A 56,372-nucleotide genomic window follows, 5' to 3' on the forward strand; every position below is an offset into this window, starting at 1 on the left:
GTAGCTGAGTCCGTCGAAATGATGCAGCAGCACGACACTTTTGAGGCGATGGGGCAGTTGATCGATGGCGGACACGAGGGCGTCGGCGCGGTCGTCGCGCTCGGCGGCGACCGCCGGATCGTGGGGTTGGGTGCTGATCGGTTGGGTGCCGGCCGGTTCACCGAGCTCGGTCATTTCCTCCCAACTGTCGCCGGGGTGGCGACGGCGCCAACGAAGTCGGTTACGGCAGAGGTTGGCGGTGGCGGTGAAGAGCCAGGCACCGAGACGCGTGTCGTCGCGCAGCCGCGGCGCGGCACGGTGCAGGCGAACAAAGGTTTCCATGGCGATCTCGTGCGCATCGGTGTTGTGCTGCAGGTAGCGCCAAGCAAAGGCATGCAAGCGCGTCGCCCAGCGATCCATCACGCGGCGCAGGGCGGCGGGATCGCCGCGACGCAGGTCGCTCAGATCGGCGAGATCGGGATCGTGCTCGGCCTCGGGCATTGCGTTGGGGTGGACGCGGCGGGCGAGGAGGTGGGGCTCAGGGGCGGCCGGTGTCGGCACCGGCGCCGGCACCTGGCGGGGCGGCGGCAGGGGCGACGAGGGCGAGGTAACGGAGGCGCTGGGTGGGCGACATCACGTCGGCGGTGGCTTCGATGAGCGACCGGGCGGATTGGTCGGCGGCGGCTTCAAGTTCGCGGCGTTCGGCGACGAAGCGGGCGAACTCGAGAAAGTCGACGCGGCCCTCGGATTTGCGGGTCTGCTCAAAGGCGGCGAACTCGGTCTCCATGCGGCCGATATCGAGCGCGAGCTGGCGGAGGCGCGAGGAGGAGCGGGCGTGGAGTTCAACCACGCGGGCGAATTGTTCGTCGGTCAATGAGAGGTCCTCGCGCATCCAGGCCAGTTGGCAATTCAGGTCACCGTCGCGGCAGCCGGCGCGGAGCGAGGTCCAGCCTTGGTAGGCGATGAGGCCGGCGATCACGCCGAGAAAGAGGACGAGGTAACCGCGGTTCATGGCCGGGCCTCCGGGGGCGTGGCGACAGGAGCCGGATCGACGCGCGGGTTGATGAGTTCGATGTAGCTGTTGACGACGCGGGCGTGGGTGCGGGCGCGCTCGGCATTGGCGTGCATCTCGGCGGCGAGCAGACCCACGAGGATGCAGCAGCAGACAAAGAGCGCGGCGGCGGCGGGTTGCGCGAAGGCGCGCTCGAGTCGGCGCCACCACGGCAGGGACGGAGCGTCGGCGTTGGCGACGGGGAGTTGCGCGAGGCGTTGCTGCACCTGCGCCTTGAAGTCGGCCGCCAGCGGAGGCGGCGACGGGTAGGCGTCGAAGAGGTCGTCGAGGGGATCAGGAGAGTCGGGCATGGCGGCGGGGGAGGACGATAACGCACGAAAGCGTGCGCGCGCGTTAAAGGTCCTGACGATTAACCCCGCGAAAGGCGAGAGTCCGCCATGAAAGGCGAGGGCAACTGCGGCGGTCGGCCCGGCGGTCCGACCCTACCGGTAGATCCAGTAGCGCTGGCTTTGGCGCTGGTATATGTCGGCTTGGCGGCGCCAGGTGGCGAGCCAGTGGTCGAGATCGATGTCGGCGCCGTCGCGTTTGATGGCGTTAAAGAAGGCCTCGGAGCCCATGTGTTTGATGAAGAGTCCGGCCTCGGAGTCCTTGGCGTCGGCAAACGGGTTGGTGGGCTCGAGCGCGCAGGCAAGACGCATGAGGTGGAAGTTCATTTCCACCGGATTCCATTGGGCCCAGTCGGCGACGCGCAGGTAGAGGCCCTCGGTGGGTTTGCCCTCGCGCGTGGTGGCGCGCACCCGTTGCACGGCGATGCCGGGCACGTTCATGGCGCGCAGCAAAGACTCGAGTTGATCGATGCGGGTGCCACGATGGGCGATGCCGCGGAAGGGATAATCGACGCCGACGCCGTGACTGAAGTCGCCGAGGTAGGTCCCGAGCCCCACCATCGGATAACCGACAACGGCGGCGAAGTCGGGGATCATGGGCGAGGTGGGCACCCATTTGAGTCCGGTCTCGGGCCAGCGCATGGCGCGCGTCCAACCGCGCATGGGGACGATGGTGAGTTTGCCGGCGTTGCGGGTGGCGTCGTCGAGGTCGAGCACACCCGGCGCGAAGCGGGACATGCGGGCGAGTTCGGCGATGGTGAGGCCATGCACGTAGGGCACGCGGAAGGCGCCCACGTAACTCTTCCACTGGGCGTCGAGCGGCGGACCGTCGACCTTGAGCCCGCCGAGAGGGTTGGGGCGGTCGAGCACGATGAACTCCACGCCCTGCTCAAAGCAGGCGGTCATGGCGAGGCGCATGCAGCTCACGTAGGTGTAGCTGCGGGTGCCGATGTCCTGCAGGTCGACGACGAGGGCATCGAGCCCTTCGAGCATCTTCGGGGTGGGTTTGCGGTATTTACCGTAGAGGGAAAAAACAGGCAGGCCGGTGCGAGGGTCGATGCGATCGTCGACGGGCACATTGGCTTTTTCGTCGCCGTAGATGCCGTGCTCGGGACCGAAGAGGGCAACGAGGTTTACGCCGGGTGCACGGCGCAGGACATCGACCGTGCTCTCGCCGCGGCGGTTGACGCCGGCGGGGTGGGTGAGCAGGCCGACGCGTTTGCCGCGGAGTTGTTCGAAGCGGTTGGCCTCCAGCACATCGATGCCGAGCATGACCGGATAGGCGCGTTGGGGCGTGGCGGGGTTGCTGGCCTGGGCGGCGGGCGGGGGCGTCGGTGCGGCGCGGGTGGCTCCGGCGGCGGCGGTATTGGCGCGGGGGGAAGGCCCGCCGGCGGCGCAGCCGACAAAGCCGGCGAGGAGGAGGCCGACGAGCGGCAGGAGGGAGAACCAGGGGCGGGAGTGGGAGCGTCCGAACATGCGTCGCGGCTCACTCTGCGGGGGGCACGGGAGGGGTCGAGTCGGAATGGCGTTTGCGTTCGGCCACCTTCACGCGATGGGCCTCGGCCTGGGCGACGCCGTTGCGCCAGATGATGTCCAGAATGAGGCCGAGCAGCGCGCCGGCGATCACGCCGCCGAGCACGAGAGAGTTGAACGTGGTGCCGAGCGTTTGGGTCCAAGCGAGCTCATCGGGACCGTGCAGATCGAGTCCGCCGGTCTGCTCGAGCGGGACACCCGCGTCGCCGGGCACGACCTCGGTGCTGACGCCAAAACCGGACTGGAGGATGATCCAGTGGCCGAGTTGGTAGGTGCCGTAGTAGAGCGGCGCGGCGGTGAATGGGTTGGTGATGAACTGCAGGCCGACGAGGATCATCACGTTGCTGCGCAGGAGCAGAGCGAGGGCAAAGGCCACCGGGACCTGCACGCCCATGATGGGCAACAAGGCCGCGATCGCGCCGGCGTAGAGGGCAGGGCGCACGTGCTCCTTGCGGAAGGACCAGAGGTAGGCGCGTTTACGAGCAACGTCGGCGAAACGGCCGATCACCGGGTAGCGGTGAAAGCGGGCGCGGCGCGGCGTGTAACGCAGCAAGGCCTTGACCCGGCGAATGCGGGCCCAGCGGCGTTTGCGGTGCTCATGATGATCGTGGTCCACAGCGACGTTTCGAGGGGGCGAGAAACGTGCTGAGGGGGGCGGGGTGGTGCAAACGGAATTGAGCGAAACGTTGAGGAAGCCCCGCGGGCGGCGGCGCGCCGGGCTCAGTCCGTGGGGGCGGGGGCGAGCTGTTGGCGCAGGGTGCGGGCGAGGTTGGTGGCCGTGGCGGGCAGGGCCTCGGCCAGCGGCGTGCCGGGTGGTGTGACGGCCGCGAGCGTGATGCCGACGGGTGGTGACGGCACGTCGACCGCGCCGGCCAGCACCCAGACCTGCTTGCCTTCGTCGAGGGCGCGGCGGGCGAGGGCGCCGGGACCTTTGCCCTCAAGCGAACTCTCGTCGAAACGCCCTTCGCCGGTGATCACGAGCTCGGCGGCGGAGATGCGTTGGCTGAGCTCCAGCCAATCCTCCACGAGGTCGAAACCGGGCACAAGTTGGGCGTTGGCGGCGGTGAGCAGACCGTAAGCGATGCCGCCGGCGGCTCCGGCACCGGGCGTCGACTCGAGTCCGGGCCGTCCGGCGGCGGTGCCGAGGAGGGTGGCGACGCGGGCGGTTTCGGCTTCGAGGCGGGGCAGATCGGCGGGTTGCAGACCCTTTTGCGGGCCAAAAACGGTGGCGGCGCCGCGCTCGCCGAGCAGCGGGTTGGCGACGTCGCAGGCGATGCGGATGGGCGGCAAGGTCAGCAGGGAGGGGACGAGTTGAGCGAGCTCGCCCCAACCAGCCGGGCAGACGCGTTCGATGGGCGAACCGTCGGCGCGCAGGGCCTGCCAACCGAGCGCGGTGAGCGCGCCGATGCCGACATCGTGGGTGGCACTGCCGCCGACGCCGAGCAGGAGGGCTTCGGCGCCAGCATCGATGGCGGCGCGGATGAGTTGGCCGGTGCCGCGCGTGTCGGTCTGCCACGGATCACGGTCGGCGGGGGCGAGCGATTGCAGGCCGCTGGCGCTGGCCATTTCGATGACGGCGAGAGAGCGAGCCGCGCCGAGGTCGAGGCGGGCGTGGGCGGCGGCGCTGAGTTTGGCGGTGTCGACCAGACCGAAGCCGGCCGGAGCGATTTTTCCGCGGGGGCCGGTGGCCTCGACCGGATGCCAGGAACCGCCGGCGGCGGCAGTGAGGATGGTGGCAAACCCTTCGCCGCCATCGGCCAGCGGACATGGATCGGCGTGCCAGTCGGGGCGCACCTCCTGGAGCGTGGCGGTGGCGAGGGAGCAGGCCTCGGGGGCGGTGAGGGCGTCTTTAAATTTGTCGAAAGCAATCAGCACACGCATGGGCGGCGACCCTGCCAGCAGGCCCCCTGCCAGCGCGAGGCCTTCTTGGTGGGCGGCCGCGGCCGCGCTGCGTCAGTCGTGCAGAAACGATCCGTCGGGAAGTGGCCTATCGAAGGTGGGTAAGGTGATCGGGCCGAAATCCAGGGTCTGGTCCACTTCGCCGACATGATCGCTGACAAAAATGACCAACTCCGCCTGCTCCAACCACTGCTCGTCGATCGTGGCGGAGGTGATGCTGAAGGTGTCGTCGGCCATGCCTTCGGCGTCGGCGAAGCGGGGGCGCAGGATGCGTTGTTCGAAGGTGGCCCCGAGCTCGCTGGAGTTTTGATAACCAAATTGCACGGCGAGCGCGGCCTCCTGGGTGGTGCGATTGATCAGCGCGAAGCCAAAAAAGCGATCCAGCAGACGTTGGTCGGGCCGCAGCGCGCCGGTGGGGTGAAGCAGACTGGTGGCGCGCGATTGCAGGATGGGGAGCTCGATCCGGTCATGCTGCCACTGCGGTCGGCCCAGCACTTGGAGGCGGACTCCCGCCTCCGCCCAACTGGCACCCCGTTCCAAGGGCAGGGTGGTGGCGAGACGCAGACGGCTGTAGCGCACCCGCACCTTGGAGGTGAGGTCCGCGTCCCGACCTTGCCAGGGTTGGATCGTCGGCTGGGGCACTTGCCCGATCTGGAAATTAGGGCGGTAATGGTCGGCCCGAGCGTCACCGAGGTAAGTGCGGTGCGCACGCAGACCCACTTCCTGTTGCAGCGCCTTGCGGGCGGTTTGCAGTGGCAGCGGGAAATAGGGATTGGACCAACGCGTGTTGTAAGTGGTGCCGTCGGGAAAGGTCAGTTCGCTTTCGGCAAACAGGATCTCCGCTGCGAAGGAATCGGTGCTCGTGTCGAGCTGGGCCGGCACCCCGAGCCGAATGGAGGGGGTGGGGCCGGACGTGCGTTGGATGACGCCAAATTCGTGGGCGTTGCGCAGCCGCAGGGCAGGCAGGTCTGCCGGGTCGACCGGGTTCGTCGGCGGCGCGTCGTGTGGTTCGGCGACGACTTGCACAAACCACCATTGGCCGATGAGCAGACCGCCGATGAGCGCAAGCGGGCCGCCAAACAGCACGAGGCGAGCGTTGGCGCGGCGATAGAGTTGGTGGAGCAAGCCGAGGGTCGCGAGACCCCAGATGACGACGGACACGACTTGGCGGGAGCCCGCGCTGACTTCGACCAGGCGCAGGGCCTTGACCGCCTTGACCCATTGAAATTGCTGATCGGCGAGCAGGAACAGCAGCACCGCCACGACCATGACCACCACGGCGATGATCGCGCGCAGAATGGAAGGCGAGGCGGCGCCGAGCAGCAGAGCGATCGAGGAGATGAGGCCGACGGTCGCGAAGCGTTCCACCGCGATCACGGCGGCGAGAGAGGCGGGCAGGTCGTGCTGCAGGGCGCGGATGAATTCAAACACGCTCGCGGGCAGCACCAAGGTGAGGCCGAGGGCGAGGAGTTTGGCGAGGAGCACCTGCCCCGGTGGGATCGGTCGGGTGCGCCAGAAGGTCTGGTCGCCGATGGCGCGGTCTTCGTTGCCGAGGGCCATGCCGACCAGAACGATGAGCGGCCACTGCAGCACGGTGGTCCAGACGCCAAAGTCATTGAAGGTGCGACTGGGCTGCAGCGTGCCAAACGCGACAAAACGATCGGCCCACATCAGCAGCAGGGCCGGAACCACGAGGACGGCGAGTCGCACCAGATCCTTGCGCAGGAGGAGCAGGCAGGGGCGGAGGTTCATCGGACGGACGGGGTTTTGACGCGGCGGGCGAGAAGGAGGAAGAGCTCCCGCAGCGAGAGTGGGCGGTCTTCGATATGGGCGCCGGGAAAGGCGGCGCGCAGGGCGGTCGGACTCGTGGCGGGATCCCAACGGGTGTCGATGGCGCGGAGCGCCCGCGGGAAGGGTTGTTCGATCCGTTGCCACGCCGCGCCGGGTGGTGCGGTAGGGGGCGTGAGTGGTTGCTCGGCGCTGATTTCGATGGCGCGGTGGCGGGCGGTCAGCGCATCGAGGCTTTCGCTGAGCAGGAGGCGTCCGTCGTGCAGAAACGCGACGTGATCGATGAGGCGTTGCACGTCGTCGAGGTCGTGGGTCGAGATCACCACGGTCGCGGGGCGGTCGGTGCCCGGCAGTTCCAGCAAGGCGGCGACGAGTTCGTCCCGCACCAGCGGATCGAGGCCGGAGAACGGTTCGTCGAGCAACAGGATCTCGGGCCGGAAGGAGAGCGTGGAAAGCAACGCGGCCTTCATGCGCATGCCGCGCGAAAGGTGTTTGAGCTGGCGCGCGCCGGGCAGGTCGAAGAGGTCGCGCAGGCGTTTTTCCAAGGCGTGGTCCCAGCGCGGGTAGAAGGCGCGGCAGTAGGCGATGAAGCGGTCGACGGTCATCCACAGCGGCAGGTCCTGACCCTCGGCCACGTAGCCGATGCGTTCGAAATCGGCGGCCCTCAGCGAGCGCGAAGAACGGCCGAGCAAGGTGGCTTCGCCGGCGGTCGGACGCAGAAGGTTGAGCCACAGTTTGAGGCAGGTGCTTTTGCCGGCACCGTTGGGGCCGAGCAGGGCAAAAATGGAGCCGGTCGGCACGACCAGATCGATTTGATCGATGGCGGTGGTGCGACCGAAACGCCGGGTGAGTTGGGTGGCGGTGAGGGCGGCGGTCATGGGGTGGAGGAAGGGGGCGGAGTGGACGTCAGCTGGCGCTCGAGGGCGGCGCGAAGCTGGTCGTCGCCGATACCGAGGTGGCGGGCTTCGACGACGAGGCGTTCGAGCTCGGTCTCGAGCCAGCGGCGGCGTTCGGCGGCGGCGGAGGGGGAGGGCTTTTGCACGATCGTGCCGATGCCCGGGTGAACTTGCAGCAGACCCTCGGCGGTGAGCTGGGCGACGACCTTGTGGGCGGTGTTGGGGTTGATGCGCAGCTCCTGGCTGAGGGTGCGCACCGAAGGGAACTTGTCGCCCGGTCGCAGGACGCCGGTGAAGACGGCCTTTTTGACCGCAAAGACCACCTGTTCGTAGGGCGGCTGGTCGGGGCGAAATTGAACCGTGAAGGGCAGCAAGGTGTTCTAGGCATACTAGAACACAAAGAACGCAAGCAAGGCGAAATTTGCCGTGTGTTTAACCTCGCGGCGGGCGGGCCGGGGCGCAGGCTGCGCGGGGTTATGTTGTGTCGTTGCCAACCTGGATTTGAGGACTTGCTGGTGGAGGAGCTCGCCGCGACGGGCGGGCGTGAGCAGGCGCGCGGGGGCGGTTGGGTGCGGGTTGAAGGCGGCGCGCCGGATGATCTGTGTTTTGCGCACGCGGCGTGGCTGGAGCCGGTGCGGGTGGCGGGCGGCTCGGTCAATCAACTGGCGGGCGCGGTGCTCGATTATTTTCTGGGCGCGCTGCAGGGCGAACGCATCGATGCGGCCTGGCCGTGTGTGTTTGCGACCGCGAGTGGCTTGGACGGACTCGGTCGGCGGGCGGCGGCGGTGGAGAAAGCGTTTTTGCCGCTGTTGAAAAAGCGGCTGGGCCGAGTGGCGCGGTTGGCGGAGCCGGATGTGCCGGCGGGGGTCGGGCCGGTGCGCGGCCTGTTTGTGTTTTTTACCGACTTTGGCGAGGCGTGGGTGGCGCGGGAAATCGTGCGGGGCGGGCAGCGCCGCATGGCCGACGACTCGCAGGCGCCGTCGCGCAGTTACCTCAAGGTGGAGGAGGCGTATGGGGTGCTCGGATACGAGCCGGCGCGGGGCGAGACGGTGGTCGACCTGGGCGCGGCTCCGGGGGGCTGGAGTTACAGTGCAGCCAAGCGCGGGGCGCGGGTCATCGCGATCGACAACGGGCCGATGAAAGGCGGCGCGCTGGACCATCCGCTGATCGATCATCGGCGGGAGGACGCCTTTGGCTACCGGCCGGCGGCGGGCGAGGTGGTGGACTGGCTCTTCTGCGACCTGGTGGAGGAACCGCATCACGTGGCGCGCAATCTCATTGCGCCGTGGCTAGTGAATGGCTGGTGCCGCAATTTTGTGGTGATCCTGAAATTTGGCCGAGTGAACCCGGTGGCCCTGTTGCGCGAGATGACCAAGGCGGACTCGCCCTTCGTGGCGCACACGACCGGTTTGCGGGTGCGGCATCTGTGGCACGACCGGGAGGAGTTCACGTTGGTCGGTTCGGTGGCCAAGTAAGAGGTGGACGACGTGACGGCGGCGGGTTTTCGTCGCGGTGATGTCCACGTTGCCTGCCTGCGCTCCGCTTCCCCTTGATGGTCCGGTTCACGAACCGCCCTGCGATTATGACGCGCTCAAGATCATCATCGTGGGCACGCCCAAGGCGGGCAACACGTGGCTGCGCTACCTCTTCAGCGAGCTCTACCACCTGCCGATGGTGGCGCTGGATCCGGACTTCCGGGTGATCGACTGGAATGCCTTCGGGCCGCGTTGGGTGGGACAGCAGCATTATCCGCCCGAGCCGGAGTTGTTGGCGCTGGGCAAGGAGCGAGGCTTCATTTTTGTCACGCCGGTGCGGCATCCGGGTGATGTATTCGTTTCGCTGCGACACTATACCGATGATCGCGAGGAACGGGACAACGATCCCGAGCACGTGCGCGCGATGCGACCGGACTCGATGTTGGAAGACGGACCGGGCAATTACGGCGAGCACACGCTCAACTACGCCAAGCGCGGGTATTACCTGAAGACGCACCTTTCCATCTATTGGCTGCGCTGCGGTCAGACCCACGGCGTGCGTTACGAAGACCTCTGGAACAAGCCGGTGGAGACGTTTCAGGCGCTGACGGACCGCATCGTGCCGCAGCCGCTCGACAAAGTGCGGCGCGCGCTCTGCGCCTGCGAGATCGGCATCATGCAGACGGTGACGGATCGCAAAAAAACCTTCGTGCGCAAGGGCGGCCTGAACAGCTGGCGCGATGAGTTGCCCAAGGCCGTGCAGGACGTGTTGCGCGAGCAGCAGCCGTATCCGGCGCAGTTTGCGGCGCTCGGTTACGACATGGACCTGCACAACCCGGCCAATGCCCGCAGCAAGGAACCCTCCCGCGCGGGCAACCCGTTTCCGGGCGGCACCTTTGCCAACGGCGTGCCGCTCGCGCCGATTTTGCTGCACATCTATTTTGAGGAGACGAAGAACGACCTCTTGCGCTGGGCCGACGGTGGTGAGGTAGGTCCGGGCACCTTCTACGATTGGTTGATGAGCCCGGCCGCGGCCGATCCGACGCAAGGCGACGGGGTGCCGGTGATCACGGAGTTTGCCCACTACCTCTACCGCATGCGCACCGATCTGCATGGTGTTTTCGCGGATGTGTTCGGCGCGGACCGTCGGGCCTTTGGCGACTGGTTCCTCTACAGTGCGGCCTTGGACTTCGAGTTCGACTGGTCCTTCACGTTGCCGGTGGTGTCGTCATGGGCCCTCGGACCGGCCGGCGAACGCGGGAAAGGCGAGGCGTGAAAAGCAAAGCGACCCTCAACCTCTGCGGACTTGCCGCGGTGAGTGCGCGGTGGGCGCGCGATCCGGACTCGGTGCAGCGGCTGTTTTTTGACTACGCCACGGGCCGCAAGATCGGCGCGATGACCAAGGCCATGGCGCAGGCGCGCAAGGTTTACCGCTGCGTCGAGCCCGCGGAGTTGGAGAAGATCGCCGGCAGTGTGCACCACGGTGGCATCGTGGCGGTGGTGGATGCGCCGCGGCTCGCGTCGCCGGTGCGGGGCGACCCCGAGCGCTGGGCAAGGGAACGGGTGCCGGTGCTGGTGCTCGACCGGATCGGCAACGCGCACAACCTCGGCGCGGTGGCGCGCACGGCGGCGTTCTTCGGCGTGAAGCATATCATCATTCCGGATACGCCGGAGGCCGCGAAGCCCAACGACGCCGCCTTCCGCGTGGCGGAGGGCGGGCTCGAAGCGCTGACGGTGTGGCAGCCGCGCAACCTCGTGGCCCTGCTGCGCGACATGGAGGCGGCGGGTTACGAATTGGTGGGCGCGGCGACCCGCGATGGTCGCGACCGCGTGAGCGAAATCGAGCCGGGCAAGCCGGTGGCCATTTTGTTGGGCAATGAGGAGCATGGGCTGAGTCCGGAGTTGGACGCGCTCTGCACGCGGCGGGTGACGCTGGCCGGCAGCGGCGCGGTGGAGTCGCTCAATGTATCGGTGGCCGGTGCGATTCTGATGGATCGGGTATGGGGCCGGTGAAGTTGCGCGGATAGGCGTTGCAGCGCGATCGGGGGCGGGCAAGTTTCACGCGGTCGATGCGACTCAACGGCTGCACGCTTCTCCTGGTCGAAGATGAACCCCTGTTGCGACGGCGCTTCACCGCGCAGTTGGAAAAACAGGGCGCCGAAGTGTCGGCGGCGGCCAGTCTGGCCGAAGCGCGCAACCTGCTGGCCGATCTGGCTTTTGATTTTGCGCTCTTCGACGTGAATCTGCCCGACGGTCGCAGTCTGGAGCTGTTGAGCGAAGGGGCGGTGAGCAGCGACACGGTGGTGGTGGTGATGACGGCCGAGGGCGGCGTCGAAGGCGCGGTCGAAGCCATGCGGCTGGGCGCGGCCGATTACCTGGTGAAACCCTTTGAGGCGGTGGAGGCGGCGGTGCGCTTGGCGCGGGCGCGCGGGGCGCGGCGCAAGCAGCGTGGTGAGGCTTATCGCGAGGAGCGGGCGGCGGCGCAGGATGAGGCGTTGGTATTTGGTCCGTCACTACAGCCGGTGCGGTCGCTGCTGGAAAAAATCGTGGGCGCGGACCGGCGCGTGGCGGCGGGCGCGGGCGCGCCGGCACCGGTGTTGATCGAAGGCGAAACCGGCACGGGCAAAACCTCGTTTGCGCGGTGGCTGCATCGGAATGGTCCGCGGGCGAAAGGTCCGTTGATCGAAGTGAATTGTTCGGCGCTGCCGGATGCGCTGGCGGAGTCAGAGTTGTTTGGTCACGAGCGCGGCGCGTTCACCGATGCGAAGGAAGCGAAGATCGGGCTGATGGAGGCGGCGGATGGCGGCACCTTGTTTTTGGATGAACTCACCAGTCTGTCGGCGGCGGTGCAGGCGAAGCTGCTGACCGCAATCGAAGACCGCATGGTGCGGCGGCTGGGTGGTCAGCGCTTGATTCCGGTGGACGTGCGCATCGTGGCGGCGGCGCAGGGGGATCTGGCGGCGCGGGTGGAGGCTGGCGAATTTCGCGAAGATCTGCGGCAGCGGCTCGACCTGTTTCGGGTGCGCATTCCGCCGCTGCGGGAGCGGGGCGAGGATGTGGTGGCGCTGGCCGAGACGCTGGCGGGGCGGATCGCGGCGCGTTATGGGCTGACGGCGGGACCGATCCCGGCGGTGGGACGGGCGCGGTTGCTGGCGCATACCTGGCCGGGCAACGTGCGCGAGCTGGCGCATGAGATTGAGCGTTCGGTCGTTTTTGACGACGACCGGCTGACCTTTGCGGGATTGGCGGGCGCGGATGAAGCGGAGCCGGCGGGCGCGTGGCTGCGGCGCGGGTTTCGCTTTCCGGAGGACGGCGGGTTCGAGCTGGAGGTGGCGATCGATCAGATGGTGGATCGTGCGATCGCGCAGGCGGGCGGCAACGTGTCGGCCGCGGCGCGTTTGTTGGGGGTGCCGCGGGATTACGTGCGCTATCGGCTCAAGCGGCGCGAAGAGGGTGGGGAATAGTTCCCGCCGCTTCGCGAGGAGATTGGGGAATAGTTCCCAATCGACGGCGAGTGCGGGACAGGGCGTAAGTGAGATAAGTTAAAGCCAGTCAGGGAGAAGCGTTACTCGGCATCGGCTGGCACGCGCAGTGCAGATGGAATGGCACCAGCAATTTTCAAAACACCCACTGGAGAACATCATCATGAAAGCCTCCCTGCTTAAAATCCTCACCCTCGCGGCCACTGTTGGCGTCGCGAGTGCTTTTGCCCAAGACGCCGGGACCCCGGACCCGACCACTGCCACCCCCAACGGTCCGCGCGGTGCGGGCGGCGCCGGCGTCGGCACCCGACTGCGGGAACACGTGGACGAAGCCACGCGCCTCGCTGGCATCGACAACCTGCCGACCGACGTGCAGGACCTCGTCAACCGCTTCCAACAGCAGCGCCAGGAGTGGGTGGCGAACCGTCAGCAACTGTTGGCCCAGTTGCAGGACATGACGGTAGAAGAGCGCCAGGCGGCGATTGCGGAGTTGCGTGAGCAACAACGCGAGCAGGTGCGCCAGCAGCGCGAACTCGCCCGCCAGATTCGCGATGAAATGCGCGAGCTGCGCAAAGCCCGCCGCGCTGGTAGTGGCGGCTGATCTTTCGACGGCACGGTTTCACGCTGGTTCGTGACGTCGATTAACGCCGGGTGGATCACATGGTGTGGTCCATCCGGTTTCTCCGACCTCGCGGCAACCTGCGGTAGCGCCGTGCGTCTTGTTTTTCCAAACCCTCAACCCCTTTCACCAGCGTGAAACTCAGAACCCTCCGGCCCCTCGGCCGCCCGATGGTCGCCGCCGCCCTGCTTGGGGCGAGTGCGCTGTGGGCGCAGGATGAGGCGCCGGCCGATGAGCTGACTTGGGACGCGGCCGATGAGGCGGCACTCGAGGCCGAGTTGGAGGCGTTGTTGGACGACTTGCAGCCCGGCGCGTGGCAGGTGCTCGGTGGTGTATCCGCGGCGTGGGGACAGCGGGAGAATCCGGGGCTGTCGACGGTGCTGCCGGAGTCGGCGAATTTTGGCGAGGTGGGGCTGGAAGCGTTTGCGCGGCGAGAGAGCGCGCGCTGGGACAGTCTGTTCATGTTGGACGGTCGCACGCGTTGGTATGACGGGCATCCGGTCATCGACGACGAGGCGGCGTGGTTTGGTCGCGGCGAACTGAGGGTGCGACCGCTGAGCTGGTTGCAACTCGGGGTGAGCTCGCAGGGCTATTGGCAGGATCAGGTGTTGGATCTCACCGAAACGATCGGCGCACGCACGGTGGCGCCGTTGCAGGTGACGGGGGGCGACGTCGGTTCGGCGCTGCGGCTGTCGCTGCCGTGGGGCTTCGCGATCGAAGGGGGCGGTCGGCTGCTGCGGGCCGACTATGAAGGTGTGCCGGAGGATTACGACGCGCAGGAATGGCGGGGCGAGTTGAGCTGGACGCCGTGGAGCTGGCTGGAGTTGGTCGGCGCGACGACGAGCACGGAGCGGGACTATGATTATCGGCGCGAGGCCACGGTGGGCGGGCGTCTGTTGGATGACACGATCCTCGGACTGCAGCAGGACGGCCTGGAGGCGCGGGTGCGGGTGCGTTTTACGGCAGTGGGCACGTGGCGCATGGAAGGGCGTTGGAGTGAATTGGAAAACCGTGACGGGGCGTCGGGATTTTATGACTACGACCGCGATCGCTGGTCGGCGGAGCTGGGCTGGTCCTTCGGCGACTGGCGGCTGCAAGGGCGCTACGAGCGCAGTGACCTCGATTATCTGGTGCAGACGGTAGGGGCGGGGCTAACGCCGGAAGCGCGCACGCAGGCGGATCGTTTTTGGGAGATCGAAGCGCGGCGGACGGTGGGCGAGCACTGGGAAGTGTTCGGCCGGTGGGAGCAGGATGACAGCCGCAGTAATGAAATCGACGCCAGCTACACCGACGAGACGGTGAAGCTCGGCGTGAACTACCTCTTTTAACCTCTTCCTCATCACCGATGCCCCGAAGCCTGAGTTCCCGCCAAGTCCAATGGACGGCCCTGCTGGCCGCCGCGCTGCTGTTGCTGGCGCTGGTCGCCGTGGTGGCCTGGCCGGTGCGGCGGGAACTGCAGGCGCAGGTGCTGGAGCGCGAGGCGACGGCGGTGGCGGCGGTGGCGCGGCTGCAACGCGATCTGGGCGTGGCGCGCATCGAGCGGCTCGGCGTGGAAGCGACGGTCGACGATGTGTTTGAAGCGTTGCTGGAGTCATCGCGTTTGGAAGGCGTGGCCGCGATTCAGCTTTACGATGCGAGCGGGCGGGCGGCGCGGGAGCTACCGCTGGAAGCGTATGTGGACGCCTTGGCGACGGCGGATCAGGTGAGCCGCGCGACGGCGCGTTTTCATGTCGGATCGCCGCCGGCGGGCGCGGCGGGCGAGGCGCTGGCGCTGACGCCGGGACCGTGGCTCGAAGTGATCGTGCCGCTGAATCTTGAAGGCGAAACCGGGGCAGGTGGCTGGGCGCGGTATTGGCAGGATGGTCGACCGGCGCAGGCGGAGCTGGCGGCGGTGAATCGGCAAATCCTGATGGTGGCCGGTTGGGCCGGCGGACTGGGCGCGGTCGTTCTGGTGAGCGGATTGGGTTGGGCGTTTGCGCGGCTGCGGCGGCAGGCGGACGATCTGGCGCGGACGAATCGCGAGCTGTTGCTGCACACCAAGACGGCGGCGATCGGGGCGATCAGTTCTCACCTGATTCACGGGCTGAAGAATCCGCTGGCGGGACTGGAAGGGTTTATGGCGGAGGAGCCCGGCGAGAATGGCGGCGATGGCGAAGCCTGGCGGGAAGCGGCGGCGACGACGCGGCGCGTGCGCGGCATGATCAACGAAGTGTTGGCGGTGCTGCAGGATGAACGTGATGGCGCGGACTACACCCTCACGGCGGACGACGTGTATGCGGCGGCGGGGCAGCGGGTGGAGGCCGCGGTGCGCGACGCCGGGCTGACCCTGCAGATGGTGACGGTGTCGGCCGAAGCGGCGCCGGGCCCGGAAGTGGACGGTCGCACGGCGGGTTTGGTCGGACTGGTGCTGGGCAATCTTTTGGACAACGCCATCGCGGCGACGCCGCGCGGGGGCACGATCACGTTGCGCGGGACGATGGATGCGGGAGAGGCGCTTTGTATCGACGTGGAGGATACGGGAGGCGGACTGCCGACAGCGGTGCGGGAGGCGCAGTTTGCGCCGGTGCGCAGCAGCAAGACCGGCGGGGCCGGGCTGGGGCTTGCCTTGAGCGGGCAGTTGGCGCGGCATGCGGGCGGCGCGCTGACGGTGGTGCGCAGCGATGCACGGGGCACGTGTTTTCGGCTGACGGTGCCGGTGTCGGCACGGGCCAAAGTGGAAAGGAGCGAACGATGAAGGTGCGCAAGGTCGGAGCGATGGTGCTGAGCCTGATTTGGGGCGGTCTGGGGCTGCAGGCGCAGACGGACGGCACGTTGTTGTGGAGTTACACGACGCTGTCGTCGGCGGCGGGTGGCGCGATCCTGTCGGCACCGGCGGTGGACGGCGAAGGCACGGTGTATTTCGGTTTGGAGATTGGGAGCTCGTCGGCGCTGGTCACGGGCGGGCGAGTGCTGGCGCTGCGACCGGATGGGTCGGTGAAGTGGCAGACCAATTTGCCGGACTGGGTGGACGCATCGCCGTTGGTGGGGCGCGACGGCGAGACCTTGTATGTCGGGTGCTGGGACGGGGAGTTTTATGCGCTGGATCGGGCGACGGGGGCGGTGAAGTGGAGTTACGACACGGAAGCGTTCATCGGCGCGACGGCGGCGCAGGGACCGGATGGGACTTTGTATGTGCCGGGTGGTGACGGCCTGTTGCACGCGATCAGTGAAACGGGTGCGGTGCAGTGGGTGTTTCCGGCGACGGATTGGATTCAGGCCGCGCCGACAGTGGCGGCGGACGGCGTGGTGTATTTTGGCTCGTGGGATGATTCGTTCTACGCGGTGAATCCGGATGGCAGTCTGTTGTGGCAGGCGGTGACGGGTGGCGACGTGGTGGGGGCGGCGGCGGTTGCGGCGGACGGCACGGTGATCTTCGGATCGCGGGACCGTTATGTTTACGCGCTCAATCTTGACGGCTCGGCCAAGTGGTCGCTGGAGACGGGTGACAGCGTGGAGGCGTCGCCGGTGATCGGCGCGGACGGCACGATTTTTATCGGTTCCAGCGACGGCGTGATGCGGGCGATCCGGCCGGATGGCTCGGTGAAATGGACGCGCGACGTGGGGGCGGAGATTTACGCGACGGCGGCGGTGCGGGCGGATGGCTCGGTCGTGGTGGGCGCGAGTGATTATCAGGTGCACGCGTGGTCGGCGGACGGCACGCCGTTGTGGACGGTGGAGGCGGGAGACTGGTTGGACAGCTCGCCGGTGGTGACGGCGGATGGCCGGATCTACGTGGGGAGCTACGACAAAAAGCTGTATGCAATTCACGGCACGGTGGGGCCGGCCTTGAGTGGGGATTGGCCACAGTTTCAGCGCACGGCGCAGCGCGGGGGCTGGCAGCCACGCGGGTCGACCACAGAGGCGACGGGGCGGTTGCAAAACCTGTCGGTGCGCACGAATGCCGGGTCGGGCGCGCAGACTTTGGTGGCGGGATTTGTGGTGGCGGGAGAGGGGCAGCGTTCGATTTTGCTGCGTGGGGTCGGGCCGACCTTGGCGCAGTCGTATGGGCTGACCACGGCGCTGAGCGACACGCAGCTCAAGGTGTATGACCCGAGTGGGGCGCAGGTGGCGGTGAATGACGATTGGGATACGGAGAGCGCGAATGAGACGGCGGTGGCGGACACGGCGGCGGAGCTGGGCGCGTTTCCGCTGGTGGCGGGGGCGGGTGATGCGGCGGTGGTCGCGTCGTTTGGCGCGGGCAGCAACTCGGTGCACGTGACGGGCGTGGATGGCGAAACCGGACTGGCCTTGGTGGAAGCGTATGACGCCGGTGGTGACGCGGACACGCGGCTGGTGAATGTCTCGGCGCGGAGTCAGGTGGGCATGGGCGCGGACGTGTTGATCGCGGGATTTGTGATCGATGAGACGATGACCCTGCTGGTGCGCGGCGTGGGGCCGGCGTTGACGGGCTTTCAGGTGGCGGGGGCGATCACCGATCCGTTGGTGGAGATCCACGGCGCGGCGGGGGTGGTGGCGCAGGTCGATGATTGGGCGGTGGCGAGCGACGCGGCGTTGATCGCGGCGGAGGCGGCGACGGTGGGGGCGTTTGCCTTGCCGGCGAACGGCCGTGACGCGGCGATGATCATCACGCTGCCGGCCGGGGTGTATTCCGCGGTGGTCAAAGGTGCCAACGGCGAGACCGGCGTGGGTTTGGTCGAAGTGTATGTGTTGGCGCCGTGAGGCGGGGGGGAGCGCGCAACGAGTAGCTGCGCTTGAGCCGGAGGTGAAAGCGTGGCCTGGAGGGCGACCATCCCCCCGGCCACGTTGTCGCTGCGCTCCAACGCAGCTACAGCGAGGGCTCTCCCACCTAAAGGGGTAGGGCGATGAGGAAGTTGGCCACGATGATGCGGGGGGCGATCGCGGGGGCTTCTTCGAGGGTCACGTTGAAGAATGCGATGCGGGCGCGACGACCGTCGGCGAAGGTGAAATCGAAGGTAAGGTCCTCCGGTTTATACGGACTCTGGCTCAGGTTGGCGGCATCGCGGATTTGGGTCGCGGTGAGCACGGCCGTGGCACCGTCGGGGGAGCGCAGTTGCAGCAGCTCGCCGGTGTTGGTGAGCACCCAGCCCAAGTGGCGGAGCATGAGGTGGCCCTTTTGCTCCCAGGCCCTGACTTCAACCACTTCGGCGGGAAAGGGCACGCGCAGGCGGTTGGATGACTGGGTCGCGAGGTAAACCTGACTCGCGGTGCGGGCGTTGAAGGGGCGTAGGGCGAGATCGGATATGAGATCGTGGATGTTGCCGTGATCGGCACGAAGCGATGCAGGCACTTCAGCGAAGCCGTGGCGGCTGTTGAGATAGCGCAGGGTGTCCGACAGAGAATCGGCTTGAGCGAGGGTTTCTTCGGAGGCTCCGATTGCTGTAAAGGCGTGCAGGTTGCCGTCGGCGTCGCGGAGGTTGAGGGCGGCGACCAGGGTTTCGGCGCGGGCGGTTTGGGAGCGGAGGCTCCAGGCGGTGGCGCCCCAGGGGCCAAAGGAGGCGATGAGGCAGAGGACGAGCAGCGAGGCCGGGATGAGGCGCAGGTCGCGATGGGGTTGTTTGGTGCGTATCAGGCAAACCACGACAAGCCAGCCGGTGAGCAAGACGACGTAGTAGCGGGATTCGGTGACGCCGTAGTCGGCGATGCGCACGGCGATGGAGAGCGCGAGCAGCCCGGTGAGGGGCAGCGTGAGGGCGAAGAAACCGCGGGTGAAATGGCGCACCCATTTGGTGGTGGCGTCGGCCGCCCAAGGGTGGAGAAGCAGGGCGCTCAGGATACCGACGACGGTCAGGATGAGCACTGGCAGGCCGACCCAGCCGTTGGGAAGCTCTCCGACGACGGCGATCTTGCCGGCGTAGAGGTAGAGGATGACGAGGTAGAGCGCGGTGAGCGGGACGAGCGCAAACTGGACGAAGCGGCGCAGACCGGTGGAGGCGCTGAACGGTTGGGCGGCGGCCACGCGGGGCAGACCGCCAAGGGTGAAGAGCGGATGGACGAGGCCCGCCATGAAGAACCAGAGCTGGCCGTAGCGCTCGTCATCGATGTCGAGCTCGAGCAGGCGATCGACGCTGAGCAGGGCGAGGGCGAGTCCGCCGAAGAGCACGCCGGCGTAGAGGGCGCCGAGGAGGAAGCGCAGGAAGAGGCGCACTTGGAACGCCCAGTAGGCGTCGTCACCGGGGCGGCGCAGGAAGGGCAGGACGGCGACGCTGAAGTGGCTGGCGAGCGAGAGCGTGGTGAGGCGGAAAGCTTCGGTGGCCGGGATCGGATCGGGCAGGGTGACCAGCCGCACGGTGCAGGCGGCGGAGATCAGCAGGCCGAGGCCGGGTAGGAAACGAAACCAGCGGTTGGGGTGATCCTCGACCGCGAGGGTGACGGCGACGGTGAAAGGCAGGCCGAGCAGGCAGCCGAACATGGCGCGCCAGAGGTAATCCGCGTCGAAGCGAAAGGCGTCCTCCAGCGCGAGCCACGCGCAGAGGGTGGCGGCGACGCTGAGGAAAACGCTGGCGGGGAAACGGCGGGCGACCGCAACCGCGGTTGTCGTGGCGGAGCGGATACGGTCGGCGAGGCGCATGGTGCGGCGGCGGGGTTATTCGGCGGCCGTTTCGGGGGCGAGCTGGATGTCGACCAGCAGGTCGTTGGCGATCTTTTCGAGATCGTCGCCGAGGGTGTCGAGCGAGACGGACTCGGGCACAAAGACGGTGGCGTTGGCTTTGAACAGGGTGCCGCCACCGAGCGGGGCGGCGGTGCGCTCGCTCTCGAGTTCCTCGACGTTGAGCCCGTGTTTGGCGAAGACGCCGGTGATCTCGCGGAGCAGACCGGGGCGGTCCTGACCGACGAGGTCGACCATGGCGAGGGAGCCGGTGGGGGCGGCGGTCACGGCGTCGTCGGCTTGGATGAGGATCTGCAGGCCGGCCTCGCTGAGGGCGGCGACGGCGGTGCGCAGGGCATCGGCTTTATCGGCTTCGATTTCCACGCGCATGAGGCCGGCGAACTGGCCGCCGAGGTGGCACATGCGGCTTTCGAGCCAGTTGCCGCCCTGACCGGCGATGGTGCGGGCGAGCGAATCGACGAGGCCGGTGCGGTCGGCACCGATGACGGTCATGACGAGGGTCGTGAGCATGGCGCGCACTGTGAGCCGGTGCGGCGCGCGCGGCAAGGATCGTCGATGGGGCGGGTCGCACTAAGCGACGGCGCGGAAACGGTTGGATTGGCGTTGGTTGGTGTGTTGGGCCACGACCTCGAAGAGGGCTTGGATGGGGGCCAGCTCGTCGTTGCCGAACGGGCTGTCGCGGGTGGTGGACCAGCCGACAAAGAGGATGCCTTGGAGCAATCGCTGGTGGTGGACCGGGAGGGCGAGAAAGGAGCGGGGGGCGTCGGCCCCCTTGAGCCAATCGGGCAAGTGGCGGAAGACGCGGTCGTCCTCGATGTCCTGCACGGAGAGGTTGATGAGACGCTCGTGGCAGAGGAAGAAGGCGTTGCGTTCGGAGCGACGGAAGAGGGTGCGTTCGCCGAGCCGATCGGCGAGGGGGCCCTGGCCGACCAGGATGCGGAAGGCGCGGCCGGAGGAATCGAGTCCGCAGAAGAACAGGTCTTGGGGGCGGAGGGTTTTCCAGACGGCGTTGAGCGCGTTGGGCAAGGGGTTGGCGGTGGGGTGAGGCGCGTTTTCCAGGGCTTCGAGGGCCTGTTCGATGGCGGTGCGGCGGCGAATGGCCGGCGGGCCGTCGCGCGAGTCGAGGGGGGCGCCGCCGGGGCCGCGGGGCGAATTGATCCCGGGGGCGGCGTGAGCGTCGCCGGGTGGCAGGTAGCTGGGGGGAACCGGATCGGGGAGCTCGGGTTTGCCGCTGATGGGGGTGGCGCGGGAGCGATGGCGCAGGCGTTCGCGGCCGACGGAACCGATGGCGGCGCTGCCGGCGGCGGCGGAGAGCAGGCCGAGTTTTTGCTCGGCTTCCTTGAGGATGTTGGGGGCGCGTTCGAGGAGAAAGGGGAAGTCGCGGCCGGCCTTTTTGATGAGGTCCTGCTGGCGTTGGCTGAAGACGGAATCAGGCAGATCGCCATCGAGGGCCATTTCGCTGAAAGTGAGGGAAAAGGTGGCGAGCTGGTGGAGGATGCGCTCCGACCACGGGAAGTCGGGACCCGGCGGAGGCTCGAATTGGCGCACCGCGTTGAGGATGGGTTTGGGGAGGTGGGCGGATTTGAGCAGCTCGTAACCGAGGGCGTAGGGGGTGAGACCAAACACGCGTTGGAAGGCGGCATCGCCTTCGCCGGCCTCGGCAGCGGCGAGCGCTTCGCGGAATTCATGGACCATGAAGGTGCCGAGGAGCAGGCGGCCGAAGTTGCGCAGGGAGGCGCAGACAAAGGCGGTCTCGGGATTCATGACCCCGGCGTGTTCGGCCATGACCTGGGCAACGATGCCGCTGGTGAGCGAGATGGACGCCATCTGGCGCTGTTCGTAGCTGGAGTTGGTGCGACCGGCGTGGTCGAGCAACATGAGCGACATGGCGAGCATGCGCACGCGGTTGAAACCGACGGTGTGGATGGCGTCGGTTACGGTGCTGATCTCGATATTGGTGGGGTTGTAGCCGAAGGTATTGGCGGCGGCGATGACCCGGGTGAGGATGGTGGAATCCTGGTTGATGAGATCGGCCAGCTCGTGGATGGACACGCTGCCCTCGTCTTTGCTGAGCGCACGGATGATGCGCACGAGCTCCGGCATGGAGGCCACCTGACCCGATTTCAGGGCCGTATCGATGGTCTTGATGGTTTGGGAGGCCAGCTCTTCGCGCACCCGTAGTTATACGGATCCGAGCTGAGGAGCTTTAGGTGCTTATGCGGCTAAATACCGGCGCTGCTAGGTGCGGTCGGTGGGGCGGTTCCAGTTGGTAAAGGGCGTGGTGTCGGCGAAGGGGACGGTGGTCACGGTGTTCGCCAGCGGTGCGGAGCTGAGGAGGCGTTGCAGGCCGAGGCGGCCGGCGGCGAGGGCGTCGGCAAAGGCGGGGGCGTGAGCGCGGGCGTAGAGGGCGACGAGGGGCTGCAGGCCGGCGGGGGAGCGGGCGACAACGCTGGTGTCCGGGGAGGGGGCGATGGCCACCAGCGCCTGCAAGGTGGGCGCGTCGAGGTAGGGGGTATCGACGGGCAGGACGAGCACGTGGCTGACGGCGGGGGGCTGGTCGGTGAGCAGCGGCGCGAGCGCGCCGAGCGGGCCGGCGGTGCCGTCGTCGTCGTGGCGAGTCACGGCGGCGGGCAGGGGGGGCAGGGACTGGTCGGTGCGGGCGGCGGCGGTGAGGGCGACGGGCGGGGGAGAGAGCGCGGCCAGGGTGGAGAGTTGGTGCAGGACCAGGGGCAGGTTGCTGGAGGGGTGTGGCAGGTGGGCCTTGTCGGCGCCCATGCGGACGGAGTGACCCCCGCAGAGCACAGCGGCGGCGTAGGCGAAGGGCGCGGTCGACGGCGGCGGGGTCACGAGGAGAGGTCCAGCCAGCCGTCGATGACGAGTTGCACACCGATGCAGAGCAGGAGGAAACCCATGATTTTGGTGAGGGCGTTGGCGCCGATGACACCGAGCTTGGCCATGAGGGCGTCGGATTCGCGGAGGAGGAGCCAGCAGGCGGTGCCGACGGCGACGATGCCGCCGATGACGACCCCGTGGTGGAAGAGACCCTGACCTTGCACGCGCGAGCTGAGGGTCATGGCGGCGGCGATGGCGCCGGGGCCGGCGAGCAGTGGCATGGCGAGAGGCGAGAAGGCGATGTCGGCTTTGTTGGAGGCTTCGTCGTGCTCGGCGGCGGAGTGGGTGTGCTCGGGCTGCGGGTTGAGTTGGTTGAAGCCGTAGCGGGTGATGACGAGTCCGCCGGCGATGCGAATGCCGGCGATGCTGATGCCGAAGAAGGAAATGATGGCGTTACCGGCGAGGAAGAAGGTCACGAGGATGGCGATCATGTAGATCGCGCCGCGACGGGCGAAGGCGTGGCGCTCGGCGCGCGTGTTCTCCTTGGTGAGCGACTGGAAGATGGCGGCGTTGCCGAAGGGGTTGGTGATGGGAAACAGGGCCGCGAGGGTGGCGACAAAAAGTTCGATGAGCGGTGGCATGACGCGGCGGGTGGAACGGGCACGATCAGGCGAGCTGGCCGGCGTAGAGGTTGAAGCGATCGGCGCGGAGGAAGCCGATCAAGGTTTGGCCGGACTCGCGGGCGAAGTCGACGGCCAGGCTGGTGGGCGCGGAGAAACCGACCACGAGGGGAAGCGCGGCGGCGTCGGCCTTTTGCATGATCTCAAAGGCGATGCGGCCGGAGACGAGCAGGCCGAGGGTGGCGAGGTCGGGGCGGCGGTCGAGCAGGGCGCGGCCGATCACTTTGTCGACGGCGTTGTGGCGGCCGACGTCTTCGCGTGTGGCGAGCAGGTCGCCGGTGGTGGGATCGAAGAGCGCGGCGGCATGGAGTCCGCCGGTGGCGCGGAAGGTGGACTGGGCGGCGTGGAGTCGGTCGGGGAGGGTGAGCAGGGTGGCGGGGGTTGTCGGGCGTGAAGCCCGACCCACAGGGGAGTGTGCGTTGTTGCTGCGGCGGACAGACTCGATGGTGGCTTTGCCGCAGAGACCGCAGGAGGAGGCGGTGAAAATGTGGCGGGAGAGTTTGTCGAGATCGACGGCGGCGGGGTCACGCAGACGGACGTTAATGACGTTGCCGGGGCCCCCGTCGTTGGCGGAGCAGACGTCGAGGTCGAGCAGGTCGGCTGCGGAGCGCAGCACGCCCTCCGTGAAGAGGAAGCCGGTGGCGAGTTCCTCATCGTGCCCGGGCGTGCGCATGGTGAGCGCGATGGAACGGCCCTCCACGCGAATCTCCAGCGGCTCCTCGACGGCGAGGGTGTCGTCGTCGGTCGACGAAGCGTTGCCGTTGAAGCGCTGGACCGAGGTGGTTTGGGAGGGGCGGAGAGGCACGGAGTTTTTTTACAGAAGGAAGCAAAGGGAGCAAAGCCACTCCGCCGTCATCTTTGTTTTCCTCGTTTCCTGCGGTGAAAACTACCGGGTCTCGAGTTGAACGTGGGCGTTGTAGTCGGGGACGCCGCCGCCGGCGTCTTTGCGGGTGCGGTCGATGAGGTGGTTGCCCTCGGGCCAGTGGACCTGGAGGTTGCCGGGCGCGATGGGGGCAAGGTGGACCTGGGCGTCGTAGCGGCCGAGCTGGTTGTGCAGGGTGACGCGATCGCCGTGCTTGAGGTGGCGAGCGGAGGCGTCGTCGGCGTTCATCAGGACGGCGTCGCGGGGGGCGCCGTTGAGCGGGTCGACCTCGGCGTAGATGAGGGTGTTGAACTGTTTGCCGCGGCGGGTGCTGACGTGGAAGACATCGGCCGGACGTTCGCCGGTGGGCGGCAGGGCGACGGTGGCGAGTTGGGCTCGGCCGTCGGGGGTCGGGCAGATGCCGTCGGCGCAGAGGTGGGGGCCGCCGTATTGGAAGGCGTCGCCGGATTTATTCAGATTTTGGATACCGTCGTAGAAGGGCACCACCTGGGCGATTTCCTCGCGGATGGCCTGACCGGAGTCGCAGCCGAAGCGGCCCTCCGGATCGGGGCGGGCGGCGAGGGCGATGTCGCGGAGGATGCGCCACTCGGCGCGGGCTTCGCCGACTTCGCGGGGGATTTCCGGCGTGAACATGACGCGGCGCTCGGTGGAGGTTTCGGTGCCACCGTCCTCCTGTTCGTAGCGGGTCTGGGCGGGGAGGAGGATGACCTCGTCGGCCGGTTCGAGCAGCATCTGGTCGGTGACGATGATGTCCTGATGGATGCGCAGGGGAACGCGTTCGAGGGCTTCGGCGACGTAGGCGGGGTCGGGCAGGGTGCGCAGGAAGTTGCCGCCGACGAGGTGGAAAACATCGAGTTCGCCGCGGTGGGAGGCCTCGACCATTTCGGTGGCGGCGAGGCCGGGCTCGCTGGGGATGTCGAAGCCATATTGGGCGGCGAGATTGGCGGCGTTCTCGGCGTTGACGGCGAGGCCGCCGGGGAAGGCGGTGGCGTAGGCGCCCATCTCGGCGCCGCCCTGCACGGAGGAGTGGCCGCGGATGGGCATGACGCCGCATTTGTCGCGGCCGAGCCAGCCGCGGGCGAGGGCGGTGTTGAGGACCATGCGCACGCCGTCGGCGCCCCACGGGTGTTGGGTGATGCCCATGGACCAGATGAAGACACCGTTGCGGGCGTGGCCGATGAGTTCGGCGAAAGCGATCATGCGACCGGTGGGCAGGCCGGCGGCTTTTTCGAGCACGTCCCAGGACAGCTCGCGGGCGCGAGCGACGAGGTCATCCCACCCGGTGGTGTGCTCGGCGAGGAAGGTGGTGTCGGTGAGGCCGGCGGCATCGAGGTGTTTGATGACGCCGTAGAGGAAGGCGATGTCGCCGCCTTGGGAGACGGCATACCAGTCGTCGATGAGGTCGGAGCCGAAGAGGGCGCTGTCGAGGTTGGACGGCACCCAGTAGCGCTGCATGCCGGGCTCGAGGTAGGGGTTGACGATGATGACCTTGGTGCCCTGCTTGCGGGCCAGGTGTAGGTATTTGGTGGATACCGGTTGGTCGTTGGCGGGGTTGGAGCCGAAGAAAACGATGACGTCGGTGCCGAACCAATCGGAATAGCCGCAAGTGGAGGCAGCGACGCCGAGGGTTTGTTTCATGGCGGCGGAGGACGGCGAGTGGCAGAGGCGGGCGGCGTTGTCGACGTGGTTGGTGCCGAGCCAGCGGGCGGCCTTTTGGGCGAGGTAGTAGATCTCGTTGGTGACGCCGCGGGAAGTGACGAAGAAGGCGAGGCGGTCGGGGGTAGTGGCGCGGATCTTGTGGCCGATGGAGGCGAGGGCGTCGTCCCAGGAAATGCGGGTGAAGCCGGGTTCACCGCGGCGGCGGCGCATCGGGTAGGCGAGGCGGCCGAGGGCGCGCAGGTCGCGGTTGTCGGTGGAGAGCTTGGAAATGTCGGCGAGGGCGTCGGGCGCCATGGCCGGCTGGGTGTTGAGGCGCAGCAGGTTGAGGCGCGTCATGCACAGGTGGGTGCCCTTGATGGTCCAGTCATGGAGACCGGCGACGCCGAGGGCGCAGCCATCACAGACGCCGCGGGAGATGATTTTCCACGCGTAGGGCAGGTTGTCGCGGTTGGCCCAGACGACCTTCAGCATGTCGCGGAAGTGTTTGGGTTTGGTGTGACCGAGGCCGAAAGGGGACAGACGGGCCAGGCGTTGCAGCAAGGTAGGCCGGGGGCAGGACATGGGAAGGCGGAGGAAAGTCTGAAATCGGGAAAGCTGAAATGCGGAAAAGGTGAACAGTTGATTCGCGGTTGGCCGGAAACGCAAACCGCCGCGCGGCGGGAAGGCCGGGCGGCGGTGTTGGGGAAACGCGAACGCAGGGGGCGATCAGGCGGCGGCGACTGGGGTGCGGGCGTGCACGAGGTGCACAACGGCGCTGGCGATTTCGGGCAGAGGCATGCTGCTCGTGTTAAGGACCAGATCGTAGGCCTGGGGATCGTCGATGTCGCAATCGAAGTGGGTGCGCGCGTAGCGGCGGCGGGCGGCGTCGGAGCGGGCGTTGCGGTCGGCGGCTTTGGTCACGGTGGTGTGGCAGAGCCCGGCCATGTGAGAAGCGCGATCGGTGACGTTGCCGATGAGGCGCAGGTGGAGGCCATGGGGCAGGGCGGCGGTGGCGAAATTGGCGCCGCGGCCGATGAGGATGCAGCGGCCTTGGCCGGCGAGATGGCGGATGAGGCAATTGGTGTGCTGGACCAGTTCCCAGAGGTTGGGGTGCAGGCCGACCAGTTCACCGATGGAGGCGTCGATCTCCGAAATGGAATCCTCCGGCAGGTAGCGGGCGAGGTGCTCGGGGTAGTTGAGGTCGCGCAGCATAGCTTCAACGAGGTTGCCGTCGAAGACGCGCCAGAGGGTCTGGCCGGGCTGGAGGGTGGTGTTGAGCTGGTTGGCGATGAGCCGGGCGAGGCTGGAGGCGCCGGCGCCGGCTTCGCGGGAGAGAGTGATGAAGGGTTCCTGGGGTTCCACGGGCAGGCAGCGGCCAGTCCGGGTGAGGTGCAGATTGAGGTAGCTCTGCGCGGTTTCGAGTTTGGGGGTGGGGGTCATGGTGGGGAGGGGTTAACCTCGACAGCATATGGCGGCGGGCGCGGGAGGGGAAGCGAGGCGATCACGGTGCAAAAAAGTAGCAGAAACGCTAACGCGCGGAATCACGCCGAATTGGTGGCCGGGAGGGCGGAGGTGAACCGGTTCAAATAATTGTCATTTTCTTTAAACCGGTTGTGCGTTCTGGACCTGTGCACGTTACCTCAAATAGTTAGGAACAAACTCCGCCACTTACTCTCCAAACTGCGTCTCCTGCTTCATCATGTTTACCACTCGCGACATTTTCATGACCGCCTTGGTTGGTTGTGTCCTCGCGCTGGGATTTGTCGCGTGGCAACAGCACCAAGCGCTGCAACATCTGGAATCGGACTTCCATACCCATGACGAGTCCCCCAGTGCCGTGGCCGAGAGGAAAGATGGCGTTCTACTCGGTGGACTGCGCGCTGAAGAGACCGGTCGGTTACCGGTTCCGGTGCGGGCCCAGATTGCGGATCGGGTGAACCCGGTCAGTTCCCGGCAGCTTGAGGGCATCGTGCAGATGCTGGACGATCCGCGGTTTCTGCAGGCAGTGGCCTCCCACCAGCGTTCGATGTTGGATGTGCGGTTCGGAGAATTGTTTGGCCGCTTGGAATTGACAGACGACGAACTCGAATCCCTGCGGGAGCTGCTGATCGAGAAACAAAACGCGGCCATGGACGTGCTGATGGTTTCGCGTGGTCAGTTGGATGGCCAACTGGGGGGGCAGGACATGCGCACGGCGACGCGGCGGGCGCGGGGAGAGATCGATCAATTGATTCGTCAGACTTTGGGCGATCAACGCTACGCGGTCTTCAAGCAATACGAAGCGACCCTGCCGCAACGCACTGCGGTAGGCCAGCTGGCGCAGCGGCTGAGCTATTCCGATTCGCCGTTGGCGCCTTCGCAAGCGGAGGCCTTGGTGGACATGTTGGTCCTCAATGACAGCGGCTTGCAGCCGGCCCTACCGGGGGTCTCCGTGGTGGTGGATCCGGATGAACGCCAAGCGGTGCCGGTGATGAACGGCATGGCCGAAACCGTGCGCATCACGGAGGACGTCTTGAGCAAGGCCCGAGAGATTTTATCCCCGCGCCAGGTCGCGGCATTGGAGCAACTCCAGCGGGAGCAGCAGGCGGCTCGCATGGTCATGGAACTGGTGCGGGATTCGATCCCGCCCGGTGAAATGCCCAATACGCGACTGGATATGCTGGGGATCGATATTCAGCTGCTGCTGCAATAACGTTCGTGTCCGCACCGGGCGGTGTGGGAAAGCCCACGGGGGGAAGAAATCCTAAATCCTAGGTTCGAAATCCTAAAGTGGCGGGACGGGGAACCTAGGGTTCGCGGATGCGCCAGTTGTGGGTGGGTTCGGTGGGGAGCTCGCCGGGGTGGTCGATGACCCACTGCACGATGAGGTCGCGCACGCCCATGCTGGAACGACTGATGACCGGTGCGTCGCCAAACATGGCGTAACCGCCGCCGCCGTTGTGGCGGTAGTTGTTGATGGCCACGCGGAGGGTTTGGTCGGGGGCGAGGCGACGACCGCGGTAGGTGAGATCGGTGATGCGGTCGCCGGGTTCGCGGGAGAGGTCGATCACGTAGTCAACGCCTTCGGCGGTATCGAAATTGTAGCCGGGGATGCGCGGGTTAATGAGTTGGGCGGCGGTGGGGTGAGTGCCGGCCGGGGCGGGCAAAAAATAGAGCGCGGAGTGTTCGAGCGCGGCTTTGATTTGGGCGCCGGTGAGTTCGAGCACCACCAAGGTATTTTCGTAGACGTAGAGGCCGGCGAGGTCGCGGATGGTGACTTCGCCGGCGGGGATGCGGGCGTCGGTGTTGAAGCTGGCGGCGAAGGAGACGTCGGCGTCACCGGCATCGAGTTGCACGCGGTGGATGAGGTCGATGATGGCGGTGTCCTCGAGGCGGGAGGATTCCGCGGTGAGGGGACGATCGGAGGTGCCGATGGGCTCATTCAACCAAGATTCGGTGGCTTCGTGGGCGGCTTGGGTGAGTTCGAGGATGTGGGGATCGGCTGGGACCTCGTCGGTGATCGGATGGGTGGTGGCGGTTTTGCCGACGACCTGCCAGGGGGTATCGGGTTCGTCGCGTTCGAGTAGGATGGTGGTGCGGGAGAGGTGATCGCCCCAACGGCCGGCCTGGGTGAGCAGCACGCCGTTGATGGTGAGGGACGGGATCTCGCGATGGGTGTGGCCCATGAGGATGAGGTCGATACCGGGCACCTCGCGGGCGATGGCGACGGCGGCGTTTTCGTTGGGCACCTGGCCGGGCGTGCGTTGGCCGGTGAGGATGTCTTCCTCCAGGCCCATGTGCATGGCGACCACGACGAGGTCGACCCGGGCGCGGCGACGCAGCTCGCTCACCCAGCGGTGGGCGGCGGCGACGGGGTCGGTGAAATGCAGGCCGGCGTAGTGAGCCGGGGTTTCCCAGGCAGGGATGCCGGGGGTGGTGAGGCCGAGGATGCCCACGCGGACGCCACGGACTTCTTTGACGAGGTAGGGCGCGTAGGCGGGGTCTTCGGTGCCCTCGAGGCAGATGTTGCCGGCGATCCAGGGGAAGCGGGCGGAACGGCGGGCGTGGTTGAAGACCTCGAGGCCAAAGTTGAACTCGTGGTTGCCGACGGCGAGGGCATCGAAGTCGAGCGCGTTCATGGCCTCCATCATCGGATTGCGCCGGGGCGGAGCGACGACGGCGCTGTGGTAGGCGAAGGGGGAACCCTGAATGGTGTCGCCGCTGTCGAGCAGGATGAGCTCGGGGTCGAGGGCGCGGGCGCGTTGAATGAGGGTGGCGATCTTCGCGAGGCCGTATTCGGCGGATTCGCCGGTGTAGTAGTCGACCGGGTAGACGTGACCATGGAGGTCGGTCGTGGAGAGCACGGTGACGTGCGCGCGTTCGGTGGCGGAGAGGATCGCGCAGTGGGCGGTCAGGAGAGAGGCGACAATCGCGAGCTGGCGGAGCCGGAATGACATGGCCAATGAATGGCGACAGGCCGAAGGTGGGGGAAGCGTGAAATGGTGAGCGGCGGAGAGCGGGCGGCGAGGGAGGCGCGGGAGGCGTGGGAGGCGTGGAGGACATTTAACGTCGTCCGTTGTCGTGGACGGGTGGCGGGCTTTGGCGTTGTGAGTGGTCGGGCGGAGCGGATCGTGAAGGCATGAAGCCCCGTTACCCCCTGATGTTGCTGTGTCTGGTTTTTGGTCTGGTTCCGGCGTCGAGCCGGGCGGAGGACGCGCCGGAACGGGTGTTTGAGCTGAGGGTGTATCATCCGCATCCGGGCAAACTGGCGGCGCTGCAGACGCGTTTCCGCGAGCACACCTGCGCGATCTTCGAGCGGCTGGGCATGGAGAATGTCGGCTACTGGGTGCAGGCGGACGTGCCGGAGGGGGAAGAGCCGAAGCTGTATTACGTGCTGGCTTACCCGAGTCGGGAGGCGGCCAAGGCGATGTGGGCGGCGTTTCTGCAGGACCCGGAATGGCAGCGGGTGCAGCAGGACAGCATCGCGGATGGCTGGTTGGTGCAGAAGGTGGATTCGATCTTCCTGACTGCCGCGGATTTCTCGGCGATTCAGTAGACCGACTGCGCGAAACGTGAGAATGGGGCTTGGCCCTGGCGTGGCGGGCGGTTTGGTTGGGGGGCACACTGGCCAAGTGAACCTCAAATCAAGAACGATGATGATGGACGTATTGGCTGCAGTGGGCGGCCGCTCCCGCGGGGGGCGGTGGATCGCAACGATGTTGATCGCGGTGATGGTGGGCGTGAGTGCGGCGAGCGCGGCGCGCGACTGGATCAAACTGGAGGCGCCGGACTTCGTGATCATGAGTGACGCGAACGAGAAAACGGTGCGGGAGTTCGCGCGCGAGATGGCGGGGTTTCACGAGGCGGCGCGGCAGTTGTTTGGGCGGCCAGGCGTGGGCACGTCGCGTTCGTTGATCATCCTGCATTCGCGGCACAAGGACTTCGTGGCTTACGGCACGCGGGAGGAGCGGGATTCGCGCACGCGGCCGTTCAGTTTTTCCACCGAGGTGGATGGCCGGGCGGTGACGGCGGTGGCGCGGGGATCGAACTGGCGCGAGACGCGGCGCATCATGGCGGAGTTTGAGACCATTTGGTTGATGCGGCGCTACGGTTGGTATCTACCGATTTGGATGGCGCAGGGCAGTGGCTCCGTGGTCTCGACGGTGGAGGTGGAGGACGACCGGGTGACGATCGGCCAAACGATGAACCACGCGCAGGTCATCGCGAACAACAACCTGCTGCCGTGGTCCCGGTTTTTCGATGTGGGGCGTTCTTCGCCGGAGTATACGGGGGATAAATCGCCGGGCGTGTTTCACGCTCAGTCCTGGGCGTTGATGCACTGGTTGTTGTTGCAGGACGACAACGGCGCGGCGCGGTTTGCGACCTTGGGTCAACGCATCGCGGTTCTCGATGGCATGCAGGCCGTGGCGGAGGCGTCGGGTTATTTGCCGGAGGACTGGGAACGCAAGATCCGGGCGCATCTGCGGGGGCGCGTGCCGCGGCGGGATTTGCCGTTCGATGCGGCGGCGGTGGAGGCCTCGTTTGTGGTGACTCCGCTGGCGGAGGCCGAGCTGCTGGCTTGGCAGAGCGACATCGCGGCGGCGGCGGGGCGCGATGCCGAGGCGGATCTGCGTTACCTGCGGGCGTTGGATTTGGCGCCGAATGAACCTTACACGCTGGAGTCGGGGGCGCGCTGGTATTGGCGGCGCGGCGAGCACGCCAGTGCGATCGAGAAATACCAAGCGGCAATCGAGGCGGGGTCGCAGAATGCGGGGGCTTACATCAGCTCGGCGGAGTGGCGGGTGATGCGTAGCAGCGGCAATACCGATCGCGAGGGCAGCGGGGTGCCGGTGGTGATGGAGGAGGCGGAGCGCGAGGTGCGCCGCGCGCTGGAGCTGGATCCGGGTTACGGCGAGGCGTATCAATTACTCGGTCGTCTGGCGGTGTTGGAACGCGAGCCGGACGAGAGCAAACTGGAGTTGTTGAGTCGGCGCATCGGGCCGGACTTCTGGGGCATCCAGGCGCGTTATTATCGCGGTTGCCTGTTGGATCGACTGGGCCGCGAGGAGGAAGCGCAGGTGGATTTTGACTGGATCGTGCACCAAGCGGAGGCGAGTGAGCACACGCAACGCAACGCGAGTAATCGTCTGACCCGTATGCGGTTGGAGCCGTTGCGCGCGGCGGTGGATGAGGCCATGCAGGCGCAGGATTATGCGACGGCGTGGTCGGCTCTGGAAGATTGGGAAGCGGAGAAGCTCGTGCCGGCCGATGAGGCGGAGGTTCGCGAGCTGAAGCAGCACGTGAGTGACGTCAAAAAGCGGGCGGAACAACACGAGTTGGATCGAGCGGTCGACCGGCTGAATCGCATGCTGAAGCGGGCGGCCTTTGCCGAAGCCCAGCAGGAGGCGCGGCGACTGGCGGCCAAGGACGTGTCGGACACGATGCGGGACGCGTATGCGCGACTGACGCGTCAAGTGGATGAGATCGCGACGCTCCAGCTCATGCGCCTCGCCAGCAAGACGGAGCGTTGGGCGGAGGTGGAGCGCCTCGCCGACGAGTATTTGCCGACGGCTCCGGCCGAAGGAAAATACCGCGAGAAGATCGAAGCGCTTTTGGCGGAGGCCAAAGCCGCGTCGGTCGGGACACCTTAGTTTCCGGCGGCGCTCGCGCCGACGTGGAAGCTTTGCACAACCGCTTCGAACACCGGCAAGTCGCGGCTGTGGTAGTGGCGTTGCGGGGCGCGCAGCGCGAGCGTCCACAGCTCGTCACCGGCGACAAAACCGTAGCGGGTTTCCTGCAGGCGCAGATTGGATTCGCTGAGGTAAGTGACGGTGAGTTTGAAGCCGCGGTGACCGTCGATGGTGGCAGGCTCGTTGGTGAGCACGCTGAAGCCGATGCGGTTTGGGTCCGACCGCAGATCGCCCGCAATGGTCTCGGCGAGTTCGTAGCTGGTGAGCTGGGGCGACAGTTCGCGTTCGGTGTAGGGCAGGGCTTTCTTGAGCTCGGCGGCGTTGATGGTGATGGTCTGGAGCAGGGCACCGTCGCGGGTCATGAGCAGGTCGTTGCGCAGGCCGGTGGTGGAACTCCACCCGGCGGGCACACGCACGGTGAAGGCGTTCTTGGGGGCCGTGTAAACGGCACCGCCCAGCGTCCAAAATTCGCAGCCGCTGAACAGCAGTAGCGAGGAGGCAACCAAGAGGAGAGTCAGGATTCGTCGGACCATGTTTGCAGGAGGCTAAGAATGTGGGCGCGGTCGTTGGCCACGGGGGCGAGTTCGAGGTAACGTTGCAGGGCGGCGCGGGCTTCCGCCGGGCGTTCGATTTGGCCGAGCACCAAGCCGAGTCCGCGCCAGGCTTCGGGGTGGCTGTCGTCGAGGACGAGGGCCCGGCGGTAGTGTTCGATGGCGGTGGTGGGGTCGCCGTCGGTGGGGTTACGGCGATGCCATTCGCCGTGCAGAAAGGCGGTGGTCGGATCGTTGGCCGCCAGGTCGTCGAGGCGGGTGAGGAGTTGGTCGGCGCCTTCGAAATCGCCGGTGCGAAACGCGCCATCGAGGTCGGCCTGGATGAGCGCCGGGAGGTGCTGGCGGTAGGTGAGTTCACCGAGGGTGCCGGGCTCGGTGGGCACGCCGTGTTTGATTAACAAATCGGCGAAGGAGTTGCGGCGTTCGACCAAACGGGGATGGCTGCCAAAGAAGAACGGTTCCTTGCGCTGCGAACGTTGGCTTTCGAATTGGAGCACATCAAACACCTGGGTGGTCGCATGTAGATCGTAGCCGGCTCGGTGCAGGCTACGGAAACCGGCGTCGTCGGCCTCGCGTTCGAGGTCGCGGGAGTAACCGCTGACGGCGGCCAGAGCACCGACGCCACCCAGGATGGAGCCGTAGGAACCGCCGCTGACCGCGAGCACGTTGAAGACGGTGAGGCTGGCTTTGGTTTGCCGATAGCGACGCAGACCGTGACGCTCGTGGATGTGGGCCATCTCGTGGGCGAGGATGGTGGCGACCTGCGCTTCGTTATCGAGACGCGCGAGCAAGCCGGTGTGCAGGTAGATGTCACCCGAGGGCAGGGCAAAGGCGTTGAGCGTGGGATCCTGCACAACGTGAATTTTGAGCACGGCGGCGAGGGCCGGCCGATCGGCCGCGAGGCGGAGGGCGATGTCCTGCAAATAGGCTTCGGTGGCGGGCAGATCGATGAGCAGACCGCTGGCTTCGAGGCGGGCGACTTGGATGCGCGCGTTGTCGAGGAGCAGCGGTTCATCCTCGAGAGCGACGGAGGGCGTCGTTTCGCCCAGCGACGGCACGGGGCCCGTGGCGCAGCCCGTCACTGCCAGCCCCAAAAGCGAGAGCGTGACCGGTAGAATGACCGACCGGGGCGACTTCATGACTCGACCGGAGCCGGTATGGGGGCGGGCAGGCCGCGCAGGAGATCACTGACCAATTGGGCGATGCCTTCGGGCGTGCGGAGGTCGGGTGCCACGGTGACTTGGTTGATCCACAACACGTGGCCCTCGTCATCGACCAATGCGGCGGTGGCCAAGGTGGAGCCCATGGTGGGCATGACGTAGACGCCAGTGAAGGCGGCGCTGACCAAACCGAGCGCGGCGAGCGCCTTGCGGCCGCCGGTGGCGTAACTCTCGCGCAGATGGATGAAGAGGACCGCGCCGTCGCCGAGGTAATCGGAGTGCGCGCTGAGGCGGCCGGTCTCGTAGTCGAAGGCGTGAGTGGCGGCGCTCGGGGGCACGGGGCCGATGGCGTTGGGCACACGGCCGGCGAGTTGGTTGAGACTCATGAGGTGCACGAGCACCCCCACGTCCTGCAGCTCGGCCTGCACCTCCGGTCGTTGCAGGTCGGCCGCGTCATAGGGGCGAAATCCGGTGTGGTTTTGCAGCGCGGCGAGCAGGTCGCGCTCGGCTTGGGCAGTCCAATCGGCGTGGGGTTCGGCGGCGCCGCTGGCGGTGAGCTCGGCGATCTCGACGTCCAAGGGCGCGATGTAGGTTTGGTGCGGCGGCGGAGTGCGTTCGCCGACTTGGGCGGCGGTCCGATGGGTGACGGGAGCGACCGTGTTGCAGCCGGGGCCGATCATCAAAGCCGTCAGGCAGACGAACGGCACGAGTAAGGAAATTCGCCGGCGGAGACGGGTGGGGGCGACAGGGGAGCGAGGCGGAAGCATGAATGAAGGGTAGTGGTGGCCAGCCAGTCCTTCATTGCTCGCGCGACGCGAGTCAGTGGTCAAGAGCGGGCTCCGCGATTCGCCCCTTCCTCGATCACGATCCTCGGAAGTTGCTCAGATCGAGGCGGCGTCGTCGGGGTCGCTGGCCCAGACGATGAGCCAGCCGCTTTCGTCGTCGACGTAGACGAAGGGACTGGCCTCTTCGTTGGCGGTTTCGACGAACTCGGCGTGGGCGGCGAAGGCGAAGTGTTGCTCCATCTCGGGCCAGTCGGCGGTGGTTTCGTCGGATGCCACTTTGGCGGCTTGCCGAGCCAGCGGAGCCGCGACGTCGATGGATTCGGTGCGGATGGGACCGCGGTTTTGCATCACCACCAACGCTACCGCCGCCACCGCGGTGAGCGGGGCGGCAACGCGCAGCAGACGGGACCAGAGGGGGGCGGCGGATTTGGCGGTGCCGCTTTGTTGACGCAGGCGGCGTCGGACGGCGTGCCATTCGGTTTGGGCGTCGGGCACTTGGACCCGGGCCGCGGTTTCCTGCAGGTGGGTGTAGACGGCGGCCAGTTGGGCCTGCAGCGCCTGACATTCGGGACAGGCTGCCGTGTGGGCCGAGACCTGCCGCGCCACGTCGTCCGGGAGGGGGACGTCGCGGGCGGCGATCAGATGGTCTTGGACTTGCCGGCAGTTCATGGGGGAAGGGCGGGTAGAGGCGGGTCTAGGCGAGCAGTTTACCAGCCACGGCGGGTGGGAACCCAGACCTTTTCGCGCTGGTAGCTCCAGTGACCGCGTTCGAAGTGTTTGGTGCGGTTGCCCCAGCGGTCGTAGGTGAACCAAGTGCGCTTGGGAATCCACACCTTAACCGTGCGGTAGGTCCAGTAGCCGCGGCCGCGATCATGGCGGTCGCCACGGTCGTAGTGGCGGTCACCGCGGTCGTGGCCCCGGTCGCGACGATCCCAGCGGTCGCCGCGGTCGCGGTCGTGACGATCGCCGTGGCCGCGATCGCGATGGCCGTAGTTGGTGGTGGTGTAAGCGAGGTCGAAGGAAACATCGGCGTCGCCGTCGAGGGCGTCGTCAATGGCAGCACCGAGGATGACGCCGCCGATCACACCCCCGAGGATGGCCGCTTCCTTGTCGCCGAGAGCGGCGGCGGGACGAGCGGTGAGGGCGAGGGCAGCGAGGGCAACGGTGAGAAGGGTGAGGGTCTTTTTCATGGTGATCTCCTTGGTTGAGTTCACCGGATTGGGACGAACGCCCGTGGAGCCGTATTCAGTTTATTCGAAAGTTTTTTTCGCCGGTATTCTTTAATCGGCGATGAGGATCACGGCGTAGACCTCGTGGTCGTTGCGGGAGGGGCCGCCGAGCACGGCGGGGACGCCGGGGCGCAGGACGAGGCCGGTGCGCATGAGGCTGCGGTTGTTGGCGGTCCATTCCACCTGCACGCGGACGCGGTCGCCCTTGGAGGATTCCGCCTGCAGCTCGAGTTCGTGGCCTTGACCGAGGCGCACGGAGCCGGAGCCGGGAGCGGAGAGGCGGGCGCGGCCGGAGCCGAGTTGCTGAAAGCTTTCGAAGCGCAGGATGCGGCGCAGGGTATCCTCGTAGCGGGCGAGCGCGCGGTCGGTGGTGCCGGCTTCGCGGGAGGCGGAGACGAGGATGGCGCGCACGCTGACGCTCTCGCGTTCCTGGGCGTGGGCGGTAGGGACGGCGGCGCTGAAGAGGAGGGCGCCGAGGCAGAGGAGAGAGAGGGCTAATCGCATGGGGATTCGCGGAGTTTTTGGGCAAGCAGGCGGCGGGCGTGAAAGAGGCGCGACATGACGGTGCCGCGGCGGATGCCGACGGCGGTGGCGATTTCGTCGTAGGATAGACCCTGAACCTCGCGCAAGGCGAGCACGGCGCGGTGTTTTGGAGGCAGGCTGTTGAGCATGGCCTCGAAGTGGGCGTGGCGCTCGGCGGATTCGATCTGCGCGGGCGCGGTGGGTTCTTCATCGACGGGTTCGGTGAAGGTGTGGGTCTCGCCGGTGTCTTCGTCGTCGCGGGAGAAAGGCAGGAAACGATCGAACCAGCGGCGGCGTTTGCGGAGGTGGTCGAGCGCGCGGCGGGTGGCGATGGGGTGGAGCCAGGTGGTGAACTTGGCGTCACCGCGGTAGCGAGCGAGCTGCTGCCAGACTTTGACCCAGACCTCCTGCGTCAGATCGCGGGCGTCGTGCTCGTTGCGCACGATGGCGAAGACGGTGCGAAACGAGGTCTCGTAGTGGCGCTGCATGAGCTCGCCGAACGCGGTCTCGTTGCCGTCCTGCGCTTGGGCAATGAGGGATTGGTCGTCGACCAATTCATCTTGCTCGGGGGCGGAGTCCATGCGCGAGCGGGCCGGGCCGGAGGCAGCGGGAGGCGCGAGGTGAACGAGGCCGGTCGCGGGGCGACTAGCGACGAGGGGGGAGCAGACCACGATCGCGTCGCAGGTCGTAACGCGGGTCGTAGTAATAAGGCAGGCCACCGCGGCTGGTGCCGTAGGAAATGGCGGCTTGGAAACGGCCTTTGGGGTCGCTGATCACGGTGGTGACTTCACCGCCGTAGTAGGTCTCGCCGCCCACGCTGCCGACTTCGAGGGTGACGGAACCGTGGACTTCGAGGCGCGGGCCTTCGCTCTCGACGGCGTCGGCGGCAGAGTCGCCGGTGGTGCGGGCGCGGTTGCGGTCGCGGCGGGAGATGTAAGGAACGGTCGGCGTGTCGGCGATGTAACCGGCGATGTGTTGATCGAGGCGCTCGCGTTGTTCGTCGCTGAGACGATCGATGCCGGTGGCGTCGAGTTCGGCGGTGCTGCGGCGGGAAGAGAAGGTGCCGGCGAAACCGGAAACGTTGCCGGCGCGGGCGGAGGCGACCTCGTAGGCGACCAAGTTGTCGAGATTGGCACGTTCCTGCTCGGTGAGCTCATGCACGCCGGTCGCGAGTTCTTCGTCGTCGGAGAGGCGGGCGAGGAAATCGGCCGAAGGGGTCCAGCCTTGGGCGGTCAGACTGAGGGTGGCGGCGCACAGACCGGCTGCGAGGACGAGCAGGCGCGGGAGGCGGAAAGAAGCGGGCATGAGTTTGAGAACGTCGCGGAGCGGCAAAGTTCCCCTCGGAAGGTTGGGGGAAGGAGGGGCCGGAGGGTAAGAGGAAGGGTCGGGAGCTTGGGGGGCGAGGGGCGACCGGTCAACCTCGGCGGTGCTCAGGAGTCCGGGGTAGGGAAGGGCGAGCGGGAATTGCGCCGCGCGGCTTCGAGTTCGGCGACCGCGGTCACATTCATGGCGCCGAAGAGAGCGGTGAAGGGGAGTTCGATGGAGACCTGCCAGGTGCGGCCGCGGTGGATGCGATAGGTCCAGGTGCCCTCGAGCTGTTGAATGCGTTGGCCGATGTTACGGAGGCCATTGCCGGACTTGAGCGATTCGTGCGGCGCGAAACCGTCGTTTTCCCAACGCATGACGAGGAAGCCGGCTTCGCGCCGGAGAAAGAGCGAGGTGTGCTCGGGGCGAGCGTGGCGGGCGGCGTTGGAGATGAGCTCGCGCGTGATGTAATAAATGTGGAGCTGGGCGTCGCGGGAGAGGCCATCGAGCACGCCTTCCTCGATGGAAAGTTGGGCGGACTGGCGGGAGATGGATTGCATGTAGCGTTCGAAACGCTGCAGCGACGATTCGAGGTCCTGGTCGCGGAGTTCTTCGGGTTCGAGGTCCAGGAGGAGGTTGCGCAGGTCGGCCGTGCACTCGGTGAGGATGGTGCGGATGGCAGCGAGCTGCGAGGTGGTGGAGGGGCGACCAGCCGTGGTGGCGGCTTCCATGGAACTGATTTTAAGGCCGGCGGCGTAGAGCGATTGCAACGGGCCGTCGTGGAGGTTGGAAGCGAGGCGCAGGCGCAGGGCTTCGTTGCTCTCGCGTTCGGCTTCGTCGTCGTCGCCGTCGGCGCTGGCGATGCGGCGGCGGATCTCTTCCTGCAGCATGCGACCTTGGCGGAACTGGGAGGACAGCAGCCGGGCGACTTCGCCAAAATCGGATTTTGCCACCAATAGGTCGGCCAGGTGAATCGGGTTGCGGGATTCGAGGGAGCGGGTGATGCGGCCGAGGGGGCGGACCACCGTGAAACCGATGAAGATGGCGAGCAGGGCGACGAGAATGGCGATGCTGCTGGCAAAGATGAGAGCCTGTTCGCCAAGCGACCCGCGCATCTGCTCGAGGGCGGTGGCATCAAAACGTCCGTGCACGGTGGCGATGGGGGTGTCGCCGATACCGTTGATAACCGACGTGAAACTGAAGTCGTGGTTAGCGCGGGCGCGGGTGGTTTGCGGCTCAAATTCCGGCACGCCATCGGGATTGAGCATGAGACTCAGGCGAGTCTGGCTGAGATCGCCGAGTTGGACTAACCAGGCTTCATCCCAGCGTTTGCCGATGAGCATGTAGCCCACGGTCGGCGTCTCGTGACGCCAAAACTGGGGGTCCTGGATCGCGGCGCCGAAGATTTGCCAGACTTGGCCGCCGAGGTTGGTGTAGAAAGAGAACTCGTAGTTCGAGTCGATGTGTTCCGCGAGTAACGACGCGGAGGTGAAGGGCAAAGGTGGGTGGCGGTAGTCCACATCGATGGTGTGGAGTAATTCGAAGCGGTCGTTCAGCACCCACAGAGCGTCGCAGCCGCCGGGCATGCCCACGATGTTGTCGATGTTGGACGAAGCCCACTTGGGATCGGGCTCGGCCACGAAGGCCACCATGTCATCCCACCAGGAGTAGCTGGCGACGAGGCTCTTGAGGCCGGCGCTCTGGAGCTTGGCGGCACTGCGAAAATAGCTGGCGTGCTCCTGCGTGCGGTCGGCGATGAGCAGCTCGATCTTCTGCTTGGTCGAGCGATAAGACAGACCCACCGCGATCGCGATACCGGCGAAGACGACGGTAAGGATGAGGGTGAGGCGGGTGATCAGGTTCATGACGAGCAAAGACCGATGGCTCGGTCGGGCGCGTGAAGTGCAGCCTTACAAGTAACCTTGGATCAACAAGTAGGGTCAATCGCAGGCGACTGGAGAAAATTGCGTAGTGCCCCACCAAACGGAAGGGTCCGTTTCGGCCTAGCGAAAATGGTGGCAGAGTTGAGTCGCTCAGGCGTCTCTGGAGGCATCATTGTCGGCCGCGGTCGGTGCACGTGAACGCGGTCGGCTGAGCATAACGACGGCCATCCAGAAGGCGATGAGGATGAGGGCGTAGAACTCGCGGCCATCAACGATGGTTTGGTCGGTCATATGCCACTCCTCGGTGAGGTCGGTGAAGGGCGTATGCCAGGCCCCGAGGCGGATGTAATACATCTCCCACCAGAGGCATACGACGATGAGCGCAGGCGCGAGCCAACTGGTGCTGCGCCCAGCGGCGGCAAACCCAGCCGCGGTGGCGGCGGCCGCGTAGAGCAGGATCCACGGCGCCGGGGAGGGGTCGTTGTATTGGACCAAGGCGGACAGCACAAAAAGTGCAGCCATGATGCCGTGAAGGATGCGAAGGGCCAGGAGCATGGGGAGGTCACCAACTGAGCCCGTGGTGAGCCGCAGTGCACGGAACATGCAATGAGACGAGTCGGAGGCAACGGGGATCGCATGATTGCCGCTGGGTGCGGGATGCGAGATACGGGATGCGGGATACGGGATGCGAGATACGGGATACGGGATAAGGGATGCGGGATAAGGGATGCGGGAAATAAAAAGCGCCCCTCCGGATGGAGAGGCGCTGCAAAAGGAGGGGGCGACGAACTGGTCGCTTATTCGTCGCTGGAATCGGTCGAGGTCAGGCCGCGGCGTTCGAGCAGCGGTTCGACGCGTGGCTCGTGGCCGGCGAAGTCGGAGAACAATTCCATCGGATCCTTGGACTCGCCGCGCGAGAGCAGGGTGTCGCGGAAGTGATCACCATTGGTGCGGGTGAGCCCGCCGTTTTGTTTGAACCATTCCACGCTGTCGGCATCGAGCACCTCGCTCCAGATGTAGCTGTAGTAGCCGGCTGAATACCCGCCCGCGAACACGTGGGAGAAGTAGGTGGTGCGGTAGCGCGGCGGCACGGCGGCGATGTTGAGGCCGGCCATCTCGAGCGCGTCCGCTTCGAAGGCGAGCACGGCCTCGGCGGTGGTCGGCACCTGCTCGGGCGTGAGTTGGTGCCAGGCTTGGTCGAGCATGGAGGCGGCGAGGTATTCGGCGGTGCCGAAGCCTTGGTTGAATTTCGCGGCGGCCTTGATCTTGGCCAGCAGGTCGGCGGGGATCGGCTCGCCGGTCTCGTAGTGCACCGCGTAGTGCTCGAGGATGGACGGCCAGTCGCGCCACATCTCGTTCACCTGCGAGGGGAACTCGACGAAATCGCGCGGGACGCTGGTGCCGGCGTGGCTCGGGTAAGTGACGTCGGAGAACATGCCGTGGAGGGCGTGGCCAAATTCGTGGAAGAGGGTGTTGGTCTGGCCCCAGGTGAGCAGGGTGGGTTCGCCGGCGGCAGGCTTTTCGACATTGAGGTGGTTGCCGATGACGGGGTGTTCGCCGAGGAGGTTGGACTGCACCATGTAGCTGTTCATCCAGGCGCCGCCGCGTTTGGAAGGGCGGGCGTAAAAATCGCCAATGAAGTAGGCGAGGGTGGAGCCGTCGGCATCAAACACCTCCCAGACGCGCACGTCGGGGTGATAGACGGGCAGGTCGGGGCGCTCTTTAAAGGTGAGACCGTAGAGCTGGTTGGCGGCGTAAAACACGCCGTCGGTGACGACGCGGTTGAGCTCGAGGTAGGGACGCAGCTCGCTTTCGTCGTAGTTGAAGCGCGCGGAGCGAACCTTGGCGGCGTAATAATCCCAGTCGTGGGCGGCGAGGGTGAAGTCCTGGCCGTCGGCGGCGATGGCTTCCTGCAGGGCGGCGATCTCCTTCTGGACGTTGGCCGCGGCGGCGGGGGCGAGGCGACCGAGCATGCCGTTGACGGCGTCGACGGTCTTGGCGGTGCGTTCGTCGAGGGCGTAGGCGGCGTAGGTTTCGTAGCCGAGGAGCTGGGCGCGTTCGGCGCGGAGCTTGGCGGTGCGGGCGGCGAGCAGGCGGTTGTCGTAGGCGTTGCCACGCGTGCCGCGAGCGAGGGAAGCGGCGTGGAGGCGGGCGCGCACGTCGCGGTTGGTGAGGGCGGAGAGGGCGGGCTGGCCGGAGGTGTTTTGGAGGGCGATGAGATATTTGCCCTCGTGACCGGCGTCGGTCGCGGCCTGCGCGGCGGTGGCAATGGCGGAGGCGGAGAGACCGTCGAGCTCGGCGGCGGTGTCGACGAGCAGGGCGGAGGCGTTGACCTCGGCGAGCACGTTCTGGCGGAACTGGGTGCGCAGGGTGGCGAGCTCGGCGTTGATCTCGCTCATGCGGACCTTGGCGGCGGCGTCGAGTTTGGCGCCGGCGCGCACGAAGCGCGTGTAGGTCTGCTCGGTGAGGCGACGGGATTCGGGATCGAGATCGAGGTCGTCGAGTTGATCGTGAATGGCGGCGACGCGGGCGAAGAGGTCGGCGTTGAGGTAGAGCTCGTCGTAGAGGGCGGCTTCGAGGGGAGCCACTTTGGCATCCACGGCGGCGAAGACCTCGTTGGTGATGGTGCCGTTAAGATTGGAGAAGATGCGATCGATGCGGCCGAGGAGTCGGCCGGCGGTCTCGAGGGCCACGATGGTATTCTCGAAGGTGGCGGGCTCGGGGTTGGTGGCGATGGCGGCGATCTCGTCGCGCTGGGCTTGCATGGCGACTTCGAAGGCGGGTTCGAAGTGCTCGGGTTTGATCAGGTCGAACTGCGGATAGCCAAAGGGTAGGGGACTATCCTGGAGCAGCGGATTGGAGCTCACGTCCGTTTCGGCGGCGAAGTTCGGAAGACTGCCGGCTGCAAAAGTGAGCATGATAAACGCCCCGCGGAGGCGGCGGCAGAGGGAGTGATTCAATAGCATGGTTGTTGTGTGATGCGTTCCACTGAAATTCATGGCCCCGGCGGGGCAATATTACAGAAGCACGATGAGTGCAGGTGGCTTGCAATGCGGAGGCGGGTGTTTTGGGCATTGGAAGTGAAAATCGTTCGCTAACGGGGATTTACAAACTTACTGCATAAGAGTAACAGCATGGTGAATACCGACCGTGATATGTTCACCTGCCCGCACTATGGGCTGTGGCTTTCGCCGATGGCTTACTATAACCCGCAACAACCCCGTTTATCATGATTGATTGGTGGAATGGACTCTCTCTGGCGCTGCAGGTGTTTTATGGCATCGGGTTGCTCTCGGCTTTGATGTCGGTGCTGCAGCTCGGCCTCTCTTTGCTGGGCTGGGGCGGTGATGCGCTGGACTTGGATTTGGAGGTCGGCGACGCCGATTCGGCAGGTGCCAGTCTAATTTCGGGCCAGACGTTGTCGGCGTTCTTTCTCGGTTTCGGCTGGGTCGGTGCGGCGGTGATCACGGCAGGTTTGGGTCTGCTGATTGCGATCATCACGGCCTCGGTGGTCGGCGTGATCGTGATGTTCGCCGTTTATTTCATGATCCGCCAGGTGCTGCGCCTGCAGGCGAAGGGCAACCTCGATTACCACAACGCGATCGGCGAGGAGGCGATGGTGTATGTGACGTTGCCGGGTAACGACGAGGACGGCGGCGGTCAGATCCAATTTATGATCCAGGGCCGACTGCGCACGGCCAGTGCCCGCAAGGTCACGCCGGGAGCGGTGAAACCCGGCGAAAAGGTCCGCATCACCGGCATGTTTGGCGAGACCTCCTTCGTGGTGGAATCGCTCCGTGAGACGCCGCCCGCGCCAACGCTTTCTTCATCCTAGTCCTAGTCGTAATCCAACTATGTTAAACCTACCCATCCTGCTCGGCATCGCTGCCGGCATCGTCTTCTTCGTTGGCTTTCTGGTGACCGCGGCCTCGCGCTACAAGCGCTGCCCGTCGGACCGCCTGCTGGTGGTTTATGGTAAGATCGCCGGCGGCAAATCCGCCAACTGTTACCATGGTGGTGCGGCCTTTGTGTGGCCGGTCATTCAAGGCTACCAATACCTCGACCTCACCCCGATGCCGATCGACATCCGGTTGGAAGGAGCGCTCTCGAAACAGAACATCCGCGTCAACACGCCGTCCACGTTCACGGTCGGTATTTCGACCGAACCGGGCGTGATGGAGAACGCCGCCGAGCGTCTGTTGGGGCTGGGTCTCGCGGAAATCAAGGAACTGGCGAAGGACATCATCTTCGGCCAGATGCGCGTGGTCATCGCCACGATGGACATCGAGGAAATCAACGCCGACCGCGACAAGTTGATCGCCAACATTTCCATGGGCGTGGAGGTCGAACTCAAGAAGGTCGGTCTGCGTCTCATCAACGTGAACGTGCAGGACATCACCGATGCTTCGGGCTACATCGATGCGCTCGGTCAGGAGGCCGCTTCGAAGGCCATCGCCGAAGCCAAGGTGAAGGTGGCGCAAGCCCATCGCGACGGTGACATCGGTGCGGCTGAAGCGCAGCGCGACCAGCGTGTGCGCGTGGCCGAAGCCGATGCCGTGGCAACCGAGGGTGAAAACGCTGCCAAAGTGACGGTGGCCAATTCCCACGCTAGTCGTCGCGTGAAGGAAGCAGAAGCCGAACGGATGGCGGTCACGTCGGAAAAGGTGGCGCAGGCCACCGCCCTGAAGGATTCCTACGTCGCCGAAGAGGCGGCGGAAAAGCAGCGCGCGATCAAAGAAAAGGCCACTCAGGAAGCCAACGTGATCGTGCCGGCCGAGGTCGATCGCGACAAAGCGATCGTCGACGCCGAAGCGAGAGCCGAGGCGGTGCGCCGCATTCAAAAGGGTGAGGCCGATGCGGTGCGTCTGCAGAAGCAGGCGGAGGCCGATGGTCTCAAGGCCGTGAAGCAGGCCGAAGCCGATGGTCTGCGCTTCCGCCTCACCGCGGAAGCGGATGGTCAGCGTTTGAAGATGCTGGCCGAGGCCGAAGGCGTGGAGGCCTTGCTCAAGAACAAGGCCAAGGGTTTTGCCGAACTCGTCTCGTCCTTCAGCAGCGAGGAGCAGGCTCAGCTCATGCTCGTCATCGAGCAACTGCCGCGGCTCGTCGAGGAGCAGGTCAAGGCGATCCAGAATCTCAAGATCGACAAGGTCACGGTCTGGGACAGCGGCAAGGGCGCCGACGGCAAGAGCAGCACGACCAACTTCCTGTCCGGCCTGGTGGGCGCGTTGCCGCCGCTGCACGAAATCACCCGCAACGTCGGTGTCGAGCTGCCGGAGTATCTCGGCAAGCTGGGCAGCCAGCCCGCGCCCAAGGCCGCGGCCAAGCCGGCGGATGCGGCCGACGAATCCAGTTCCTGAATACAGGAATTTGACCACGAAAAAGCGGCACCGAAATCGGTGCCGCTTTTTTAGTGCGAATGGCAGGAGGGGGCGTCGGCCGACTGGTTTACTGCGACGCCTCGAGGTAGACCCGGTTGAGCGGGTGAATGTCGAGGAGGTTGCCCTCGAAACCCTTGAGCTCGGGACGCTGCAGCTGGTTGTTGGTGTAGTAGTAGAGCGGCACGATGGGGGAGTCCTCCATGAGGATGGCCTCGGCCTGGCGGTAGAGCTCGAAGCGAGCGGCCTTGTCGATGGTGGAGCGGGAGCGTTCGATGAGTTCGTCGTAGGCGGCGTTGCTCCAGTTGGTCTGGTTGTTGCCGTTCTCGCTCGTCATGAGATCGAGGAAGGTGGAGGCGTCGAGGTAGTCACCGACCCAGGCGTAGCGGGCGATGTCGTAGTTCTTCTCGCGCATGGTGTCGTTCCAGACCTTGGCCTCCTGGTTGTAGAGGCCGATGTCGATACCGAGCTCCTTGCGCCACATCTGCTGCAGGGCTTCGGCGAGCGCGCGGTGACCGTCGCTGGTGTTGTAGAGCAGCTCCATCTTGGGGAATCCCTCGCCGCCGGGGAAACCGGCTTCGGCGAGCAAGGCGCGGGCGGCTTCCGGATCATAGTTGATGACCTTGGGCGGCGTGTAGCCAGCGGTGTCGGGCGGGGTGAGCGAGAAGGCGGGCATCTGGCCGCCGCGCGCGACCGCGTCGATGATCTGCTGGCGGTTCACCGTCATCGAAAGCGCGCGGCGCACGCGCGGATCGTTGAGCGGGGGACGGTCGACGTTGAGGCGGTAGAAATAGGTCGCGAGCTGCGGGTATTGCTTCAGGAGGTGGCTCCGCTCCGGGTCGTTTTTGTAGACGGCGATCTTGGCCTGCGGGATGGTGACGGTGGCGTGCAGCTGACCGGAGCGGAAGGCGGCCTCCTCGGTGGCGGAGTTCTCGATGGGGTAGAAGTTCACCTGGTTGAGGATGACGTTGGCGTTGTCCCAATAGAGCTCGTTGCGGCTGAGGGTGATGATCTGGTTCGGTATCCATTCCGTCAGGACAAAGGGACCGTTGCCGACCAGATTGCCCGGGCGGGTCCAGCGGGTGCCGCGCTGGGCGAAGTCGCCGTGGGCGAGGATGGTGTCACGATGAATTGGATACCAGACGGCGTGGGCGACCATGCCGGGCAGGTAGGGCACCGGGTAGTCGAGCGAGAGTTGCAGGGTGTGATCGTCGAGGGCTTTCACGCCGACCTCGCTGAAGTCGTCGACCTCGCCACTGAGGTAGTCGCGAGCGTTCTTGAGACAGAAGAGCATGGCGGCGTATTCCGAACCGAGCGCGGGGGAGAGCACGCGCTGGTAGGACCAGACGAAGTCGTGCGCGGTGACCGGATCGCCGTTGGACCACTTGGCTTCGGGGCGCAGGTGGAAGGTCCAGGTCTTGGCGTCGGCGGAGGACTCCCAATGGGTGGCGACGCCGGGCACGGGTTCGGCCGTGCTGGGATTATAGCTGGTGAGCCCTTCGAAGAGGCCGATCACGATCTGGAAGTCCTGCAGGCTACTGATGATCTGCGGATCGAGGTCGGTGGGCTCGGAAAGGTTGCCGAGGTGGAAGATCTGCTCGCGGTTGCCGATATCGACGGGGGTCTCGCGTTTGCCGCAGCCGGCCAGGAGGAGAGCACCGGTGAGCGCGACAGCACCGAGAAGAAGGGAGGAACGAATTCGCATGGGCCAAGGGAAGCGACCCGGCCGAGCGCGCAAAGCAAAAACGCCGCCGCCTCACGCCGATGTGGTGGAGAGCGGCGGCGGGGAAAAGGCGGGGGCGGGGATGGGATGGACGTCAGTCGACGCTGCCGGGCGCCTTGGCCTGCAGTTCCTCGAGGCGGGTCTGGAATTCGGCGAGGCGGCCGAGGAGTTCCTCCTCCTTTTTCGCCCGTTCGCGGCTGTTCACGATGCTGAGTTGGGAGGCGTCTTTGATGACGCCGGCGGGCAGGGTGAGGATGCGGGTGAGGATGCCCTTGTCCTCGAAGGACGAAAGATAGAGGGCGGCCAATTCCTGGGAGAGACCGAGTGAATCGCGGGCGATGGCCTGGGACTCGGCGAGGTTGTTGTTCAGGGTCTGGTTCTTGGCCAACTCACTGGTGAGCACGACGGAAAGTTGGTTGGAAATCTCTTCCGAAATGCGTTCGAGGATAACCCGGTTGGCGGCCTGATCGTCGGAGAGCTGGGCGAGGAGCGGGCGAATCCGATCGGTGAGGCGGTCGGAGACACGTTCGATCTGGGCGTCCTCCTGCTGGGCGGCTTCGGCGGCGGATTGGGGGAGTTGACCGTAGGGCTGGATGCGGTCGGCAACGGCGGCAGCGATCTGGTCGACTCGGGTCTGTTGCGCGGAGGCGAATTCCTCGTCGCTGAGCAAGAGGTCGGACTGGCGGCTCTTGATCGCGTCGCGGAGGAAGGTGTTCATCTCGTCGATCTGCTGCCGGGTTTCGGCGGCGGCGGCTTGGAGTTGAGCTTGGGTTTGCTCGCGCAGAGCGACGAGTTCGGCGTCCTGTTGCGCGCTCATTTGTCGCACGGTTTCGGTGTGCAACCAGTAGGCCAGTCCCCCGATGAGCAAGATGGTCAGGACGATGGCGGGGAGCTGTTCCTTGAGTTTGGACCACATGGTGCGGTCAGGCTAGGCGCGGGCGGGCGCACATTGCAATGATGGCGCGTGACGGGTTTGCGTTTGAAAACGCGGCGATGGCTGGCGATGGCTGTCGGCGCATGAGTTTAAACCGCAGCGAGCAGATGGTAAGTGACTACGTGGAGGAGAATCCGGAGGAGCGTCGCTTTTGGGTGGATAAGGTGAAGGCGACGGCTGCGGCGGAGCCCGATGAACATGTGGCGGCGGCTCGATTGGCGGAGGAATTGTGGCGCTATTTTGAAGAGCGGGCCGCGGTGGTTTCGCCGTTCCGGGACCTGAAAGACCGCTTCGGGTTGGGCCCCTCGAGTATGCGCAACCTGGCCGAGTATTGGCTGCGCCTGTGGGTGGAGCCGCGACCCAAGAAGCGGTCGAACCGCCAGCCTTACGCCTGAGAGGGAAGAGGTTTTTCTTAAAGTCGCTCGGCGGCTGGGCCGAAGAGGGGAGGTATGGTTTCAACCGTTCCTGCTGCGAGGCAGGAGCTGGGTTCAAAAGAAATCCAAGGGGCGGACTGCACTGGGGTAGGCGGTCCGCCCCACCCTTTTGGGGGAGAGGGAGTTACGAAAGTCGCGGGGCTGTAACAGCAAAAATAATACGCCTCAGAACCATTCCCCGTTTACATCTCGGGATGAGTTGTTCACAGGTTATTCCCAATAAATGGCGACTCCGAGCAGTAAGACTGTCTCAGCTCCATCCAGAACGAAAAAACCTCGGGTAACCCCCAAGACCTTCGTTCTCGACACCAACGTCCTCCTACACGACCCCCAGTCGATTTTTAAGTTTGAGGACAACAACCTCGCCATCCCGGTAGAGGTTCTGGAGGAGCTCGATCGAATAAAAACCGAACAGTCGACCGAGCGCGGTCGCAACGCCCGCAGGGTGCATAGGCTCCTGCAGGAATTGTTGCCCGACAAAAGGTCGATGGAAGAAGGCGTCACGCTGGATACCGGCGGCACGCTCTCGGTGGTGATCAATCGTTACCACGAGACCGGCGACTACTCCTCCCCGGCGATGCAGCGCCTCAAGGCCGTGCTGCAGGACCCGCACAAAAAGGACAACCGCATCATCGCGTGTGCCCTCTTTGTGCAGGAAAAATACACGCCTCCCACCATCCTCGTCACCAAGGACGTGAATGTGCAGCTGAAGGCGCGTGCGGTCGGTCTCGAGTCGCAGGACTACCTCAACGACAAGGTGCCGGAGATCGATGACGAGGAGATGAGCTACCGCGAGGTGCCCGTCACCATTTACGAACTCCAACGCTTTTGCTCCGAAGGGCACCTCGACGTCGGCGAGACGATGGAGAGTCAGCCGCCGTTGGAGATCAACGAATACGTCCTGCTGCGCTCCGATGAGGACAAGACCATGCCGGCCCGCCACATCGGCAAAGGCCAGGTGCGGCGCCTGCGCATTCCTGAGTTTGTCAAAGCCCCCGGCGGCATCCCGATTCGGGCCCGCAATCTGGAGCAGCAGTTCTTCATGGACGCGCTGATGGACGACTCGATTTCGTTGATCACCTGCTTCGGAAAGGCGGGCACGGGCAAAACGCTCATCTCCACCGCCTGCGCGATCACGCAGACTTTGGACGATCACGGTCGCTACGACGGCGTGTCGATTTCGCGCCCGGTGATTTCGTTGGGCAAAGACATTGGTTTCCTCCCCGGTTCGTTGGAGGAGAAGATGAAGCCGTGGCTGCAACCCTACTACGATGCGCTCGAGGTGTTGATGCCATCGAAGCCGCCGAAGGACCCGCAGTTTGCAGCCAAGAAAGTGGCGAAGAAAAAGGTGCGCAAATTGCCCGAGGCCCCCATGGAAGCGGGCACTGGCATCGCCGCGCCGATGAAGCCCTACGAGAAGCTGATCAACAGCGGCGTCGTCGAGATCGAGGCACTGTGCTTCATCCGCGGCCGCTCGATCGCCCGTCGTTTCTTCATCCTCGACGAAGCCCAACAGCTCACGCCGCACGAAGTGAAGACGGTGATCACCCGCATCTCGGAAGGCTCCAAAATTGTGCTCATTGGCGATCCGGCGCAGATCGACAATCCCTACGTCGATTCGCGCAGCAACGGTCTCGTCTACTGCCACAATCGCATGAAGGGCCACTCCATCTCGGCGCACGTGAAGCTATCGAAAGGCGAGCGCTCCAAGCTGGCCGAACTCGCGGCGGACCTGCTCTGAACCTTGTCTCCGGCGCACCGATGAGTGCGCCGGTCGGGTGCCAGCGCCTCGCAGGGTGCAAGGGATTGGCAATTGTCTTCACGGAAGCTCGGGTGCTTAGTCGACGCATGCTTTCGTTGCGTGGTGTCCTTGCATTGATCGGTGCCGTCTGCGGCAGTGCCGTAGTCGTGGTGGCGGATCCGCTCGATTTGGATTACCCGCCACCAAAGGTCGGCACCGCGTTGGCGAAAGCCGCTGATCCGGCGACGCGGGCGAAAGCGGAGGCGATGCTGAACGATCCCGCCTATCGCGCTGCGCACCGCAACGCGTGGGCTCGCATGGTTTTGACGATTTCGCCCGACGAGATTGCGAGCGAATCCACGTTGCTCAGTGACTTCAGAGTCTCCGACGCGGGTAGTCATCCCCATCACGGTGGCCATTTTTCCGTAGCGGTGGCAGGGATGGAAGCCGGGCATCGCGTTGCGGAGAACTTACGCTACCGTCTGCAGCGGGTGTCACTGGAGGAGCGGGCGCGATGGGTCGACGAACTGGTCGCGTTGCAGCAATCGCTGCGGGCGGAGGAACGAGCGCCGCTGCCGTATTGTCCGCAGCATCGCTACGCGTCGAAGGCAGATCGGAAAGAAGCGCAGCGCGCGGCGCGTGAGGGGCGCTAAGGGCAGGGATTCAAGAATATAAGATTGACCCCTTAGGCTCGGGCGATCCAGCGCGTGTTCATGCTTTTGGCGGCGGCGTCGCGCATGCCGTAGCCGACCAGCCATTCGTCGCCGGCGTAGGTGTAGCCGGTGATCTCGGGCTTCGCCACCGCGTCGTCGCGGAGACGGTGCATCATCGTCACCGAACGCACCCGGCGCACGCCTTGCATGCGTAACCAGCCGTCGACGTGCAGCAGCGTGCGGCCGCTGTCACAGATGTTGTCGACCAGCATCACTTCACGACCGACCGGATCCAGTCCCTGCCAATCGACGAACATCTTGTCCAGCGGCGCGCCGTTTTCGGTTTTATTGTAGGCATACGCCCGGCAGAAGGCCGGTTCGACCGAGCGCTGCATTTTGAGCAGGAGCTCGGAGAAGAAAAATACGCCACCGCGCAGGACACAGATCGCGAGCAACATCTTGCCGGTGCGCGCCTCGGCGCCCTCGGCCCAGGTGTCCATTTCGGCGGCGAGCTTGGTGAGGGCGGCGTCGATGGCCTCGCCATCGTGCAGGAGTTCAAGGTGGTCAGGGAGCGGCATGGTGCCGCAGACCAAAGCAGGGCGGATACCGTTTACGCGGAAAAGAATATTACGCTCAGGGGCCGAGGACCAGGCGGTCGACGATCACACCGTGAGGGTGGAGCCGATTGGCGAGAGCGGCGGCGAGGCGCTCCTCGCTGCTGGGTTGGTCGCTGGTGGTGCGCAGCAGCCTTTCCAGCTCCGGACGCACGAGTATGGCAGCGTAGTTGGGGCCAAGCTGTTGGTGCAGCTGCGGGAGTTTCGCAGGCTCCGGATGATAGGTAAGTTGGTAGGTTTGGAGGAGAGTGCGCCCTTCGACATCGACGACGCGGAGTCGGCCGTTCAGGATGGGCGGCGTGAGCGCATAGGAGAAGAGTCGGTCCCACGGTGGAATGATATGCCAACCCGGCCGCAACGTGGCGCCCAGGTCGGTGCCGCCAGCCAAGCGCCGATAGTGCACGGCTTCATGGTCAGCTGGCACGTGGCGAATGGTCGCCAATGCGACCGTGATGGCGAAGGCGCCGAACAGGAGAGCCGGAATCCGATTCCGCCGTCGACGATGAGTGGGTGACGCGGCCACCCTCAGCTCGTGATGACCTTGGCTTGAGCCTGGGCTTCGAGGCAGAGGCGGGCGGCGGTGAAGATGTGATCCTGGGTCATCGCTTTCTCGGTGCGGTGGAGGCAGTCCAGGATGAGTTCGCCGAAGAAGCGGTAGCCGATCTTGCCGGTGACGTCGAAGTGATGCTCGCCCTTCTGGTCGACGAGAAACACCTGATCCGCGACATGCGGCTCGCGGCCGACGTCGACGTATTTGCGCAACTCGATGTAGCCGTCGGTGCCGAGGATGATCATGCGGCCGTCACCCCAGGTGCGCAGGCCGTCGGGCGTGAACCAGTCGACGCGCACGTAGTTGGTAGCGCCGTTGTTGCCCACGAGGTTGGCCTCACCGAAGTCGTCGAGCTCGGGGTGATCGGGATGGTTGTAGTTGGCGATGGCGGCGTGGCTGACGGTGGCGTCGGTCGCGCCCGAGAAGGTGAGGAACTGCTCGAATTGGTGGCTGCCGATATCGCAGAGGATGCCGCCGTATTGCTCCTTCTTGAAGAACCAGTCGGGGCGGGACGGCGCGTTGAGGCGATGGGGGCCGAGGCCGAGCACCTGGATGACTCGGCCGATGGCGCCGTCTTTGATCAGGTCGGTCGCATACATGGCGCTCTCCACGTGGAGGCGTTCGCTGAAATAGACGGCGTATTTGCGTCCGGTTTCAGCCACGACCTGCTTGGCGCGTTCAAATTGGTCGAAGGCGGTGAAGGGCGTTTTGTCGGTGAAGTAGTCCTTGCCGGCGCGCATGACCTGACAGCCGAGGTCGCCGCGCAGATTGGGGATGGCGGCGGCGGAGACGAGTTGCACGGACTCATCCTCCAGCACCTCGTCGAGCGAACGGGCGACGCGGGCCTGCGGGTATTGTTTACAGTAGGCTTCGACCTTGGCGGGATCGGGATCGTAAACCCATTTGAGTTCGGCCCCGGCCTCGATGAGGCCGTTGGTCTGGCCGTAGATGTGGCCGTGATCGAGATGCACGGTGGCGAAGGTGAATTCGCCGGGTTGCACCACGGGAGAGGGTTTGCCCTTTGGGGCGTAGGTCATGCCGTCGCTGGAACTCATATCGGGGAAGGGTTTTTAACCACGAATGGACACGAAGAACTCCGCTACCGCTTCGTTGGCAAAGGGTGCCATTGAAGCGAAACGGTAGTGAAGCCTTTCGTGTCCATTCGTGGTTGAACAACTAAGCCTGTTCGGCGGACTCGCGGGTTTGTTTGGCGAGGTCTTTGATTTCGCGGTCGATCGACTGGCGGACCTTTTTGGTCATGCGATCGATGAAGAGGGTGCCGTTGAGGTGATCGGCTTCGTGCTGGATGCAACGCGAGAAGAGGCCGTTGCAGATGAGGGTGTGGGGCACGCCGCCGGCATCCTGATAGGTGACGCGGATCTCATCGGGACGCACGACGTCGCCGTTGATGCCGGGGAAGGACAGGCAGCCCTCCTCGTAGATAGTGTCGTCGCCCTCCAGGATCTCGATCTTGGGGTTGGCGAGGCTCATCGGCATGATGAGTTCGAGGGGCGGTTTGGCGCCGTCGAGCTCCCAGTCGAAGTCGCGGTCGGCGCGAGCGAGGTCGACCACGCAAAACTGGATGGCCTTACCAATTTGTTGGGCGGCGAGGCCGATGCCATTGGCGCCGTGCATGGTTTCAACCATGTCGCGGGCGAGCGTGGCGAGCTCGGCATCGAAGGTGGTGACCGGCGCGCCTTTGGTGCGCAGAACGGGATCGTTGTAGTGAACTATCGGGAGAACCATGGGTCTTGAAGCAGGCAAAGGTGAGTTTGCGTCCGGTGCGCCGCAACTCGATAGTCCGTTTCGCATGAGCTCAACGTCGTCCGCGTCCAACCCTCGCTGGGTGGCCCTCGCCATGGTGCTGGGTGGCCTCCTGCTGGCGGCGGGCGCGTGGATGCTGCCGGTCAACCTGCTCGCGCTGCCGAGTGCGCTGGTGCGCGAGGCTGGTCGGGGCACCCCGACGGTGGTGGAGGTCGGGCAGGAGCTGCTCGCCCGGGAAAAACTCGGACCAGCCACGCTGGTGCGCGATGCGGCGCGGGTGGTCGAGGCGGATCCGACAGCGGTGGCCGCCCTTGAAGCCGCGCTGGCTCGCGAGGCAGAACGGCAGCCGGAGTTGGTGCCGTGGGGCGGGTGGGATCCGTTTTTGGAGCCGTTGGTGGATCGCACCGACACGCTCGGGCGGCCGGACTCGACGCCGGTGCTGGCGTTTTTTGTGCGGCGCGAGGCGCGGGCGGATTTGGCGGGGTTTTTGCGCAACTCACGCTCGGCGGGCGTGCGGGCGATGCTGGAGCTGCGGCTGATCGATCGCGCGCAGCAGTTTGTGCCGGCGATGCGACCGGGTGGACAGGCGCTGGATGCGACCATCCTGCTGGCGGCGCTGTTGTATCAGGGCGAGCACCTGTCGGATTCCTTGCAGCGCGAAGTGCGCGATCTCGCGGAGCGGGCGGCGGTGGCGGATGACCTCACCGAAATCGAACCCTTCTTTCTCGACCTGCTCTCGCTGGGTAAGCGCCTCAACTGGATCCAGCTCACGGAGCTGCTGCGGATGGTCGACAGCGTGCAGACGGTGGCGGAGTTTGCCCACCTGAGTCGGGTGGCGACGGAGGACCTCGCCAGCGTGTATGCGGCGGCGATGGCGGCGGATGCGGCCGATCCTGTCGCCACTTACTTGATACGCTATGGACGGCAGGGCCTAGCCGATTTGCGCCTGGCGCTGGCGGCGGGGCAAGGGGCGGTGCGGCAACTGGTGGCGCGGCAGGTGCCGGTCTCGCGGGAGGCGGGTCCGACCTTGAGTGCGGTGGCGGCGTTTGGGCTGCTGCATCCGCACTGGCTGCTCGCGCTGAAATACCTCGGCATGTTGGTGGGCGCATTCCTGCTGTTTCGCGGTCTTGATCGCGCGGTGGCGGCGCGACTGGCGAGCGGCGGTTCACCGCATCTTTCCAGCGGCGTGTTGGCGGTGCTGACGGCTGGCGTGGTGATCGCCGCGACCGAACCCTTTTTGCTGCGGGCGGCGCCGCCCTCGGAATTTCAATTCACCTTCGCGCTGCCGGTGTTGGCTGACATCACGGACACCACCTCGGCGGAACTTACGAAACCTTCTACCACCATGGACACCTCGACCCTGCTTACGATCGGCCTGTTCGCCACCCTGCAAGTGGCGATGTATCTCATCTGCCTGCTCAAGATCGGCGAGATCAGCCGCCTGGAGGTGCCGGCGACGGTGAAGCTCGAGCTGATGAAGAACGAAGAGAACCTCTTCGACGGCGGCCTTTACGTCGGTATCGGCGGCACGGCGACGGCGCTCGTTTTTCAGGTCTTGGGTTTGATCGAGCCCAACCTGTTGGCGGCGTATTCCTCCAACCTATTTGGCATCTGCTGCGTGGCGCTGGTGAAAATCCGCCACGTGCGACCCTATCGTTGCAAGCTGGTGCTCGAGGCCGCGAAGACCGGCGCGCTGGGCGCGGCCGGGGCGGTGACCGTCGAAGATTGAGCTGATTTTCCGCGCGATGAATCGCACCCTCTTACTCATCCTCTGCGACTTCCTGTTGCTCACGCTGCTGGCGCTCACGCGCTGGGAGACGGCGGAGCCGGAGCGTCCGGTGGAGCAAACGGCTGGTCCGGTCGAGGCCGACGAAGGCGCCGTCACGGCGGCCGATGACGTGGTCGAGCTCATGCAGTTGTCCTTCGAGGATCAGCAGGCGGAGCAGGCGGCGATGGAAGCCGACATGGCGGCCCAACTTGAAGCCCGCGCGGTCGAACTGGCGGAGCGGGAACGGGCGCTGCAGGAACTCGAAGCGGCGCGCAACGCCCTGCAGGCGGAGCGGGCGACGCTGTCGGCGGATTTGGCCGAGACGCAGCGCACCGCGGCAGAGTTGCGCCAACGCGCCGAGAGTGCAGCGGGCGAAGCGGCGGCGTCACGAGCGAGAGTGGAGCAGTTGCAACGTGACTTGGAGGCCAAGGAAAACGAAGCCGCGCAGACGGCCGCGCAGGCCGCGCAGTTGGCGGAAGAGA

The 56,372-nt window shown here is 65.8% G+C and carries 53 protein-coding genes (2 of these 53 running past the window's edge); 18 read left to right on the plus strand and 35 right to left on the minus strand.

From position 1 onward, the window contains the following. The 9 genes from K1X11_RS19630 to K1X11_RS19670 all read right to left on the minus strand — a co-directional run. Window positions 1-480 carry the 5' portion of an RNA polymerase sigma factor gene (locus K1X11_RS19630; RefSeq protein ID WP_221029554.1) on the minus strand. It extends 108 nt beyond the left edge of the window, so 480 of the gene's 588 nt are visible here — the first part of the coding sequence; its start codon is at window positions 478-480; the stop codon falls past the left edge of the window. Window positions 481-517: 37 nt separating this feature from the next. Next, entirely contained in the window at window positions 518-991 is a 474-nt protein-coding gene (locus K1X11_RS19635) for a hypothetical protein (protein WP_221029553.1), read from the minus strand. Beyond that, window positions 988-1,341 carry a hypothetical protein gene (locus K1X11_RS19640; RefSeq protein WP_221029552.1) on the minus strand — a complete coding sequence of 118 codons (354 nt, stop codon included), beginning with the start codon at window positions 1,339-1,341 and terminating at the stop codon, window positions 988-990. Before K1X11_RS19640 ends, K1X11_RS19635 begins: the two co-directional genes overlap by 4 nt. A gap of 132 nt (window positions 1,342-1,473) precedes the next feature. Next, complete coding sequence (locus tag K1X11_RS19645; RefSeq protein WP_225919266.1) at window positions 1,474-2,853, minus strand: DUF1343 domain-containing protein; 1,380 nt, start codon at window positions 2,851-2,853, stop codon at window positions 1,474-1,476. Window positions 2,854-2,863: 10 nt separating this feature from the next. Next, window positions 2,864-3,526 carry a DUF2062 domain-containing protein gene (locus tag K1X11_RS19650; RefSeq protein WP_221029551.1) on the minus strand — a complete coding sequence of 221 codons (663 nt, stop codon included), beginning with the start codon at window positions 3,524-3,526 and terminating at the stop codon, window positions 2,864-2,866. Between the two features lie 104 nt (window positions 3,527-3,630). Then, entirely contained in the window at window positions 3,631-4,791 is a 1,161-nt protein-coding gene (locus K1X11_RS19655; RefSeq protein ID WP_221029550.1) for a glycerate kinase, read from the minus strand. 72 nt (window positions 4,792-4,863) lie between these two features. Further along, a complete protein-coding gene (locus K1X11_RS19660) occupies window positions 4,864-6,561 on the minus strand; it encodes a hypothetical protein (RefSeq protein WP_221029549.1) in 1,698 nt (565 codons plus the stop codon). Then, on the minus strand, window positions 6,558-7,475 hold the full coding sequence (locus K1X11_RS19665; RefSeq protein WP_221029548.1) for an ABC transporter ATP-binding protein: 918 nt from the start codon (window positions 7,473-7,475) through the stop codon (window positions 6,558-6,560). Before K1X11_RS19665 ends, K1X11_RS19660 begins: the two co-directional genes overlap by 4 nt. Continuing rightward, on the minus strand, window positions 7,472-7,867 hold the full coding sequence (locus K1X11_RS19670; RefSeq protein ID WP_221029547.1) for a GntR family transcriptional regulator: 396 nt from the start codon (window positions 7,865-7,867) through the stop codon (window positions 7,472-7,474). Before K1X11_RS19670 ends, K1X11_RS19665 begins: the two co-directional genes overlap by 4 nt. 102 nt (window positions 7,868-7,969) lie before the next feature. Here K1X11_RS19670 and K1X11_RS19675 point away from each other — a divergent pair, with 102 nt between their 5' ends. From K1X11_RS19675 to K1X11_RS19710, 8 genes are all read left to right on the plus strand, one after another. Further along, a complete protein-coding gene (locus tag K1X11_RS19675) occupies window positions 7,970-8,968 on the plus strand; it encodes an SAM-dependent methyltransferase (protein ID WP_221029546.1) in 999 nt (332 codons plus the stop codon). Between the two features lie 40 nt (window positions 8,969-9,008). Then, window positions 9,009-10,244, plus strand: a complete 1,236-nt coding sequence (locus K1X11_RS19680; RefSeq protein WP_221029545.1) for a hypothetical protein — start codon at window positions 9,009-9,011, stop codon at window positions 10,242-10,244. Further along, on the plus strand, window positions 10,241-10,981 hold the full coding sequence (locus tag K1X11_RS19685) for a TrmH family RNA methyltransferase (protein ID WP_324726029.1): 741 nt from the start codon (window positions 10,241-10,243) through the stop codon (window positions 10,979-10,981). Before K1X11_RS19680 ends, K1X11_RS19685 begins: the two co-directional genes overlap by 4 nt. Window positions 10,982-11,037: 56 nt before the next feature. Then, complete coding sequence (locus tag K1X11_RS19690) at window positions 11,038-12,432, plus strand: sigma-54-dependent transcriptional regulator (RefSeq protein WP_221029543.1); 1,395 nt, start codon at window positions 11,038-11,040, stop codon at window positions 12,430-12,432. A gap of 181 nt (window positions 12,433-12,613) precedes the next feature. Continuing rightward, complete coding sequence (locus K1X11_RS19695; RefSeq protein WP_221029542.1) at window positions 12,614-13,051, plus strand: hypothetical protein; 438 nt, start codon at window positions 12,614-12,616, stop codon at window positions 13,049-13,051. A 152-nt stretch (window positions 13,052-13,203) separates the two neighbouring features. Next, window positions 13,204-14,397: a hypothetical protein gene (locus K1X11_RS19700; RefSeq protein ID WP_221029541.1), complete on the plus strand. Its 1,194-nt coding sequence runs from the start codon at window positions 13,204-13,206 to the stop codon at window positions 14,395-14,397. A gap of 17 nt (window positions 14,398-14,414) precedes the next feature. Next, window positions 14,415-15,803 carry a sensor histidine kinase gene (locus K1X11_RS19705; protein WP_221029540.1) on the plus strand — a complete coding sequence of 463 codons (1,389 nt, stop codon included), beginning with the start codon at window positions 14,415-14,417 and terminating at the stop codon, window positions 15,801-15,803. After that, window positions 15,800-17,788: an outer membrane protein assembly factor BamB family protein gene (locus K1X11_RS19710; RefSeq protein ID WP_221029539.1), complete on the plus strand. Its 1,989-nt coding sequence runs from the start codon at window positions 15,800-15,802 to the stop codon at window positions 17,786-17,788. Before K1X11_RS19705 ends, K1X11_RS19710 begins: the two co-directional genes overlap by 4 nt. Before the next feature lie 127 nt (window positions 17,789-17,915). Here K1X11_RS19710 and K1X11_RS19715 read toward each other — a convergent pair whose 3' ends face one another. The 8 genes from K1X11_RS19715 to K1X11_RS19750 form a co-directional block, all read right to left on the minus strand. Then, the gene (locus K1X11_RS19715) at window positions 17,916-19,658 is read right to left on the minus strand and encodes a DUF4153 domain-containing protein (protein ID WP_221029538.1); all 1,743 of its coding nucleotides are present in this window, start codon (window positions 19,656-19,658) and stop codon (window positions 17,916-17,918) included. A gap of 15 nt (window positions 19,659-19,673) precedes the next feature. Continuing rightward, complete coding sequence (locus K1X11_RS19720) at window positions 19,674-20,207, minus strand: glycine cleavage system transcriptional repressor (protein ID WP_221029537.1); 534 nt, start codon at window positions 20,205-20,207, stop codon at window positions 19,674-19,676. 60 nt (window positions 20,208-20,267) lie between these two features. Then, window positions 20,268-21,872, minus strand: a complete 1,605-nt coding sequence (locus K1X11_RS19725) for an HDOD domain-containing protein (RefSeq protein ID WP_221029536.1) — start codon at window positions 21,870-21,872, stop codon at window positions 20,268-20,270. Window positions 21,873-21,935: 63 nt separating this feature from the next. Then, complete coding sequence (locus tag K1X11_RS19730) at window positions 21,936-22,544, minus strand: NTP transferase domain-containing protein (protein ID WP_221029535.1); 609 nt, start codon at window positions 22,542-22,544, stop codon at window positions 21,936-21,938. Beyond that, window positions 22,541-23,170: a MarC family NAAT transporter gene (locus K1X11_RS19735; protein ID WP_221029534.1), complete on the minus strand. Its 630-nt coding sequence runs from the start codon at window positions 23,168-23,170 to the stop codon at window positions 22,541-22,543. Before K1X11_RS19735 ends, K1X11_RS19730 begins: the two co-directional genes overlap by 4 nt. A gap of 25 nt (window positions 23,171-23,195) precedes the next feature. Next, complete coding sequence (gene fdhD / locus K1X11_RS19740) at window positions 23,196-24,014, minus strand: formate dehydrogenase accessory sulfurtransferase FdhD (protein ID WP_221029533.1); 819 nt, start codon at window positions 24,012-24,014, stop codon at window positions 23,196-23,198. Between the two features lie 81 nt (window positions 24,015-24,095). Next, on the minus strand, window positions 24,096-26,312 hold the full coding sequence (locus K1X11_RS19745; protein ID WP_221029532.1) for an FdhF/YdeP family oxidoreductase: 2,217 nt from the start codon (window positions 26,310-26,312) through the stop codon (window positions 24,096-24,098). Window positions 26,313-26,456: 144 nt separating this feature from the next. Then, window positions 26,457-27,170: a cytidylate kinase-like family protein gene (locus K1X11_RS19750; RefSeq protein ID WP_221029531.1), complete on the minus strand. Its 714-nt coding sequence runs from the start codon at window positions 27,168-27,170 to the stop codon at window positions 26,457-26,459. A 259-nt stretch (window positions 27,171-27,429) separates the two neighbouring features. Between K1X11_RS19750 and K1X11_RS19755 the strand changes: the two genes are divergently transcribed. Continuing rightward, window positions 27,430-28,422 carry a hypothetical protein gene (locus tag K1X11_RS19755; protein WP_221029530.1) on the plus strand — a complete coding sequence of 331 codons (993 nt, stop codon included), beginning with the start codon at window positions 27,430-27,432 and terminating at the stop codon, window positions 28,420-28,422. Between the two features lie 94 nt (window positions 28,423-28,516). Here the strand turns inward: K1X11_RS19755 and K1X11_RS19760 are convergent, their stop codons facing one another. Further along, window positions 28,517-30,166: a bifunctional metallophosphatase/5'-nucleotidase gene (locus K1X11_RS19760; RefSeq protein WP_221029529.1), complete on the minus strand. Its 1,650-nt coding sequence runs from the start codon at window positions 30,164-30,166 to the stop codon at window positions 28,517-28,519. A gap of 182 nt (window positions 30,167-30,348) precedes the next feature. Here K1X11_RS19760 and K1X11_RS19765 point away from each other — a divergent pair, with 182 nt between their 5' ends. Then, window positions 30,349-30,765 (plus strand): NIPSNAP family protein, encoded by a 417-nt coding sequence (locus K1X11_RS19765; protein ID WP_221029528.1) that lies wholly within the window; start codon window positions 30,349-30,351, stop codon window positions 30,763-30,765. Window positions 30,766-30,862: 97 nt separating this feature from the next. Further along, on the plus strand, window positions 30,863-32,860 hold the full coding sequence (locus tag K1X11_RS19770; RefSeq protein WP_221029527.1) for a tetratricopeptide repeat protein: 1,998 nt from the start codon (window positions 30,863-30,865) through the stop codon (window positions 32,858-32,860). On the opposite strand, the gene K1X11_RS19775 is transcribed toward K1X11_RS19770, so the two are convergent. The 11 genes from K1X11_RS19775 to K1X11_RS19825 form a co-directional block, all read right to left on the minus strand. Next, complete coding sequence (locus tag K1X11_RS19775) at window positions 32,857-33,432, minus strand: hypothetical protein (RefSeq protein ID WP_221029526.1); 576 nt, start codon at window positions 33,430-33,432, stop codon at window positions 32,857-32,859. The genes K1X11_RS19770 and K1X11_RS19775 overlap by 4 nt on opposite strands. Further along, window positions 33,414-34,589: a M48 family metalloprotease gene (locus tag K1X11_RS19780; protein WP_221029525.1), complete on the minus strand. Its 1,176-nt coding sequence runs from the start codon at window positions 34,587-34,589 to the stop codon at window positions 33,414-33,416. The genes K1X11_RS19775 and K1X11_RS19780 overlap by 19 nt, the downstream gene beginning before the upstream one ends. Beyond that, window positions 34,586-35,317 (minus strand): hypothetical protein, encoded by a 732-nt coding sequence (locus K1X11_RS19785; RefSeq protein WP_324726030.1) that lies wholly within the window; start codon window positions 35,315-35,317, stop codon window positions 34,586-34,588. Before K1X11_RS19785 ends, K1X11_RS19780 begins: the two co-directional genes overlap by 4 nt. A 174-nt stretch (window positions 35,318-35,491) precedes the next feature. Continuing rightward, window positions 35,492-36,064, minus strand: a complete 573-nt coding sequence (locus K1X11_RS19790) for an anti-sigma factor family protein (protein WP_221029523.1) — start codon at window positions 36,062-36,064, stop codon at window positions 35,492-35,494. Window positions 36,065-36,102: 38 nt separating this feature from the next. Continuing rightward, window positions 36,103-36,585, minus strand: a complete 483-nt coding sequence (locus K1X11_RS19795; protein WP_221029522.1) for a hypothetical protein — start codon at window positions 36,583-36,585, stop codon at window positions 36,103-36,105. Between the two features lie 90 nt (window positions 36,586-36,675). Further along, entirely contained in the window at window positions 36,676-37,128 is a 453-nt protein-coding gene (locus K1X11_RS19800; RefSeq protein ID WP_221029521.1) for a hypothetical protein, read from the minus strand. Next, a complete protein-coding gene (locus K1X11_RS19805; protein ID WP_221029520.1) occupies window positions 37,119-37,727 on the minus strand; it encodes an RNA polymerase sigma factor in 609 nt (202 codons plus the stop codon). The genes K1X11_RS19800 and K1X11_RS19805 overlap by 10 nt, the downstream gene beginning before the upstream one ends. 64 nt (window positions 37,728-37,791) lie before the next feature. Continuing rightward, window positions 37,792-38,451: a hypothetical protein gene (locus K1X11_RS19810; RefSeq protein WP_221029519.1), complete on the minus strand. Its 660-nt coding sequence runs from the start codon at window positions 38,449-38,451 to the stop codon at window positions 37,792-37,794. Window positions 38,452-38,576: 125 nt separating this feature from the next. Further along, window positions 38,577-40,316, minus strand: coding sequence for a sensor histidine kinase (locus K1X11_RS19815; RefSeq protein WP_221029518.1), 1,740 nt, complete (start codon window positions 40,314-40,316; stop codon window positions 38,577-38,579). Between the two features lie 168 nt (window positions 40,317-40,484). Then, on the minus strand, window positions 40,485-40,889 hold the full coding sequence (locus K1X11_RS19820) for a transmembrane 220 family protein (RefSeq protein WP_221029517.1): 405 nt from the start codon (window positions 40,887-40,889) through the stop codon (window positions 40,485-40,487). Between the two features lie 242 nt (window positions 40,890-41,131). Further along, window positions 41,132-43,300, minus strand: a complete 2,169-nt coding sequence (locus tag K1X11_RS19825; RefSeq protein ID WP_221029516.1) for a M3 family metallopeptidase — start codon at window positions 43,298-43,300, stop codon at window positions 41,132-41,134. Window positions 43,301-43,563: 263 nt separating this feature from the next. On the opposite strand from K1X11_RS19825, the gene K1X11_RS19830 reads away from it, so the two are divergent. Beyond that, window positions 43,564-44,169 carry a hypothetical protein gene (locus tag K1X11_RS19830; RefSeq protein WP_221029515.1) on the plus strand — a complete coding sequence of 202 codons (606 nt, stop codon included), beginning with the start codon at window positions 43,564-43,566 and terminating at the stop codon, window positions 44,167-44,169. A 19-nt stretch (window positions 44,170-44,188) separates the two neighbouring features. Further along, the gene (locus K1X11_RS19835) at window positions 44,189-45,691 is read left to right on the plus strand and encodes a flotillin family protein (RefSeq protein WP_221029514.1); all 1,503 of its coding nucleotides are present in this window, start codon (window positions 44,189-44,191) and stop codon (window positions 45,689-45,691) included. A gap of 88 nt (window positions 45,692-45,779) precedes the next feature. On the opposite strand, the gene K1X11_RS19840 is transcribed toward K1X11_RS19835, so the two are convergent. Both K1X11_RS19840 and K1X11_RS19845 read right to left on the minus strand, forming a co-directional pair. After that, window positions 45,780-47,414: a peptide ABC transporter substrate-binding protein gene (locus tag K1X11_RS19840; protein WP_221029513.1), complete on the minus strand. Its 1,635-nt coding sequence runs from the start codon at window positions 47,412-47,414 to the stop codon at window positions 45,780-45,782. Window positions 47,415-47,526: 112 nt separating this feature from the next. Continuing rightward, window positions 47,527-48,348, minus strand: coding sequence for a hypothetical protein (locus K1X11_RS19845; RefSeq protein WP_221029512.1), 822 nt, complete (start codon window positions 48,346-48,348; stop codon window positions 47,527-47,529). Between the two features lie 101 nt (window positions 48,349-48,449). Between K1X11_RS19845 and K1X11_RS19850 the strand changes: the two genes are divergently transcribed. From K1X11_RS19850 to K1X11_RS19860, 3 genes are all read left to right on the plus strand, one after another. After that, window positions 48,450-48,761, plus strand: coding sequence for a hypothetical protein (locus K1X11_RS19850; protein ID WP_221029511.1), 312 nt, complete (start codon window positions 48,450-48,452; stop codon window positions 48,759-48,761). 262 nt (window positions 48,762-49,023) lie between these two features. Beyond that, on the plus strand, window positions 49,024-50,541 hold the full coding sequence (locus K1X11_RS19855) for a PhoH family protein (protein WP_221029510.1): 1,518 nt from the start codon (window positions 49,024-49,026) through the stop codon (window positions 50,539-50,541). A gap of 20 nt (window positions 50,542-50,561) precedes the next feature. After that, window positions 50,562-51,194, plus strand: coding sequence for a hypothetical protein (locus K1X11_RS19860; RefSeq protein WP_221029509.1), 633 nt, complete (start codon window positions 50,562-50,564; stop codon window positions 51,192-51,194). A 32-nt stretch (window positions 51,195-51,226) separates the two neighbouring features. On the opposite strand, the gene K1X11_RS19865 is transcribed toward K1X11_RS19860, so the two are convergent. From K1X11_RS19865 to def, 4 genes are all read right to left on the minus strand, one after another. Next, on the minus strand, window positions 51,227-51,772 hold the full coding sequence (locus K1X11_RS19865) for a phosphoribosyltransferase (RefSeq protein WP_221029508.1): 546 nt from the start codon (window positions 51,770-51,772) through the stop codon (window positions 51,227-51,229). Window positions 51,773-51,827: 55 nt separating this feature from the next. Next, window positions 51,828-52,232, minus strand: a complete 405-nt coding sequence (locus K1X11_RS19870) for an SPFH domain-containing protein (RefSeq protein ID WP_324726031.1) — start codon at window positions 52,230-52,232, stop codon at window positions 51,828-51,830. A 101-nt stretch (window positions 52,233-52,333) separates the two neighbouring features. After that, window positions 52,334-53,413 (minus strand): Gfo/Idh/MocA family protein, encoded by a 1,080-nt coding sequence (locus K1X11_RS19875; RefSeq protein ID WP_221029506.1) that lies wholly within the window; start codon window positions 53,411-53,413, stop codon window positions 52,334-52,336. A gap of 121 nt (window positions 53,414-53,534) precedes the next feature. Next, a complete protein-coding gene (gene def, locus K1X11_RS19880) occupies window positions 53,535-54,104 on the minus strand; it encodes a peptide deformylase (protein WP_221029505.1) in 570 nt (189 codons plus the stop codon). A 64-nt stretch (window positions 54,105-54,168) separates the two neighbouring features. Here def and K1X11_RS19885 point away from each other — a divergent pair, with 64 nt between their 5' ends. Together K1X11_RS19885 and K1X11_RS19890 are read left to right on the plus strand one after the other, a co-directional pair. Continuing rightward, window positions 54,169-55,851 carry a hypothetical protein gene (locus tag K1X11_RS19885; RefSeq protein WP_324726032.1) on the plus strand — a complete coding sequence of 561 codons (1,683 nt, stop codon included), beginning with the start codon at window positions 54,169-54,171 and terminating at the stop codon, window positions 55,849-55,851. A gap of 16 nt (window positions 55,852-55,867) precedes the next feature. Then, window positions 55,868-56,372, plus strand: the start of a protein-coding gene (locus K1X11_RS19890) for a hypothetical protein (protein ID WP_221029503.1). It continues 914 nt past the right edge of the window; the window shows 505 of its 1,419 coding nt (coding positions 1-505); the start codon lies at window positions 55,868-55,870; its stop codon lies beyond the right edge, outside the window.

This window comes from Actomonas aquatica, from assembly GCF_019679435.2.
Lineage (GTDB): Bacteria > Verrucomicrobiota > Verrucomicrobiia > Opitutales > Opitutaceae > Actomonas > Actomonas aquatica.

Bases quoted from the DNA above. Each gene is read 5' to 3' on its own strand.
- K1X11_RS19635 (WP_221029553.1), bottom strand. From the start codon at position 991: ATGAACCGCGGTTACCTCGTCCTCTTTCTCGGCGTGATCGCCGGCCTC.
- K1X11_RS19640 (WP_221029552.1), bottom strand. From the start codon at position 1,341: ATGCCCGACTCTCCTGATCCCCTCGACGACCTCTTCGACGCCTACCCG.
- K1X11_RS19645 (WP_225919266.1), bottom strand. From the start codon at position 2,853: ATGTTCGGACGCTCCCACTCCCGCCCCTGGTTCTCCCTCCTGCCGCTC.
- K1X11_RS19655 (WP_221029550.1), bottom strand. From the start codon at position 4,791: ATGCGTGTGCTGATTGCTTTCGACAAATTTAAAGACGCCCTCACCGCC.
- K1X11_RS19660 (WP_221029549.1), bottom strand. From the start codon at position 6,561: ATGAACCTCCGCCCCTGCCTGCTCCTCCTGCGCAAGGATCTGGTGCGA.
- K1X11_RS19665 (WP_221029548.1), bottom strand. From the start codon at position 7,475: ATGACCGCCGCCCTCACCGCCACCCAACTCACCCGGCGTTTCGGTCGC.
- K1X11_RS19675 (WP_221029546.1), top strand. From the start codon at position 7,970: ATGTTGTGTCGTTGCCAACCTGGATTTGAGGACTTGCTGGTGGAGGAG.
- K1X11_RS19680 (WP_221029545.1), top strand. From the start codon at position 9,009: ATGTCCACGTTGCCTGCCTGCGCTCCGCTTCCCCTTGATGGTCCGGTT.
- K1X11_RS19690 (WP_221029543.1), top strand. From the start codon at position 11,038: ATGCGACTCAACGGCTGCACGCTTCTCCTGGTCGAAGATGAACCCCTG.
- K1X11_RS19695 (WP_221029542.1), top strand. From the start codon at position 12,614: ATGAAAGCCTCCCTGCTTAAAATCCTCACCCTCGCGGCCACTGTTGGC.
- K1X11_RS19705 (WP_221029540.1), top strand. From the start codon at position 14,415: ATGCCCCGAAGCCTGAGTTCCCGCCAAGTCCAATGGACGGCCCTGCTG.
- K1X11_RS19710 (WP_221029539.1), top strand. From the start codon at position 15,800: ATGAAGGTGCGCAAGGTCGGAGCGATGGTGCTGAGCCTGATTTGGGGC.
- K1X11_RS19715 (WP_221029538.1), bottom strand. From the start codon at position 19,658: ATGCGCCTCGCCGACCGTATCCGCTCCGCCACGACAACCGCGGTTGCG.
- K1X11_RS19720 (WP_221029537.1), bottom strand. From the start codon at position 20,207: ATGCTCACGACCCTCGTCATGACCGTCATCGGTGCCGACCGCACCGGC.
- K1X11_RS19735 (WP_221029534.1), bottom strand. From the start codon at position 23,170: ATGCCACCGCTCATCGAACTTTTTGTCGCCACCCTCGCGGCCCTGTTT.
- K1X11_RS19745 (WP_221029532.1), bottom strand. From the start codon at position 26,312: ATGTCCTGCCCCCGGCCTACCTTGCTGCAACGCCTGGCCCGTCTGTCC.
- K1X11_RS19750 (WP_221029531.1), bottom strand. From the start codon at position 27,170: ATGACCCCCACCCCCAAACTCGAAACCGCGCAGAGCTACCTCAATCTG.
- K1X11_RS19755 (WP_221029530.1), top strand. From the start codon at position 27,430: ATGTTTACCACTCGCGACATTTTCATGACCGCCTTGGTTGGTTGTGTC.
- K1X11_RS19760 (WP_221029529.1), bottom strand. From the start codon at position 30,166: ATGTCATTCCGGCTCCGCCAGCTCGCGATTGTCGCCTCTCTCCTGACC.
- K1X11_RS19765 (WP_221029528.1), top strand. From the start codon at position 30,349: ATGAAGCCCCGTTACCCCCTGATGTTGCTGTGTCTGGTTTTTGGTCTG.
- K1X11_RS19770 (WP_221029527.1), top strand. From the start codon at position 30,863: ATGATGATGGACGTATTGGCTGCAGTGGGCGGCCGCTCCCGCGGGGGG.
- K1X11_RS19775 (WP_221029526.1), bottom strand. From the start codon at position 33,432: ATGGTCCGACGAATCCTGACTCTCCTCTTGGTTGCCTCCTCGCTACTG.
- K1X11_RS19780 (WP_221029525.1), bottom strand. From the start codon at position 34,589: ATGAAGTCGCCCCGGTCGGTCATTCTACCGGTCACGCTCTCGCTTTTG.
- K1X11_RS19790 (WP_221029523.1), bottom strand. From the start codon at position 36,064: ATGAACTGCCGGCAAGTCCAAGACCATCTGATCGCCGCCCGCGACGTC.
- K1X11_RS19795 (WP_221029522.1), bottom strand. From the start codon at position 36,585: ATGAAAAAGACCCTCACCCTTCTCACCGTTGCCCTCGCTGCCCTCGCC.
- K1X11_RS19800 (WP_221029521.1), bottom strand. From the start codon at position 37,128: ATGCGATTAGCCCTCTCTCTCCTCTGCCTCGGCGCCCTCCTCTTCAGC.
- K1X11_RS19805 (WP_221029520.1), bottom strand. From the start codon at position 37,727: ATGGACTCCGCCCCCGAGCAAGATGAATTGGTCGACGACCAATCCCTC.
- K1X11_RS19810 (WP_221029519.1), bottom strand. From the start codon at position 38,451: ATGCCCGCTTCTTTCCGCCTCCCGCGCCTGCTCGTCCTCGCAGCCGGT.
- K1X11_RS19815 (WP_221029518.1), bottom strand. From the start codon at position 40,316: ATGAACCTGATCACCCGCCTCACCCTCATCCTTACCGTCGTCTTCGCC.
- K1X11_RS19820 (WP_221029517.1), bottom strand. From the start codon at position 40,889: ATGCTCCTGGCCCTTCGCATCCTTCACGGCATCATGGCTGCACTTTTT.
- K1X11_RS19825 (WP_221029516.1), bottom strand. From the start codon at position 43,300: ATGCTATTGAATCACTCCCTCTGCCGCCGCCTCCGCGGGGCGTTTATC.
- K1X11_RS19830 (WP_221029515.1), top strand. From the start codon at position 43,564: ATGATTGATTGGTGGAATGGACTCTCTCTGGCGCTGCAGGTGTTTTAT.
- K1X11_RS19835 (WP_221029514.1), top strand. From the start codon at position 44,189: ATGTTAAACCTACCCATCCTGCTCGGCATCGCTGCCGGCATCGTCTTC.
- K1X11_RS19840 (WP_221029513.1), bottom strand. From the start codon at position 47,414: ATGCGAATTCGTTCCTCCCTTCTTCTCGGTGCTGTCGCGCTCACCGGT.
- K1X11_RS19845 (WP_221029512.1), bottom strand. From the start codon at position 48,348: ATGTGGTCCAAACTCAAGGAACAGCTCCCCGCCATCGTCCTGACCATC.
- K1X11_RS19850 (WP_221029511.1), top strand. From the start codon at position 48,450: ATGAGTTTAAACCGCAGCGAGCAGATGGTAAGTGACTACGTGGAGGAG.
- K1X11_RS19855 (WP_221029510.1), top strand. From the start codon at position 49,024: ATGGCGACTCCGAGCAGTAAGACTGTCTCAGCTCCATCCAGAACGAAA.
- K1X11_RS19860 (WP_221029509.1), top strand. From the start codon at position 50,562: ATGAGTGCGCCGGTCGGGTGCCAGCGCCTCGCAGGGTGCAAGGGATTG.
- K1X11_RS19865 (WP_221029508.1), bottom strand. From the start codon at position 51,772: ATGCCGCTCCCTGACCACCTTGAACTCCTGCACGATGGCGAGGCCATC.
- K1X11_RS19875 (WP_221029506.1), bottom strand. From the start codon at position 53,413: ATGAGTTCCAGCGACGGCATGACCTACGCCCCAAAGGGCAAACCCTCT.
- def (WP_221029505.1), bottom strand. From the start codon at position 54,104: ATGGTTCTCCCGATAGTTCACTACAACGATCCCGTTCTGCGCACCAAA.
- K1X11_RS19885 (WP_324726032.1), top strand. From the start codon at position 54,169: ATGAGCTCAACGTCGTCCGCGTCCAACCCTCGCTGGGTGGCCCTCGCC.